General features: G+C 58.5%; 43 protein-coding genes and 1 tRNA gene (1 of these 44 running past the window's edge). 20 read left to right on the top strand and 24 right to left on the bottom strand.

The features are described 5' to 3' along the window. The 16 genes from NG895_RS19970 to NG895_RS20050 form a co-directional block, all read right to left on the bottom strand. Positions 1 to 1,043 (bottom strand): MFS transporter (locus tag NG895_RS19970; RefSeq protein ID WP_252854297.1); only part of this gene is annotated, 1,043 nt, incomplete at its 3' end. A gap of 132 nt (positions 1,044 to 1,175) precedes the next feature. Next, positions 1,176 to 3,476 carry a metallophosphoesterase gene (locus NG895_RS19975; protein ID WP_252854298.1) on the bottom strand — a complete coding sequence of 767 codons (2,301 nt, stop codon included), beginning with the start codon at positions 3,474 to 3,476 and terminating at the stop codon, positions 1,176 to 1,178. A 181-nt stretch (positions 3,477 to 3,657) separates the two neighbouring features. Next, the gene (locus NG895_RS19980; RefSeq protein ID WP_252854299.1) at positions 3,658 to 7,275 is read right to left on the bottom strand and encodes a PEP-CTERM sorting domain-containing protein; all 3,618 of its coding nucleotides are present in this window, start codon (positions 7,273 to 7,275) and stop codon (positions 3,658 to 3,660) included. Positions 7,276 to 7,417: 142 nt separating this feature from the next. After that, positions 7,418 to 8,917, bottom strand: a complete 1,500-nt coding sequence (locus NG895_RS19985; protein ID WP_252854300.1) for a PEP-CTERM sorting domain-containing protein — start codon at positions 8,915 to 8,917, stop codon at positions 7,418 to 7,420. Between the two features lie 88 nt (positions 8,918 to 9,005). Then, on the bottom strand, positions 9,006 to 9,443 hold the full coding sequence (locus NG895_RS19990; protein ID WP_252854301.1) for a hypothetical protein: 438 nt from the start codon (positions 9,441 to 9,443) through the stop codon (positions 9,006 to 9,008). Continuing rightward, positions 9,421 to 10,347, bottom strand: coding sequence for a DUF1559 family PulG-like putative transporter (locus NG895_RS19995; protein ID WP_279676575.1), 927 nt, complete (start codon positions 10,345 to 10,347; stop codon positions 9,421 to 9,423). The genes NG895_RS19990 and NG895_RS19995 overlap by 23 nt, the downstream gene beginning before the upstream one ends. Positions 10,348 to 10,648: 301 nt before the next feature. After that, a complete protein-coding gene (locus NG895_RS20005; RefSeq protein WP_252854302.1) occupies positions 10,649 to 11,524 on the bottom strand; it encodes a MurR/RpiR family transcriptional regulator in 876 nt (291 codons plus the stop codon). Positions 11,525 to 12,193: 669 nt separating this feature from the next. After that, positions 12,194 to 12,275: transfer RNA gene (locus NG895_RS20010), tRNA-Ser, on the bottom strand. A gap of 92 nt (positions 12,276 to 12,367) precedes the next feature. After that, complete coding sequence (locus NG895_RS20015; protein ID WP_252854303.1) at positions 12,368 to 13,270, bottom strand: alpha/beta hydrolase; 903 nt, start codon at positions 13,268 to 13,270, stop codon at positions 12,368 to 12,370. A gap of 33 nt (positions 13,271 to 13,303) precedes the next feature. Further along, positions 13,304 to 14,986 (bottom strand): ribulokinase, encoded by a 1,683-nt coding sequence (locus NG895_RS20020; RefSeq protein ID WP_252854304.1) that lies wholly within the window; start codon positions 14,984 to 14,986, stop codon positions 13,304 to 13,306. A 63-nt stretch (positions 14,987 to 15,049) separates the two neighbouring features. After that, positions 15,050 to 16,714, bottom strand: a complete 1,665-nt coding sequence (locus tag NG895_RS20025; protein WP_252854305.1) for a fucose isomerase — start codon at positions 16,712 to 16,714, stop codon at positions 15,050 to 15,052. A 62-nt stretch (positions 16,715 to 16,776) separates the two neighbouring features. Then, positions 16,777 to 17,880: an aldose epimerase family protein gene (locus NG895_RS20030; RefSeq protein ID WP_425267244.1), complete on the bottom strand. Its 1,104-nt coding sequence runs from the start codon at positions 17,878 to 17,880 to the stop codon at positions 16,777 to 16,779. Between the two features lie 208 nt (positions 17,881 to 18,088). Then, complete coding sequence (locus NG895_RS20035; protein ID WP_252854307.1) at positions 18,089 to 19,021, bottom strand: hypothetical protein; 933 nt, start codon at positions 19,019 to 19,021, stop codon at positions 18,089 to 18,091. A 138-nt stretch (positions 19,022 to 19,159) separates the two neighbouring features. Next, complete coding sequence (locus NG895_RS20040) at positions 19,160 to 20,404, bottom strand: outer membrane protein assembly factor BamB family protein (RefSeq protein ID WP_252854308.1); 1,245 nt, start codon at positions 20,402 to 20,404, stop codon at positions 19,160 to 19,162. A gap of 152 nt (positions 20,405 to 20,556) precedes the next feature. Next, positions 20,557 to 21,273: a DUF4252 domain-containing protein gene (locus NG895_RS20045; RefSeq protein WP_252854309.1), complete on the bottom strand. Its 717-nt coding sequence runs from the start codon at positions 21,271 to 21,273 to the stop codon at positions 20,557 to 20,559. Positions 21,274 to 21,403: 130 nt separating this feature from the next. Beyond that, positions 21,404 to 22,144, bottom strand: coding sequence for a hypothetical protein (locus tag NG895_RS20050; protein WP_252854310.1), 741 nt, complete (start codon positions 22,142 to 22,144; stop codon positions 21,404 to 21,406). Positions 22,145 to 22,396: 252 nt separating this feature from the next. On the opposite strand from NG895_RS20050, the gene NG895_RS20055 reads away from it, so the two are divergent. The 10 genes from NG895_RS20055 (at position 22,397) to NG895_RS20100 (ending at position 28,406) form a co-directional block, all read left to right on the top strand. Next, positions 22,397 to 22,918: a hypothetical protein gene (locus tag NG895_RS20055; RefSeq protein ID WP_252854311.1), complete on the top strand. Its 522-nt coding sequence runs from the start codon at positions 22,397 to 22,399 to the stop codon at positions 22,916 to 22,918. A gap of 46 nt (positions 22,919 to 22,964) precedes the next feature. Further along, complete coding sequence (locus NG895_RS20060; RefSeq protein ID WP_252854312.1) at positions 22,965 to 23,237, top strand: hypothetical protein; 273 nt, start codon at positions 22,965 to 22,967, stop codon at positions 23,235 to 23,237. A gap of 3 nt (positions 23,238 to 23,240) precedes the next feature. Next, the gene (locus NG895_RS20065; protein ID WP_252854313.1) at positions 23,241 to 23,612 is read left to right on the top strand and encodes a hypothetical protein; all 372 of its coding nucleotides are present in this window, start codon (positions 23,241 to 23,243) and stop codon (positions 23,610 to 23,612) included. A 66-nt stretch (positions 23,613 to 23,678) separates the two neighbouring features. Further along, a complete protein-coding gene (locus NG895_RS20070) occupies positions 23,679 to 23,864 on the top strand; it encodes a hypothetical protein (RefSeq protein WP_252854314.1) in 186 nt (61 codons plus the stop codon). 306 nt (positions 23,865 to 24,170) lie between these two features. After that, a complete protein-coding gene (locus NG895_RS20075; protein WP_252854315.1) occupies positions 24,171 to 24,422 on the top strand; it encodes a BON domain-containing protein in 252 nt (83 codons plus the stop codon). Positions 24,423 to 24,583: 161 nt separating this feature from the next. Then, positions 24,584 to 25,291: a lysophospholipid acyltransferase family protein gene (locus tag NG895_RS20080; protein WP_252854316.1), complete on the top strand. Its 708-nt coding sequence runs from the start codon at positions 24,584 to 24,586 to the stop codon at positions 25,289 to 25,291. A gap of 209 nt (positions 25,292 to 25,500) precedes the next feature. Further along, entirely contained in the window at positions 25,501 to 25,833 is a 333-nt protein-coding gene (locus tag NG895_RS20085; protein ID WP_252854317.1) for an RNA recognition motif domain-containing protein, read from the top strand. 117 nt (positions 25,834 to 25,950) lie between these two features. Next, positions 25,951 to 26,112, top strand: coding sequence for a hypothetical protein (locus NG895_RS20090; protein ID WP_252854318.1), 162 nt, complete (start codon positions 25,951 to 25,953; stop codon positions 26,110 to 26,112). A 45-nt stretch (positions 26,113 to 26,157) separates the two neighbouring features. Then, complete coding sequence (locus tag NG895_RS20095) at positions 26,158 to 26,370, top strand: hypothetical protein (protein WP_252854319.1); 213 nt, start codon at positions 26,158 to 26,160, stop codon at positions 26,368 to 26,370. Between the two features lie 374 nt (positions 26,371 to 26,744). Beyond that, positions 26,745 to 28,406: a DEAD/DEAH box helicase gene (locus NG895_RS20100; protein ID WP_252854320.1), complete on the top strand. Its 1,662-nt coding sequence runs from the start codon at positions 26,745 to 26,747 to the stop codon at positions 28,404 to 28,406. Between the two features lie 395 nt (positions 28,407 to 28,801). Here the strand turns inward: NG895_RS20100 and NG895_RS20105 are convergent, their stop codons facing one another. Continuing rightward, a complete protein-coding gene (locus tag NG895_RS20105) occupies positions 28,802 to 29,293 on the bottom strand; it encodes an RDD family protein (protein ID WP_252854321.1) in 492 nt (163 codons plus the stop codon). 225 nt (positions 29,294 to 29,518) lie between these two features. Then, complete coding sequence (locus tag NG895_RS20110; protein WP_252854322.1) at positions 29,519 to 29,818, bottom strand: hypothetical protein; 300 nt, start codon at positions 29,816 to 29,818, stop codon at positions 29,519 to 29,521. A gap of 891 nt (positions 29,819 to 30,709) precedes the next feature. Here NG895_RS20110 and NG895_RS20115 point away from each other — a divergent pair. The 5 genes from NG895_RS20115 (at position 30,710) to NG895_RS20135 (ending at position 38,081) form a co-directional block, all read left to right on the top strand. Beyond that, complete coding sequence (locus NG895_RS20115; protein WP_252854323.1) at positions 30,710 to 31,567, top strand: phytanoyl-CoA dioxygenase family protein; 858 nt, start codon at positions 30,710 to 30,712, stop codon at positions 31,565 to 31,567. 36 nt (positions 31,568 to 31,603) lie between these two features. Continuing rightward, positions 31,604 to 33,610 (top strand): glycoside hydrolase family 31 protein, encoded by a 2,007-nt coding sequence (locus tag NG895_RS20120; RefSeq protein ID WP_252854324.1) that lies wholly within the window; start codon positions 31,604 to 31,606, stop codon positions 33,608 to 33,610. Positions 33,611 to 33,615: 5 nt separating this feature from the next. Then, the gene (locus tag NG895_RS20125) at positions 33,616 to 34,401 is read left to right on the top strand and encodes an L-rhamnose mutarotase (RefSeq protein ID WP_252854325.1); all 786 of its coding nucleotides are present in this window, start codon (positions 33,616 to 33,618) and stop codon (positions 34,399 to 34,401) included. A gap of 86 nt (positions 34,402 to 34,487) precedes the next feature. After that, positions 34,488 to 36,173, top strand: a complete 1,686-nt coding sequence (locus NG895_RS20130; protein WP_252854326.1) for a sodium:solute symporter family transporter — start codon at positions 34,488 to 34,490, stop codon at positions 36,171 to 36,173. A gap of 24 nt (positions 36,174 to 36,197) precedes the next feature. Beyond that, a complete protein-coding gene (locus NG895_RS20135) occupies positions 36,198 to 38,081 on the top strand; it encodes a right-handed parallel beta-helix repeat-containing protein (RefSeq protein ID WP_252854327.1) in 1,884 nt (627 codons plus the stop codon). A gap of 3 nt (positions 38,082 to 38,084) precedes the next feature. Here the strand turns inward: NG895_RS20135 and NG895_RS20140 are convergent, their stop codons facing one another. From NG895_RS20140 to NG895_RS20150, 3 genes are read right to left on the bottom strand one after another with little or no spacing between them, the layout of a single operon-like run. Continuing rightward, positions 38,085 to 40,871: a family 78 glycoside hydrolase catalytic domain gene (locus NG895_RS20140; protein WP_252854328.1), complete on the bottom strand. Its 2,787-nt coding sequence runs from the start codon at positions 40,869 to 40,871 to the stop codon at positions 38,085 to 38,087. Between the two features lie 27 nt (positions 40,872 to 40,898). Further along, positions 40,899 to 41,096: a hypothetical protein gene (locus NG895_RS20145; protein ID WP_252854329.1), complete on the bottom strand. Its 198-nt coding sequence runs from the start codon at positions 41,094 to 41,096 to the stop codon at positions 40,899 to 40,901. Beyond that, complete coding sequence (locus NG895_RS20150) at positions 41,093 to 42,592, bottom strand: purine-cytosine permease family protein (protein WP_252854330.1); 1,500 nt, start codon at positions 42,590 to 42,592, stop codon at positions 41,093 to 41,095. Before NG895_RS20150 ends, NG895_RS20145 begins: the two co-directional genes overlap by 4 nt. A gap of 159 nt (positions 42,593 to 42,751) precedes the next feature. Here NG895_RS20150 and NG895_RS20155 point away from each other — a divergent pair, with 159 nt between their 5' ends. From NG895_RS20155 to NG895_RS20165, 3 genes are read left to right on the top strand one after another with little or no spacing between them, the layout of a single operon-like run. Further along, the gene (locus NG895_RS20155) at positions 42,752 to 44,473 is read left to right on the top strand and encodes a DUF5060 domain-containing protein (protein ID WP_252854331.1); all 1,722 of its coding nucleotides are present in this window, start codon (positions 42,752 to 42,754) and stop codon (positions 44,471 to 44,473) included. A gap of 11 nt (positions 44,474 to 44,484) precedes the next feature. After that, complete coding sequence (locus NG895_RS20160) at positions 44,485 to 46,092, top strand: glycoside hydrolase family 28 protein (RefSeq protein WP_252854332.1); 1,608 nt, start codon at positions 44,485 to 44,487, stop codon at positions 46,090 to 46,092. Between the two features lie 44 nt (positions 46,093 to 46,136). Next, a complete protein-coding gene (locus NG895_RS20165; RefSeq protein ID WP_252854333.1) occupies positions 46,137 to 47,045 on the top strand; it encodes a sugar phosphate isomerase/epimerase family protein in 909 nt (302 codons plus the stop codon). Here NG895_RS20165 and NG895_RS20170 read toward each other — a convergent pair. The 3 genes from NG895_RS20170 to NG895_RS20180 form a co-directional block, all read right to left on the bottom strand. Continuing rightward, positions 47,012 to 50,215, bottom strand: a complete 3,204-nt coding sequence (locus NG895_RS20170) for a glycoside hydrolase family 2 TIM barrel-domain containing protein (RefSeq protein ID WP_252854334.1) — start codon at positions 50,213 to 50,215, stop codon at positions 47,012 to 47,014. The genes NG895_RS20165 and NG895_RS20170 overlap by 34 nt on opposite strands. A 131-nt stretch (positions 50,216 to 50,346) precedes the next feature. Then, positions 50,347 to 51,438: a glycoside hydrolase family protein gene (locus NG895_RS20175; RefSeq protein WP_252854335.1), complete on the bottom strand. Its 1,092-nt coding sequence runs from the start codon at positions 51,436 to 51,438 to the stop codon at positions 50,347 to 50,349. 3 nt (positions 51,439 to 51,441) lie between these two features. After that, positions 51,442 to 54,840, bottom strand: a complete 3,399-nt coding sequence (locus NG895_RS20180) for a glycosyl hydrolase (protein WP_252854336.1) — start codon at positions 54,838 to 54,840, stop codon at positions 51,442 to 51,444. 143 nt (positions 54,841 to 54,983) lie between these two features. Between NG895_RS20180 and NG895_RS20185 the strand changes: the two genes are divergently transcribed. Both NG895_RS20185 and NG895_RS20190 read left to right on the top strand, forming a co-directional pair. Then, positions 54,984 to 57,395, top strand: a complete 2,412-nt coding sequence (locus NG895_RS20185; RefSeq protein ID WP_252854337.1) for a glycoside hydrolase family 2 TIM barrel-domain containing protein — start codon at positions 54,984 to 54,986, stop codon at positions 57,393 to 57,395. A 12-nt stretch (positions 57,396 to 57,407) separates the two neighbouring features. Beyond that, a protein-coding gene (locus tag NG895_RS20190; RefSeq protein WP_252854338.1) for a hypothetical protein crosses the window boundary here: on the top strand, positions 57,408 to 57,671 show its 5' portion. 1,914 nt of this gene lie beyond the right edge of the window; the window shows 264 of its 2,178 coding nt (coding positions 1–264); its start codon is at positions 57,408 to 57,410; its stop codon lies off the right edge, out of view.

Below are 57,671 nucleotides of genomic sequence, written 5' to 3' on the forward strand. Positions count from 1 at the left end.
GTCCCGACAAAGGAAACGCGCGCCACTGCATCGTAGGCAATGGTAAGAATCCCCAGTACCACCAACAGCCCGCAAGTTACGGGTGCTCGGCGACTGCCAAAGTAACGATCACTCGCCCATCCTGCCCAGAGGGATCCAAGAATCCCCCCGACTGGCAAGATGGCATATTTGATAGCAGAAGAAAGCACCGCCGAGTCCAGCGCTTCGGCGGTTCTCAGAGGCGACATCGACATGCCCGACGCTAGCCGTTCTTTCTCAATGGAAAACAAGTGGGAGACCCCCCAGTCGATGAACCCGTATCGACAGGCGTTGAGCAGACCAAGCGATAGAGCCAATAGCCATAGAGCGGGATTTGAAAGTGTCAGCGTCAAGTTTTTCAGAAAACTGTGGCGTTGTTCCAAGGGTAGCTGGCTTGATTGTACTGCAGCCGAGTTGCATGTGTCGTCAGGTTTTTCTTTGAGAAAGAGAATCATAATTGCAGCCGCGGCAATCAGTATTGCCGGTGGCACCCATACGGCGCCGCGCCATCCCATCGCGCTCACCGCAACACCCGCCACGACAAAAGTGAGCCCGGCAGTAAGTTGATAACCAGTCCCAACGATACCCATCGCTCGGCCACGTCGAGCAATCGGAACCCAGTTTCCAATCACTCGGACGCAAGGCGTCCAGCCAAGTGACTGGCAGTATCCATTCATCGCCCACACGAACAGAAAAAAGTAAAGCGCTGTTCCAAAGCCAAAAGTGATGTTTAGCAGGGCCGATCCGATCAGACCGAGCGAGAGCATTATTCGAGGGTGGAACCGTTCGGCTAGTTGACCATTTAGGAACTGGCCCACGCCGTAGGCGACTTTAAGCGACAACAACACAACGCCCATTTGGACTTTGTCATAGCCAAACTCCTCCTCAATTCCCGGCAGTGCAACGGCCAAGTTGGTGCGGCCAAAGTAGAACGCCCCGTAGGTAAGCCAGAGCGTCCATATGACTTGGTTCTCACCGGGCGACGCTGTTTGCCGCCCGCTTTCGGCTGATGCGATCAACGACATTCAGAACTCCCGCCGTGGCCGGGAATTCTGGTCCCATGTCGTTCGACAGCCTGGGGTTTGAAAATGATGCATCCTGTTGCGCTTTGTCCTGATCACGGCAATTATCAAGGGCTGGTTCCGAAATCGTTCGCTTCACTCGGTTGGCGGAGCAGATGGAAGCTGGGCTGTGGCAGCCTCATCGGCCGCTTGTTGCTTTTTGCCCCTCTCTCGTAGTGACACTAGCGCGACGCCTGTCGCCAGGCTGGCGAAGACGATCGATGCCGGTTCCAGCACTTGAGTGCTGCCGTTGAGGAGCGATTGATGACTCTTTCCCAGGTTGTTGCGCCAGACCGTGTAGTCGGCTAGATCGACTCTTCCATCCCCATTGCCATCGGCGGTTAACGATCCTGATTGATCGAACTGGCTCTTCCACTGCTGGTAGTCAGCGAAATCTATATTTCCGTCACGATTGTAGTCGCCAGCCAGCACGACGGGCGCGATCGGTTCGGAGAATTTGACAAATGCCCACGCAAACGTCGTGTCTTGCAGATTGCCGCTGGGTAGGTCGGTCGATTCGATAAGAAAGCTGCCACTATCGCCTGCGGCGTAAGAGAGCGTGTTGTCATCGGGAGCCGTAATGCCACCTTTGCTAGCCAAACCAGCAACGGAAAGCAGTAGCATTCCGGAGTCCGGAGATTCATCGGGTATCGTAAGCTCATACTGGCCGGTAGCGAGTCGAGTGATGCTGAAGTTGCCGGTAGAACTTAGATTCGCACTCGAAGCACCATCGAATCGTCCGCCGACTAGACCTTCCGTTTGAAACGGAATGTAAACGAAGCTGAATTCCTTTTCCTCGCCAGTGGCTCCAAAATCGGTGGCATTGTCGTGAACGCGAATATCCCAGCCCTCTCCGTATGGCAGTACCCCTGTGTGCACCAGCGTGTTTCCATTGGTATTTGCCACGGTAAACAGCAGTCCATCCGACTCCGAGTTTACCCCGAGGTCTAACGTGTAGCGACCCATACCTTGTTTCGCCAGCATGGACTGGTCTACGCGGTTCGAGGCTCCAGGGGCAATCGTGCCATCGGAGTTGACGTGAGCGCCCTGCCAGCCGGCTTGGAACTGGAACCAGGCAACGGACGTATTCATGTTCAGTTCGTTGTTCGACGAATTGCCAGTTTCCATTACCGATAGCGAGAGAATATCAGTGCCAAAGCTATCTCTGCCAACCTCCACGGTGCCGCGATAACCTTCACGCACGTTTTCGCGCATGGTGGCTAGCAGCACTCCGTCGTGGTAGACCAATCCCGTGCCATCAATGGCAATTTCGTAGTCCCCTCTGTTGACTTGCAGAGTGCCAATTGCCGGTACTGAAGTGTGGGGAACTGTGACCGAGTCGACCGTGTTGGCGGCGGGGTCGGTAGGACCAGTTACCAGGATGTTGGCGGCCACCGCAGTGGAAATGAGTGGCGGCGGAGGAGGTGTCAACGGGCTGTGGAGTTCGTTGAGATTCAGAGTGAACTGTTGATCGTAACTCATGTCGAGGCGATCGAGCACGGGCGAATACGTCCGAACCTCTACCGTCTCGCCATCGTCCTTGAACTCAAGAAGACGCATGTCACCCATGCCGCCTTGAGCGTTCATTTGATAGTTTGCCAGCATTTGGTGGACGGGATTGCCGCCGACTCCCGCTGTACTGCGAAACCCAGTGCCATCGTTCAGTACATGGCCATTGAAGGTCATACGAAAATTGTCGTGCTGCGAAACGAGCTTGTCCCAGAGTTCCTGGCCATCGTTTGCGGTGCTAGTGTTGTGAATGCCGTAACCATGCGGGTTCCAACTCTGGCTACTGCCTTTGGTGCTCCAGTCGTAGATTGTCTCGTCGTAATACATGTACGCGTGCGTTACCAACATCACGTCGTGATTGGGGTGGGAACTAACCACTTGATTGGCCCAGTCGACAACTTCATTCCGAGGCCCCCATTCCAGCGCGAGTACCAACCAGTCTTTGCCCCCAGCATTGAAAGTGTGCCACGAGTTGTCCGTTTTGGAAGGTTCGAAGAAGCCACCGACGGACGCCTGACTGCCATAGAAAGAGTTGGGGCCAAAGTAGCTGTCCGAGTTGAAGAAGCTGTCCCGATCTCCACCGTTTCCGTTTGGCCCGTAGTCGTGGTTGCCAGGAGCCATCGCATAAGGGACCACGCCGTTTAGCTTGTTCATCGACGCCAGGGCGTTGTCCCACTGTCCTATCGTGTTGCGATTGGTGATGTCTCCCTCATGCAGCACGTACTTGATGTTGTGCGACTCAGCGTGATCGGCAATCCATTGGGTTTGAGCATCGTAGTGCTGTGGATAGGACTGAGCGTAGATCTGCGTGTCGGGCAGAATCGCCAGGGTCCACGAGCCCGGTGAAATCGGTGGTTCTGCAGCCGCTGAAATACCTGTAGGGATCATCGCGATAAGGCCAAGTCCCAATTGCAAACGAAGCCTCTTGGAGACTCTTTTGAGTCTACTCATCTATGCATCTCCCACCGAAGTCTAGCCGATGTGCATCGGCGGCTCGCCCATTGAAGAGTGAAACGAGTCCGCTTTGGGGACAGCGTTCACCACGAAATGTCATCCAGTTGGCTAATTGCTACTCTCTAGCTGCATGGGAGTGCTTCCAGCCCAGCAGAGCCAGCACAACAACCAGACCAAGGGCAGTCGAAGGCTCGGGCACCTGATTCGAGGAAGCTTGGATCTCGGATGACATTCCAAAGTTGTTTTTCCAGGTCTGATAGTCCGAGGCGTCGACGATGCCGGGAGTGCTGTCGTTGGGAAGGTTGGCTGTGGTCGAACCGAGATTGTTGCGCCATACAACGTAATCCTCGAGTCCTACGGTTCCATCGTCGTTAAAGTCGCCGGCAAGGCCGGCAGGTGGTGAGCCGATGTAAGTAGCCGCCACCTCTAACACAAGTCCCGATCCTGCCAGGCGATACTTGAGCATGAGATCCTCAGCGTTCATCAGATTGTTGTACGCTTCGCCGAGATCGATCGTCGAGTTACCAGCGATAGTAGCGGCACCTTCAAGGAACAATTCGCCAATTGCTGTACTGCTGGATCCTCCAGCTTCGTCCCAGCCGACACCAGCGGCGTCGCTTTCGGTGGAATTAATACTGGTCCACTCACCAGTGCCGTTTCCGATCGTGGCGTTGAGTGACGCACCCGGGCTGGATAGTTCGTAGTAGTCGATCTCCAATGGTCCGCCATTATTGACCAGCTCGACCGATCCATCAGTGCGATCTACCACAACTTCCAGACCGGTGAAATCGATCGACACTTCCTCAAAATTCGAAAACGTTGGCTGCGACTGCTGCAGCGTGTACAAACCAAAACGGCCGTCTGGAAAGGAACCATTCTGATTGAACTGTTCCACGCCATCTACTGAAACGGTAATGTTTGTTGGAGTGTAGGTTACGTCGATCAGGAACGAAGTGTTATCTCGTGGATAAGGCGTCGATCCAAGTGTTGCGCCGCGCGCCAATTCGGTAACACCACCGTCAGGATTGTCATCGGGAAATCCCCCGTAAGGATTGCCTTCAGGATAATTCGTGTGCAGCCACAACTCGTCGGCCGTTGGCACACCTTCCACACGCGACAGTGCGATGCCAGCCGGTGCAGTACCACCGACGGTAAAGTCGTGAAATGGAATATCGCCGTCCTCATCGTCAGGGTCATCTGCGAAGTCGAAGTTTTGATCGATCCCCTTCCAGTCGACAAGCAAATAATCACCGGTAAGCGAACCGAAATAGTCGGCATCTCCCGGTTGATATCCGAATACGAGGCCGACAATGTCGTCATCGGTGCCCGGTGTGATTTGGCCGATGTAGCGTTTGTTGAGCGCGCTATTGGGCCCGTAAAGAACGCTCATGCTTGCGTTGCCGGGAACGGTAGCGGTCTTTGTCGTCGTCTCCCATTCAGCCGGGGGACCACCTGCCACCAGTGGAAACGCGTCGACGTTGAAGGCGGTGAAGTCAACGCCCACTGCGCCCGCTAGACGTGTTCCAACGAACATGACAATGAGGCAACCAACCGCTAGCACTGATTGACGGACCTTGCGAGAAAACAGCGCCCGAAGTCGGTAGCCGATGAAACCGAGAGCTGCAAGTGTGAACGTTGCCAGCGTGGAGGGTTCGGGAACTTTCGTGCCATTCACCATGGCTGCGAAGGCGCCTGCTCCATTGGTCATGTCGTAGTCGGCCTTGAATAGTGCGAAGTCCTCGACGTCGTTGTCGCCGTCTAGGTCGAGATCACCAGCCAAGGCCGCCTCGACGGTGGTGAGTCCGCTCAGGTCAGCTAGCGTGTTGGGATAGAAAAGCAGCCAGTCGTCTATTGTTAGAGAGCCGTCGGTGTTCAAGTCGCTCCGCGTGTAGGGCATGCCGCCTGGGCCATCTATGTAGCTCACGAGTGCAGGTATGGTACTCCCATCAGCGAGTCGGATTTGAACATTCAAGTCTTGTATGGGCGACTTCGTCCAGGCCAATCCTAGATCGACCGCTTCTCCAGCCGACAATGTGCTGCCGTCATTCTCTGGCTGTTCTTCCTCACTCAGGTTAAGAGCGGTCGATTCCAGGATTGCCCAAGGATCATTCGCGTCGACAGATCCATCACCAGGCGAGGCGTCGTAAAACTCGCTGATGGAGGTCCAGTCATCAGGACGCAGGGCGCCTCCCGAAGACGAAATCGAGTAGCCGGCGATAGCTACGGCTTCCAAAGTGTTATTCGTCAGTACGACACTGCCGGTGTCGCGGTCGACAGTCACTTCGAAATCGATGACAGTTGTTGCCTCTACCAGCAGCGGCCCATCGGCCCCGCCATAGGAAGAGAAGGTAACGCCATTGCCCTGGGAACCGCTCCCCCAGTTGGTAAAGCCTACGGAGCCTGAGAGTATTGGTGATGAGGAATCCACCACCGGAGCGTAGCTAATAGGTGTCGCCACTCCGTCAGGATCATTGATCACGTCTACCTTGATCGCATTGCCGATGGCGGTGACGGATACATCGAAGGGGACACTGTCACTGAACAGAAACTTGGGATCGTCCTGGTCGTCGCGATATACCTCACTCCACACGCCATTGTCGTTCTTTTGAATCGACATGCCACGGGGAGCCCGCTGTTCCGTCGTTCCCATCGATTCCGTAGCGAAGTTTATCCGATAGAACGAGTCGTCGTCAGCAACCCGGACCAGCACTCCGATGCCATCGTTGTCGCCATTCTGAAGGCGAGCGCTCATTCGATAGTCGGTCCAGCTGGTGGCGCCAGCTTCGTCGACCACTACGCCCGGACCAATGAAATCAACGTTGGGTGCCGAAACCGTGGCCCATTCATATCCATTGGTGTCGTCCTGGATGGTGCCGTTGCGAAAATCCTGGCGAAAATTGCCAAAGTCGTCGACCCCTGTACCCTGAGCACCTTCCGCGTTGGTCATCATGAGCGGACGCCAGCTTAACGGAACTGCATCTGAGAAGGTCGTGGTCTCGTTTACGGTTGTCGAGGACACCGAGACAGTGTCAACAGAAGTTCCCCAGAAACGATCGCCGGTTGATCCTTCACGTTGCCCCCATGAAAGGATGCCATAGTTGCCTGGAGACAAGTCGCCATCTGAGCCACTGAGTACTTGCCCACCGTTGATGGATACCGCCCAACTGCTGCCATTTACGCTTACGTCAATGTTGTCCAACGTTCCGGTGATGGTCGGGTAGAAGCTGGTGGTCGTGCCGAGCTGGGTGATATTGCCGTCCACGACCTTTTGAACCGACACCCCTTCGGGGAAACCAACCGAGCTGCCAGCCTGCTCACGCAGACCTACTCGAAAGTAGTTGTCGTTGTCTTGATAGCCGAACACCAGACCGTACCCGTCATTGTCATACGTGCCCATCGAAGAACTCAGGGTATATTGGGCTGGCGTGGTGTTCGCTGTGTCGACTAACAGGTAGGGAGTATACATGCCATCGGCGACACCATCGGTGGTTATGCCATCGGCCGCCCGCCCATCCGAACTTTCGCTAAGCGTCTTGGGACCGGTCAGGAGGGTTCCCCACGTCGGTTGGCCACCCGCAATGGGAGTTCCACTATAGGTGTCAGTCCAGCCCCCAAACCCTGTAACAAACGGGTCGTCGACCAGTACTTGCCCTGTGCACACCGAAGCGGCAAGTAGAAACATGGTCGTGAAAGCTGCGGCCGATGTCGTGCCGCGGTGGGGCAAGTAATGCATCGCAGGGTTCCTGGTTGTCGATGTCAGTTTGGTGAACATTGCCATTTTTGGGGTCTGTGGTGTGAGCGGAATTAGAGGCTTCAACACGGCCACCACCCGCCAAGATGGTTTTGACAAGGTGACCCAGGACTCAAAAGCGGAGTCAAGTGTTCGAGTAACGCCGTCCGGCCAGCAACAAACCACCAGCAAGAGAAAGCAGGATCACGGTTCCAGGTTCGGGAACTGCTACCAGAAACGATGTGCCACCCCCCCCGTATGCGGAGTAGACGACACCGTTGTCGATGGTGCCGTTGCCCCAGTTGGTGAAACCAACCGAGCCGGAAAGAAGTGGGTCGCTCGAGTCGATCACCGCCGGGTAGTTAATTGTAGTCGCGGCACCATCAGGATCATCGACCACCCAAACCTTAATGGAGTTCCCCGTCGCCGCCACCCGCACATCAAACGGTACTTCATGCGAGTACACGAAAGATGGGTCGTCCTGGTCATCCCGATACAACTCCGACCAGATGCCATTATCGAACTTCTGAATAGACATGCCCTGGGGGGCACGCTCACCCTCGGAGTCCATTGGTTCGGCAGCGAAGTTGATTCGGTAGAACGACTCTTCGCCAGTCGCACGCAGTAGCAGACCGATACCGTCATTATCTCCGCTTTCCATGCGAACATTCATCTCGTAGTTCGTAAGATCGTCGCTGCCGGGCTCATCTAGGACGACACCTGGTCCGATGAAATCGACATTGGGTGCCGTTGGTGTGGCCCACTCGTAGCCATTCGTGTCGTCGCGGATAGTGCCGTCGCGGAAGTCCTGGCGAAAATTACCGAAGTCATCGACGCCAGTGCCCTGGTTGCCTTCGGCGTTGGTCATCATCAGCGGTCGCCAGTTGACCGGGATGGCGTCCGCGAAAGTTGTCGTCTTGTTGAGCACGGACGAGGAAACTGCAATGCTTTCCACGGCAGTACCGTAGTAGCGATCACCAGGACCTCCTTCCCGCTGCGCCCAGGATTGAACGCCATAACTGCCGGGTTGGAGATCGGCGTCTGAGCCACTGAGTACTTCGTTGCCATCGACACTGATCGTCCAGTTTGCCCCGTCGACATCCACATCCACATCGCTGAGCGAACCGTCGCCGCTGGGAAACAGGCTCGGCCCGGTGCCAAGTTGAGTGATGACGCCGTCGACGATTTTCTGAACGGCTACCCCCTCTTCGAAGCCCAGGCTTCCACTCGATTGCAGACGCCAACCTACGCGAAAATAGTTGTCAAGGTCTTGGTAACCAAACACCAAACCAAAACCATCATCGTCATAGGTGCCCATCCGCGCCGATAGGTTGTAGGTAGCGGGTGTTTCGTCCGCAGTGTTTACCAGGACGTAAGGCGTGAACATCCCGTCGCCCAAGCCTTCGGAGGTGGAGCCATCGGCGGCACGACCGTCCGAACTCTCGCTGAGTGTCTTTGGTCCAGTTAACAGAACGCCCCAATTGGGCTGACCTCCGGCTACGGGACTTCCGCTGAAGGTGTCTGTCCAGCCGTCAAAGCCAGTGGTGAATACGGTGTCTACCAAGGTCTGGCCAAAGAGATTGCCAGAAAAGAGAACAGCCGAAATGAAAGACGATACAGCCAATAGTCGTTGGGTTCTAATCATCAGTAGCTCGCTCCATTAACAGCACCAGGTGTCAAACTAATCAATCTGCGACTTCACGACTTCAAGCTTGCTTCCGCTTACCTCGCAATCAGGACTCTAAGTCAAAGTTGATCTCCTGCTCACCATCCTTGACGGTGGCGGTCAAGCCGGCATCGTGGTGAAAGTACTTGGATGGAATGGGGGATGGTTTCTTTTGCGCCTCGATCGCAGCGGATTCTTCAGCGAGCGATCCTGGTCCACCGGCCATGATTTTGACACGGTAATTTCCGACCGGAGCTCCTTTCTTGCCACCGGCACTGACAAGAGAAAACTCGCCTGAAGTGTCAAAGTAGCCCAGCGACGACGGCCCGTTGCCCCGCTCGGGATCGGAAGGCTCGAAGACTAAAGTACCTGGTCCTACAGGTTGCCCGTCAACCGTGACTATACCGCTTACGTAGCCCCACGGCTCCTGACTGCACCCACCGAGTGCCAGTGCCAATAGTGCGATCAACAAGGCACCGTGGCTATTGTTCAAAACTATCGCCATCCAATAACTCCTGCTGTGCGCGAGTGGTCATGAAATCGATCACACGTTCTGACGTATACTCGCTCAACCATCTCACATTACCGCCAGCGAACACGCTGTAGAGACCGCCGGGGTGGTCGCTATACATTTCGTTGCTTCGTTGCGGTTCGCCATTGATATCTACTGCGTTGAGAACTGGATTGTGATGGGCAAACGTCTGCTCAGCAGTGCCCCAGTACCTGTCTTTGTCGGTACGGCCGGCATCTTCACCGAGCAGAATCGTATAAGTCGTCCCGTCGGTGCAATCTTTGATTCCTTTTGGTTTGTTTCGCGGCCAGCGAGTGCCGGTGGCTGGCATCAGTCCCGCTTCGTAGCCTTGCCCTTTGTCCCAGCCATCAACAATTGTAATGCCGTCATGACTGTAGGTTGCGCAGCCATTGATACCCGCATAGTCACCCTGTGCTGGGCTGATATGCTCCGATGATGGACAAAGCTGAACCGACAGATTGCCGTTCTCGCTGCGTGTGACCAGGCGGCCGTTATCGCCCTGATTCCACTTTCTTTCAAAATCGTAAAGGTCGTAGAGGGCCTGCTGTTCTACGTTTGGAAGTATCAACGTCATCCAGCTGTGTTGACGATTGTATCTGGTGTCGGCATTCCAATCGGTATGCCCCGGTGGGAATACGTTATTGGCGTCGTGATATAGCTGCATGCCCAATCCCAGCTGCTTGAGATTGTTTTGACACTGGGTTCGGCGTGCTGCCTCACGAGCCGCCTGCACTGCGGGCAATAGCAGGGCGACCAAGATGCCAATGATGGCGATGACGACGAGAAGTTCGACTAGCGTGAATCCCTTCCGCAGAGGGAAAAGAGATCGCGGGGAAATCAGGCTCGACCGTAATCCGCAGGTGGAGGTGGATCCCATCCGTTATTCCGTTTGCTGTAGCCGAAAGTCGTGCGATATCAACCGATACGGGTCTTCCCGATATCAGGCTTTTTTCCCAGCCAGAATCTGGAGGGTGAAAAGTGGTTGCCAATACTCCGCTCCGCCCGAAACTTCTGGACAGTATATCCAGCTGCGGTGACTACGCAACCTTTTTTCTCTCAATTAACGAGTTCTTCATGTTGTTTTCTTCTGCAGATGGCTGTGCGCAACCGTTTTTTTGTTGCGAATCGGGCACGCAGGCAGAGTGGGGTGGATAAAATATCCAGACAAGATGCTGGCGCTATAGCTTCCGATCGGCAATGGCGTCAAAGGTCTTGAGTACCGTTGCATCCACGTCTGGATCGAGTCTGCGGATGCACTCGGCGAGCAAAGTCAAGACAAGCTCACCGTCGGCCAGCGAAGGCACTTCCGCAATCAAGGGATCACGCCCCCCCGATGTGACCAGCCTGATTTGAGAAGCCTCGACAAGCGGTGTCTTTCTGAAGTTTGTGATGGCGACTACGGTTGCTCCGGCGCTGCGGGCTAGCTTGGCAGCAGTGACGATGTCTTTCGTGGTTCCGGACGAACTTACCGCGACAAGGACTTCATCCTCAGATAACAGAGATGCCTCGACTGCCATGACATAGCCATCGGATAGAAAGGAGCTCTTGATACCTAAACGCTTAATTTTCCACTCCAAGCTCAACGCCAGGGGAGCCGAGCTCGCAACCCCCACGCACAATACTCTGCTCGCGTTGCGTAGTGCACTGGCCGCACGCTCCACTTCATTCCGATCTAAATTTCTGGCTGTCCGGGCTAGGTCATCGTTGATCCGATCGCAGACGATCTGAAAGAAATCGGGATCGCCTCCTGACTGCTCGTCTGTGTTTTTCCCGATGACATCCCTTGCCATCAGCACTTTGAATTCCTGAAATCCCCGACAGCCCAACTTCTTGCAGAACCTAATGACGGTTCCATAGCCCAGGCCCGAGACTTCGACCAGCTCGCTAATCGATTTCTGCAGCGAATCCGGGTGCTCGAGAAAGTAGGCCCCTACGCGCTGCTCGCTGTCTGTCATTTCATCCCGCAATCGCTGGAAGCGAATAGCCCAAGGCGTGGGGTCCGCAAGAGGTGAGCCTTCTGCTGCGGCTTGCGAATTCTTTAGAGGCGTGGTCATGGCTAGTTTGCTTGAAAAGAAAAAAAGAGATCGGTCACCGACCACATGGGCATTTTGATTTTAGGCCAGGACGCACATAACCTCCACACCCTAACTCTGTTCTCGTTCGAAGTCGTTGCGCCGGAGCCAGGAACTAGTCCATTCAGGTGGTATCTGGATCGCATCAACTTGTCCGTCAAGATGCAGGTGGGAGTCAGCAATAACACTTGCGTGCGCACCCTTCTGGTGGATTGCGATCCCGAGGGGTGGGGCGACACTCGAGCGCGCTGGGCTGGTGACTGCGGGCCTCCTGAGGGGGGTAAATGCTTTAATCTCGTCGAAGCAAACATTTTGTACCCTGCGGCAATCGACTTGGGGCTGATGAGGCACTCGAGCATCACGCTGACTATGGACACCTATGGTCATTTGCTATCGGGCCAGAAGGTGGAATCTCCGGATCGGCTGGGGGCGATGGTCAGCAACTGAGACGACCAGTCGGTCACGCTAGGAATAACGGGCACCGACGATTGCGCAGCGCGCAAGGTGCTTTTTGGTGCATCCACGTGCAATGGCGTGCAAGAGCGTAGCGGTGATGAGGGCGATCAAGAGAGCCAGTACCAGTCGCCGCAAGTCCAGACCGGACAAGAGTTAACGCAACGCAGTGCTAGTCCGTGCGACGCAACGCAAAAGCGGAGGGCATGGGACTCGAACCCACAACCGGTTTCCCGGCACCTGAATTCCAATCAGGCCGCTAGCCATTCGCTTACCCTCCACGCCGCCGATGGGCGTAAGTAGTTATGATAGCTGCGGTTGGGCCATTTTCAACGGGCCCAAGCAGAGCGACACCCGCAGCGGCCGCAGAGTTCACTCGGGCAATTGGTAATCTCGCCATAACCAGCGTAAAGAGTCGGGCAAAATGGCCCCGCCGTGGTTGCCGTTGTGGGCCCCCTCGCCGTAGACGAACTTATAGTCGTAGTCGCGGAACTTGAGGGCGGACGCCATCTGCTGATTTGCCAGCGGCCAATTGCCGTGCGCGTTGTCGAGATCGGCCGAGCCATCCTGCAGGAAGACCCGCAGCGGACGCTTCTCGGCCTTGCGGATAATGCCGGGGTAGCGGTCGCCACCGCGGATGTTGGTGAAGCTGCCGATGTGGCTGAGCACTTTGTGGAACGCCTCGGGCCGCTCCCACGCCACGGTGAACGCGCAGATGCCGCCGCTCGACATGCCGCAAATCGCCCGGCCGTCAGGGTCGTCGGTAAACCGATAGTCCTTGGCGACCTCGGGCAGGATCTCGGTGAGCAGGAACTCGGCGTAATCGGCCGACAGGGTGTCGTATTCCACCGAACGATTCTCGGGCTTGGGGCTCCAGCCTTTCTCCTGGGGCAATTGCTCCTTCTTGTGGCCCGGGTCGACGAACACGCCAACCGTCACCGGCATCTCGCCGGCATGGATCAGGTTGTCGAACACGATCGGCACCCGCATGTCGCCGGTCTCGCTGACATGGGCGTGGCCATCCTGGAACACCATCAGCGCGGCTGGCTTGTCGGGCGTGTACTGCGCAGGGACATAGACGTAATAACGCCTGACGGTATCCGCGAAAACCTGACTGTCCAGCCACTCGTGCTGGGTCACGGTGCCGCGGGGAACTCCCTCGTGCCGTACCGAGTCGGGACCGAGCTCGTATCGCTGCTCCTCGGCCACCACGAGTGAAGCACAACCCAGTATCAGCGTAAGCGCAATAGTAGCGCGAAGATGCCGCAGTCGCATGGTGCCATCTCTTTCGTAAGCAAAACGGAGGAACTACTCGCCCACTCGGGCCTTGTGGCGAATGCGGATCAGGTCCTTCATCACGCCAGAGAGCGAGCCGCTGAAGTCGGCCGTGCCGAAGGCATCGTGCAGCGTGTGGTAGACCTGATAGAGTTCCGCGTACACGGCCACGTTCTCGGGGATCGGTTTGTAGACGGTCTCTTTGACGTCGGTCATCTTGGCCTGGGCGTCCTCGGCCGTGGCGTAAGCCCCACCGACCACCGCACCGAACACCGCGGCGCCCAAGGCGCACGTTTGTGCCGAGCGGCTGATCTTCATCGGCCGGTTACAGACGTCGGCATAGATCTGCATGACCATGGGGTTCTTCTCGGCGATGCCTCCGCAGTTGATCACCTGCTCGACCTTCACGCCGTACTCTTCGGCGCGGCGAATGATGGTCAGCGCGCCGTAGGCCGTGGCTTCGACCAATGCCCGATAGATCTCGGCGGGCGTGGTGTGCAGGGTCTGGCCGACCATCAAGCCCGTGAGCAACGGGTCGACCAGGATGGTGCGGTTGCCGTTGTTCCAGTCGAGCGCCACCAGGCCCGACTCGCCGGGCTTCAACTTGGCGGCGTCTTCGGTGAGCTTGATGTGCGCCTCGGCCCCCGTGCCGTAGGCCCCCGGAGCGATCTGCTTGACGAACCAGTTGAAAATGTCGCCGACGGCCGATTGGCCCGCTTCCAGACCATACATGCCGGGCAGGATCGACTCGGGCACGATGCCACACATGCCGGGGACGTCGGGCATCTCGCGATCCATGGGCGAAGGCAGGCAATCGCAGGTGCTGGTGCCCATGATCTTGACCAGGGTTCCGGCCCCCGCGCCAGCACCCACGGCGCCCATGTGGGCGTCGAACGCGCCAACCGCCACGGCAATGCCTGCGGGCAGTCCAATCTGCTGGGCAACTTCTTCGGTGAGTTCGCCCGCCTTGTGATTCGACGGCACCGCCTTGGTGGTGTAGCGCCATTCGGCGAGCTTCGGATCGAGTGAGGCCAGGAAATCTTCGCTCGGCAGTCCGCCCCATTGCTCGTTGTACATCGCCTTGTGACCGGCAGCACAGATGCTGCGGGCGAGTGTATTGGGATCGGTGTTGCCAGTGATGTAGGCGGGGATGAAGTCGGCCAGTTCCACCCAGCTGGCCGTCGCGGCGGCTACCTCGGGGGCAGTGCGGACACAGTGCAGCATCTTCGACCAGTACCATTCGCTGGAGTAGGTACCGCCGCACTTGGCGAGGTAGGGTTCGTTGCGAGTGCGGGCCAGCTCGGTGATTTCCATGGCCTCAGCGTGCGAAGTGTGATCCTTCCACAGCCAAGCGTTGGCGGCCAACGTATCCTTGAACTCTGGCAGCGTGCCCAGCGCGACGCCTGCGGCGTTGACCGGGATGGGTGTCGAGCCGGTAGTGTCGACCCCGATGCCGATGACCGCCTCGGGCGAGAAACCGGGCACACTGGCCGCATCGGCGACGGCCGATTTGACCGATGCCAGGAACCCCTGGATGTAGTCGATCGGGCTCTGACGCGCGAGGTTGGGATCGCGGGGGTCGAGCAGGATGCCTGCTTCGCCGCTGGGATAGTCGTAGACGTTCGTGGCGATCTCCTCGCCGGTTGCCACGTTGACCACCAGGGCCCGAACGCTGTTCGTCCCGTAATCGACACCGATGGCAAACTGCTCTGCCATTTGTTCAACCTCTGCTGATGAGTTTTAGAAAAGTCCGCCTGCTGAGTCGATCCGTACTCAGCCCTACCAGGAATCGCCACCCTTGCGGGTGCCGCACACGGCTACCTCCATGCCGAGAGCTTCGGCCATGGCCGCCTTGGCCAGCATGGCGTTGTCGGCCTCCTCGGCGCTGTTGGCGTAAGCCACTTGGATGTGATTGCTCTTGTGTCGCGCCATCATCTGATCGCGTGAAACACCGTACGTCACGGCGTGCATGATAGGCCATTGCGACGTGGTGTCCTGCCAGCGACGCTCGGTCTCCTCGATGGGAAGCTCTACCACGCCGGCACGTCCAAGGTCCATTTTCAGTTGGTTGTCTTCGACGTAAACGCGCGACCAAACCACCTCGCCCGGGTGCGAGATGCCTTTGATGGTGCCCCCGCCGGCCGGGAAGTACATGGCGGGTTGGCGCTCACTTACGGCACCGGCCCAACCGTCGGTAAGGTGGGCAGGGGGGACGCTGCCGGAGATCTCGAACACCCACACGTAGTCGTCGGTGGTACCCGAGCGATCCCAGTCGCCCCATCGCAAGTCGTGCAGCGTGTTCTCTACGGGCTGCCCCATCGCCTTGTGCACGCGAAAGGTCATCAGGCCATCGAGCCCAGCACACTCGTCCACTTCGTTGAAGTGCGGCAGGGGCTCGCCTTCGTATAGCACTCGCCCGCCATCGCGACTCTTGACCGGCGGACGCTTGGAGTTGTTGAGGGTGCCTTCGACCAGATCGCTGGCCGGCAGCACGTCCTTCAAGCCTTGCTGGTACTGTATACCGATCAGGCTGCAACCAAAATCGTCGGCGATGCGCAGCGCGGCGATGTACATCTTGCACTGCAGCAGAATTTGCTGGTCGGTAAGATCAGTCGCGTGCGTGGGGCCGGTCTGGAACTTCATGCCCGCGTCTTCCATCCACTTGCGGACTGCCAGGGCCTCATCATCGGAGACCTGGGTCGATTCGTAGTAGAGGGCCGACTGGCTGAGCCGTTCCTTGTACACGCCGGTGGGATTGAGCAAATGGTCGGGGATGATGGCGTTAAACATGCCCATGCATCCCTCGTCGAACACGCCCATGATGGCCTTGTCGTGCTGCAACTGCTGGGCGAGCGCCTTGCCGAGCGCCGATTCGTCGCTGCCGACGGTAACCGACGCCAGCGGTTGCACATGATCGAGCGGGTGCTCGACCTTGCCGGTCTTGAGCCAGGTGGCAAGCTGCTCCTGGAAAGTTGGATCGGCGAAGTCGTCGGCCCACAACGTGCTGTACTCGACCCCTGCCTTGGTGAGCGAGCCATTGAGGTTCAGCATGCCGACGAGCCCGGGCCAGGTACCCGACCAGTTGGCCAGTGTAAGGATGGGACCTTGGTGGGAGATTAAACCATGCAGCAGGTGATGCGAGTACTGCCACACGGCCTCGGCCACGATGAGCGGCGCCTTGGGATCGAGCCCGCGAAACACTTCCATCCCCTCCGCCTGCGAGGAAATGAACCCGTGTTTCTCGCCTTCCTTGTATGGATGGGCTCGCACCACTTTCCAGCCCGCGGTGGCGACCGCCTTTTCGATATCCTGCTCCATGGCGTGCTGTGCCGCCCAGCAGTTTTGGTTGGCACTGAGCCGCAAGTCGCCGTTAGCCATCAAGTAGACTTGCCCTGCGGGCAGCTTGGTTGATGGCCTCGGGTTGGGAAGGGTGTATGCCGCCATGTTGGTTGAATCTCCAGTCAAGACGCCGAAAGGGGGGAGGGAAACGGCCGCTGCGCTCGCACTCACTCCGTCGAGAATCGGAATACAGTGGTCGTGTCGTACTTCTCGCCCGGCTCAAGTAGCGTGCTGGGGAAGTTCGGCTGGTTGGGGCTATCGGGGAAGTGCTGCGTTTCGAGGCACAGACCGCCACGGTACACATAGGGCTTCCCGGCTTTGCCTGTGAGCCGACCATCGAGGAAGTTGCCGCAGTAAAACTGAACACCGGGTTCGGTGGTGAATACTTCGAGCACGCGTCCGGAGGAGGGTTCGCTGACTCGAGCGGCCAGGGTCATCTCGCCGTCTTTGCCGCCCTTGTCGAGTACCCAGTTATGATCGTAGCCGCCACCGAAGTTCAACTGCTCGTCGGCCTCTTCGATGTCGCGACCGATAGGTTTGGCCGTCGTGAAGTCGAACGGCGTGCCAGCCACGTCCACCAGTTGACCGGTGGGGATGAGGCCTTCGTCCACGGGCGTGAACTTCTTGGCGTTGAGCATCAACTCGTGATCGAGAATGGTGCCGTTGCCCTCGCCCTTAAGGTTGAAATAGGTGTGCTGGGTGAGGTTGACGGGAGTCGTCTTGTCGGTGGTTGCCTCGTAGTGAATCTTCAGCTCATTGTCGTCAGTCAGCGTGTAGGTGACCTTGCATTTAAGATTGCCGGGATAGCCTTCCTCCATGTCCTTGGCGACGTAAGTCAACTCCAGGGAGTTGTCGCCCACCGGCTTGGCGTCCCACACTACCTTGTCGAAACCAATCACACCACCGTGCAGATGATTGGGGCCATTATTCACCGCCAGGGTGTAATCTTCGCCATCGATGGTGAATTTACCCTCGGCGATGCGGTTGCCGTAGCGACCCACGACCGCGCCGAAATAGGGCTTGTCGACCGCGTTGGTGTAATCTTCTACGCTGTCGTAGCCCAAGGCAATGTCGCCCATCTCGCCGTCGCGGTCGGGTACGAGGATCGAAGTAATGATGGCGCCGTAGTTGGTCACCTTGATAGTAAGTCCGTTACTATTCTTCAGTGTATAGAGCATAATCTTATCAAAATCTTGAGACGTCACTTGAGCACTCGCGGATTGCAGACAGCAAGCCAAGAGCAGAAACGGGGTCAAATAGGCCAGGCGCATCATAGGTGTATCTCCAAATCTTAGGGCCGTAGAAAAGCCGCAAAAAGCGAGCCGCCAACCATAGAATAGTGCAGCGCATACCCCCCTTTCAACTGCCTCTCGCGTACTGCGTGTCCGAAAACAGATCAGGCCGCAGCGGACGGTAACCCGCTGCGGCCTGATGGAGCGCAACTGAAGAACGATTTTAGACATCCCGGGAGGGATTCACTCAATAGTGAACATAGCGGCGGCCATCCATTCCAGTGTACCAGTGGGCCTCGAACCACAATTCGCCGGGCCTCTCTTCCAACTCAAAACAGAGTACCGGATCGATGCTGGTCCGCCACCGCAATTCCTCGATTGCTCTCCGCAATCGCTTGGCGTCTCGCTCCAGGCCTTGTTGCTCGGCACGACGGGCCAGTTCGTTCAGCGTATCGTCGGCCAGCAGGGCGGCCAACTCGTCGGCATGCTGTGGATGGTCGATCCTGGAAGGGGTGATCTCGGTGGCCAGCAACTCGATGGCCCACGCGGCGCCCCGCATCGCCAGGCCGGCCAGCTCGCGCACACGTTCGGCAGTCCATTTTCCGCCGCGGTGTGCCCAGCCCAAACGCCAGGCGATCTGCTCGCAAATACGCTGATCGCCGGTGGCCTCGGTTCGCAAATCTTCGGACGAGTAAAGACGGTAATACGGCTCGCTGGTAAATACGGGTTCGAGCAAATAGAACTTCGCCAACGGGTGTGCCATCATCGCTTCCAGGTGGCGCATCATCACACCCTGCGGAGGATTGTCCGGAAGTTGAATGGGATTGTGGATGACTTTGAAGACCACCTCGCCACGCGGCAGGAAAAAGGATGGCTCGTCGAGGCGCACAATCTGGTACTGTTGGAACGAGGCACGGTTTTGCTCCGCACACGCCCGCCATAGGGCATCGCGGGACAGCTCCTTCCGCCGCGGATGGGTGGCCAATTGATAGGCCATGGAGTGAATCGCTCCATCCCGAACCACGGAAAGCTGCTCGCCCCACTCACCAAACCGGGCAAACTCCGGAGTGGTTTCAATGTTGGCAAAACCCAGCTTGTTGATCGCTGGGCGATTCGCTTTGAGACGTGCAGATGCATCATTTGTGGCGGGGGCGGCAACTGCCGAGAGCGTGATTGCCATAGGATTCGCTCCTTAATCGGAAAGGCAATGGGCGTGACGAGCTTCCGCGGGGCGCGGAAAAGAAAAGCGTCCTATTCCACCCATTCGTGCGGTAGATATTCATCTATTCCCGCAATTCGCAGATTTTCTCGCCCGCGTTTATTCACCAATCGCCGCCAGGTATTCCTGCCGCTTACCATCCACGCTCTTGGCGTAACGATGGTACAGGCGGCCGTCCACTGGCGTGGGAGTCGCGAAGCACTCGTCGCCCAGCTTGTTTTTGGCAAATAGCTCGAAGTTTTCGTGATTCGCACGAAACACGAAAGTAATCCCTTCTTCGTTGGTGACGTAAACCTTGCCGTCTACATAAAGCGGCGAGGAACTTACCGGCCCGTCGAGTCGCTCGCGCCACATCATCTCGCCGTCTTCGCCGCGGAGGCAGTACGCGATTCCATTGTCGGCCAAAGCGTACAGGTACCCGTCCACCAGCAACATCGATTGTTCGTAGCAGCGTGGCTGACTTTCTTCCCAAACAACTTCGTGATCACCGTCGCCTCGAACCGCGAGAGCAAACGAACCAGGATAGCCACCGCTGGCAAACGCCAGGTTTCGCTCCGCATCCCACACCATGGTGCCACAGGTGGCCTTGGTGCTGCCCGAAGTGCTCCATAGCACTTGCCCCGTCTGCGGATCGTATCCCGCCAGTTTGTCGTTGCCACTCATCACCAACTGCCGCTCGCCATCTAGCATCGCGGGGATGGGAGTGGAGAACGACAGGCTTTCAGGACGCTCGGCCCGCCACACCTGCTCGCCGGTACCGCGATCGATAGCGTAGACGCCACTTTCGGGACCATCGTATTCCGTCGACACGACCAACAGGTTGCCGACCATGATGGGCGAGGAGCCGAACCCAAATTGGAAACGCCGCGGACTGAACTCGGCAACGCGTTTTTGCCAGACCTGCTGGCCATCAAGGTCGAACTTGGTTACCCAGCATTCCAGGTTGTTGTGAAACAGTGCGTAGACATGCTGCCCATCGCAGGCGGCCGTGGGGCTGGCGTGGGTGTTGTTGCCATGAATTCGTTGCGCCAGTTTGCCACGGTGAGCGACCGTTTGCTGTAGCAATTCGCCCGACTGTCGATCGAGCACCAAGAGCGACTGCGTCTGGGCCTGTTCGTCGCAAGTGGTCAGGTAAATCCGCTGGCCCACCACCACGGGCGAGGAATGTCCTCGGCCCGGTAAGGGCGTGCTCCAGGCCAGCCCCGAGTCGTCGCTCCAATTGTCGGGGGCGGTGGCGCCTTCGGCGGCGTGATTCTGACCACTCGGCCCGCGCCACTGAGGCCAGTCCTCGCCGCGCGTCGAACCAAAACAAACGAGTGCAATCAGGAACCAGACAGAACGCATCGCTGCTATCTCCGCGGGGGCGAGGGGCCATTTCGGATATCGTGGTCTCCTTTTTACCCCCGGAGGCAGCAATTGGGTAGCTTGCCACAAAAAAACGCCGATCTCGAGGCACCGGTGCCCCGAGCTCGGCGTCGTGTACGGTACGCCAAATCCTAATGCTGGTGTTTCCGCTCCATTTCTTCTCGCAATTGCCCGATGGCCTTGTTCAGCTCCTTGTCGAGTCCCAGTTGGACGCCGATTCTGGTGGCGGTACTCGCCAGATGCTGAATGTTTTGCGGCGAGAGGTCGCCTACCACATTTACCACCACCAGCTCATTCCGCTGGGCGGCCACCACCAGCACCCCGCTTAACGACTCTCCCTCGTGCAGCGTGTAGATGCGGACCATCTCGTTCTGCTGACGGGCTCGCAGGGTTGGTTCCCAGCCGGCGGCGGGCAACTGGGCGTCGTACGCGTCGATGAGCTGCGTGGCAGCGGCCAATGCATCAATTTCGCCATTCCACGCCCGAACGTGCACTTCCTGGATCACTTCGCTGGCGATGTCGCCCAACTCACGGGCCGAAGTCAGTTGCTTGGCCGCAAACTGCAGATTTTCGGACGTTTCGGCATCGGGCGAAGTGGATAGACCCTCCAATACGCCCGCCACGGCGGCATCGCCCAGCTTGAAGAAATGGCGGATCAACCCCGGACCGAGGTCCATCTCCACGGCAGCCGGCGGCAGGTCGGCCACGTCCAACTTCACCCGGCCTCCTTGGCTGCTCGGCGAGTCCACCTGCTGAGCGAAGGTCGCGTACGACCCCATACTTGTTACCACCGCGACCATTAACGCGCGGCGACCGACGCGGCGCACAATAGATTGCCCCATTTGCATAACACTATCCTCCCCGGAAAGTGGAAAAAACGATGGCGGCACGCGCCGCCCGAAGGGTAATTCGCTCCGCCGCCCCGAGTGTTGGAAGAAGTCGCGAAAGTTTTCTGAGGAATGTCGTTGAAGCATTCACTCACGCCGCGCGGCGGATCGTTGGGCGATCGGTTTCGAGACAATGAAATGCTTCCCGTACCAACCGGGCACGCTCGGAGTCGTCGACGATGGCCCTCACCTGAGCCACGGCGTAGCGGCGGCACTGGCTGCGAATGGTCGGCAGCCCCGCGGCCGAAAGCGCCAGCGACGCCAGCACCACGGTGATACCCGTCTGTTCGACACCGCAAGCGATGAGCACAAAGCCCGTCAGCACCAACACGACGGCCGCTTCGAGCACGATCCAGAACCAACTCCAGGTGTCGAGGGCCCGCTCGACCAGCAGTTCGTCGATCTGCGGCCGGCGACCACTGACAAACTGATAGAATCCGTGCCGCATAATGTGATAGCGTCGCCGCACCAGTTCTTCGTCCGGCACGTCGTCGAGCGACACGCCGGTACGGTAAGCGAGTTCGTGGATAATGACATCGACTTCGAATCGCTCGCGAATGCCCAGCCAGTTGGCCACCACGCTATGGATTCGAAAGACGCGCGATACCAGACCAATGGCCAGCGCCGGCACCAGATAGCCCCCGGGCACGGGCAGTATCCGCTCGCCCTCGAGCTCGAGCCTGAAGTCGATGGCCGACAGTACCTCGCGCACGGGGGGCAAATTTTCCCTCAGCAGCCACACGGCCAGTAGCGCAGCGGCTGAGGTGAACCAGAAAATGCGATTGAGCATCGACTGGTAGTCGGTGACCGGCGTCAGCGGATTGAGCGACATAGCGTGATCCTCCGGAGCGAAGAAATGCGGGGCGACCACTATACAGAAAGTCACCCAATGGCCGAACGCCAGTTGGACACGACCTGTGGGCGGGGGGGGCAGTCGATCTCAGTGGCTGAATTCGAGGTGCATATCGGCCGTATTTTCCGCCTTCGATTCCTCCCAGTTTGCCGAATCGGGGCGTTTTGTCATTGCAGTTTCACTTTTTGCCGGTACAATATTTGTAGCTGCAATATTTTCACGCGGAGCCCCATGGCAGGCCACCAAATTACTCTCGACGACTTCCTGGCAGACCGTCAGGGCCGTACCTTCGCCGACGTTGCCAACGACCCCGAGCAACCGTTCGAAGAAGTGCTGGCATTTTTCAGCGACCCCGACCGACAGCGCCGGATGGAAGAGTCGGAGATTCACCACGATCGGGCCCCGCTGGCTGGTGTGGTCCGCGAACTCGAAGCTCAGCCGACAATTCACCAGTTTCTTTCCAACATTCATGCCCGGCGCAGTCAGCGACTTCGACAAGCGATCGGCGTCGTTGTGCGGATCGTCATGGAGCATCGCGGCTGGCAAAAGACCGGCAAGAAGGGCTCGCTCGGCGTCCGCGCCAACCGGTCTCCCGCCATGCCCGCCTATAACACCGGCGGCCTGGCACTGTGGTTTGTGCGTGCCGAACGCTACACGCAACCCAACGGCATGCCCTATCGCTCGGTGGTCGACCGCCAGGCGGAAATCCCTTCCCAGCCGTCCAAGAAGCGTACTTCCAAAGCAGGAAGGTGAGGCACACTAACTGGTACGTCCTACCACGCGTGAAACACCAGTCGTCATGACCGACGAGGGCTATGCCTGCCGCTTTTCCGTGGAAGGCATGGAAGTGGCACAGACTATCATCAACCTCTTGAGCCGGGCGTTTGCGTTCCAGACAAGCGATCCCATTCGGCAGGGCGCAACGCCGTCGCAACGCATCTTCCGAGTTGCCTATGGCGCTGAACTGACGCAGAAGGACCTGGTGCGGCTGCTATCGCCCGTCCCCGGGTTGCGTTTGCAGGTGGCGCCCATTGCCAGAAACAACCTGTCTCGCAACCAGCAAGGTAGGTGATAGATGGCACTGATGAACTGGATTCGCAGCAAGTGGTCGATGAAGTACCGGGCAACGTGGATGTTGCGTCGAGGCATTCTCCACGCCAGGGCGGGGCGTACGTCAGAGGCCATGCAGAAATACAGCGAAGTGCTCGATTTGGAGGGCGTTACGCCCAACACACGAGCCATGGCACTCTACAATCGAGCCTTGCTTCAAAGCGCCGACGGCAAGGCCGATGCTGCGGCGGACGACTTGAACAAAATACTTCAGATGACTGGTGCCAGCCAGGAAGTAATGACCGAGGCGCGCCGTAAGCTAACACGAATGAGTCGAAGTAGCGACCGGATGACGACTCGTTCCAACAACGACTCGAGCGAATCCAATTCGAATTGACGCACTAGCGGCCGCTTGCTCGATGTGACTGCGACCCATTTGCTGGCAACTCCCTGGAAACCAACGATGCTTACCGAACGCGAGGCCCAGCGCCTGTGGCAGAAGCTTTTCCGAGGTCAAACGATTACGTCTCTTACCTTGGACGAAGCAAGTACGGTGATCGATGACCTGCCGCTTGATAGCCCGGTGCGGATTCGATTGTCGACCGAACTTGATGAACTTCGACGAATGCAGGAAACCAGCCGTGAGTGAGAAAAAGCCCATGCCCCTATTAGAGCCCGTGATTCGACCAAAGTGTCCCATCTGCGGAACTTCGGTTTACTCCTCGCATGGAATCCATCCGCAGTGTGCCCTGCTGCAGGCCGACAGGAAACGCATGGCCGCCAACGCCATCCCAAAATCCAAAGCATCGCCAAAGCCTGCAACTGCCGCGCTACAGAAACAGTGTCCCACCTGCAGTCGGGCCACCTCCGCCAGAACAGTGAAGTGCGAGTGCGGTTTTCGGTTTGCAGGCATGTAGCCAGTTTTCTTTTCTTTCCCGCCACCAAGGGAGCCCAAGTGTTTGGAAAAAACCAAGTCACCGATAAAGAACTGCAAAAGACCGTGATGAAGCGGCTGGAACGCACCGGAACGGGGTCGCAGTCCAAGGTGAATGCCGTGGTGCGCCGCGGGGCGGTCACGTTGACGGGGAAGCTGCAGTATGAGCGGCAGCGAAGCGCCATCCTCAAGGCGGTTCAGGCTATCGCTGGCGTGAAGCAGGTGATCGACCAGTTGCAGACGCCACCCAAGATACGTCCCCACGCTACCTAGTTGCCCGCCACTGCTAGCACGGCGTGCTCTTGCGGGCAGTTGCTCTAACTCGTACTCTCGGCGTCTGCCAACCCCGCCCGGCCCTCTGACGTTCGAGTACTCTTCTGAGAATCCAAAGTAAACAACTGAACTCATTCGCCGCCTTCACATTCGCCACGCTCGTGTGGCTTTTGTTCCGGACGCTGCGAATCCGCCTGATTGTTCAGTCGCCTGGCATCAGCCCCTACGACCCTGGCGCCAGCGAGCGATATATCTACTCGGTGTGGCACGACTCGATGGTGCTGCCGGTGTTTAGTGGCAAGCACTGTTGCACGACTGCGCTTACCAGCCACCACAAAGACGGTTCGTTCGTCGCCGGGGTGCTTCGCTGGCGAGATATCCCGGTCGTTCGTGGTTCCACCAGTCGCATTCGCACCGGCGCCTTGCGCGAACTGATCGACACCGTCGCTTCGCGGCACCTGGTAATTACGCCCGATGGACCGCGCGGCCCCAACCGTGTGATGAGTTCCGGTATTCCATACCTCGCCTCGCGTACGGGCCGCGCCGTAGTACCGAGTGGATTCGCCTGCAGCAGTTGCTGGCGGTGGAAGGGCAGTTGGTCGGACCTGATCATTCCCAAGCCGTTTGCGAAGGTCATCCTGATAGCGGGTGCCCCAATCTACGTGCCGCGCGACCTTCACACCAAGGAGTTGCCTCAGTACGTGGAACAAATTCAGACCGCGATGGACGAACTTGACCATCTCGCTCAAGCGGAACTGCATGGCCAGCGCAAATCGCCGCGCGGAAGCAAGGATTCGACAGGGGAGGCCTTTCTGCCTATTCCTCCTGGATTGCCGAACAACGAGGGCGAAAGCTCCCGCGTCGCTTAGCAGGGGCCGAGTAGGTCTACCCCAAACAGGCCAAAAACTATATACTACTTACGGTAGGTCAGTCGTTAGCGACATCCGCTACTAGCACATTCCACGTGCTGGTCTCCGACATTTCTTTCGCCCGTCCCACCTGTCAGGTCGCCAAATCGACCGTTCTGTTCTTGGGCTCGGCATTGTGTCCGTCCCGTTTTTTGGCAGGAGATACTACGTTGGGTAAGAAACTTTATTGCGGCAATCTGGGCTACGACGTTTCGCCATTAGACCTCGAGAAGCTCTTTGGAGCGTTTGGCCAGGTCCGTGACGCGCAGGTTGTGTCTGATCGGGCCACAGGGCGCAGCAAGGGATTCGGGTTCGTGGAAATGAATACCGATGCCGAAGCCCAGGCAGCGATCACCGGCCTGAACGACACCATGCACGAAGGCCGACCCATGACCGTCAACGAAGCACGGCCCCGTGAAGAGCGTGGCGGCAGTCGCGGTGGCGGTGGCGGTGGCGGTGGTTACGGCGGCGGCGGCCGTGGTGGACGAGGCGGGCGCTACTAATCGTCGCTCGCTGAGTATCCTTCATGGCGGATCGGAGTGGCCAGCCGACAACGACTGGTCAGCTCTGCTGCACGAACATGCGCGCAACTGTACCAGCTCAGTCCCCAGGAGGCACGAGTGTCCAAAAACCAGAACACTTTTGAAAAACGACGACGCGAAATGGAAAAGCGGCGTAAAGCCGAGGAAAAACGAGCGCGCCGCCAGCAGCGCAAAGATCAGCCGGCGGACGATCCCGCCCTGAGCCCCGAGGTTGACGAAGATTCCGACGGCAGCGATTAAACCCTTCACGGAAGTCTTTCTACCTGATCCCTAAAGATCCGAGCCATGTTATCGACTACCGAGGAGTGCGTTCTCCGCACCTTCCGCGAATACCACATGACCCCCAACAAGATGCTGTGTTTCTACGGCCAGGACCTGCTGGGCAAGGAGGAAGCCCTCAACAGCCTGATCCGGCGGGACTTACTGGTGAGGGAAAAATTTGCCGGGGGCTACTCGCTGACTCGTGCCGGGTACAGGGAAATGCGGCGTTCGGATTAAGTCGCCTTGTATCTTCTTTGCCGCATGCTATACTTACGAAACTACCAAGGTGTGAGACTTACCGGCAGACGCGTTCTCCGGTCTGGTCACTCAAGCTCGATACCCCGCCTTCCAGGTCTTCGCCCCCCGCTCGGCGAATTTGGTTCGCGTCCATTCGACCGCGAATGATTCTCTTGCCCCTTACCGCCTCCGGCTACGGTGCATGTGCGCCTAGCCCCCAACTCTTCCCCTGGAAGGGCATCACCCACGGGTGAATCGAGAGGCGTTCATTACGGCAATGCCTTCATGGACTGAGGGCCCACTCCGCGCAGGTCGACGACGCTGGTCCTGTAGACCACGGTCTGTACCTACGCACCAGCTACGAAAGAATTGATTTGAAGACCGAGACCACAAAGTTCTCCGAACTTGGCCTGGCCGAACCGTTTCTCCGCTCTACTGAATCCCTGGGATACGAGCACGCCACGCCCATTCAGGCCCAGGCGATTCCCGTCATCCTCGAGGGGCGCGACCTAGTAGGTTGCGCGCAGACCGGCACCGGTAAGACGGCCGCGTTCACGCTGCCGATGCTCGACCTGTTGCTGCAAAAGCTGCCGCCCAAGCCCACGGGCCCACGTCCCAAGCCGCAGCATCGCAAGGGCCCAAAGGGTGCCAAGGGCGCCAACCCACGGCCTCGCACGCTCCGCGCGTTGGTGCTTGCTCCCACTCGCGAACTGTCCGCGCAGATTGGCGATAGCCTGAAGCGATACGGCAAGCACACCCCCCTGCGTCACGCCTTGGTGTTTGGTGGTGTGTCTCAGGTGCCCCAGGTTCGTACGCTGCGTCACGGCGTCGACACGCTGGTCGCCACGCCAGGTCGCTTGCTCGACTTGATGAACCAGGGGCATATCAATCTGTCGAAGGTCGACATCCTGGTACTCGACGAAGCCGATCAGATGCTCGACATGGGCTTCCTGCCGGATCTCAAGCGAATCATCGCCAAGGTTCCCGAGCAGCGGCAGACGCTGATGTTCTCGGCCACCATGCCGCCTGCCATTCGCAAGCTGGCCGAGGAGTGGTTGTCCGACCCGGTAAACATTCAAGTCGCCCCCGTGGCGACGCCCGCCGAGCGAATTGCGCAGAGCGTGCATATGGTCGACAAGAAGAAAAAACCAGAGCGGCTGGTGAAGTTCCTGCACGACACGCCCCGCCAGCGGACGCTGGTGTTCAGTCGTACCAAGCATGGTGCCGACAAGATTGTGAAACGCTTGAACGCCGACGGCCTGCGAGCCGCCGCCATCCATGGCAACAAGAGCCAAGGTGCACGGACTCGTACGCTCGAGCAGTTCAAAAGCCAGAACCCGCCCATCCTGGTGGCCACCGACATTGCGGCCCGCGGCCTCGACGTCCGCAACGTGTCGCACATCGTCAATTACGACTTGCCGGAGACGCCGGAGACCTATGTGCACCGCATTGGCCGCACCGCCCGTGCGGGGGCTGAAGGCACCGCCATTTCGTTCTGCAGCAACGACGAACGCAAGCTGCTGCGGGCGATTGAAAGGCTGATGAACTTCCGCATCGAAGTCGACCCGTCGAGCGATCTTGCCGAGCCTCCCGCCCGCCAGGTGAGCGACGACTCGCCGCGGCGTGGTTCGAAACAGGGCAAGTTCAACTCGAAAAACCGCCGCCGCCCATTCAAATCGGGTGAGCGAAATGGCAAGCCGGGCGAGCAGAATGGCAAACCTGGAAAGCGAAACGACAAGCCAGGCGGAAAACGCGATCAGTACGGCAATCGCATTGCCCCGCCGAGCGAGGGTAGTGGCAACTCAGGCCAAGGCAACTCGGGTAACGACAAGTTCGGTGAGGGCATCACCACGTCGGACGAGCGTCCTCGCCGCCCCAAACGCCAACTGAGTGAGCAGAGCGGTAAGCCGGGGGAGGGTACCAGCCAAGGCAAGCGAAAGCGGAAATACAAGCCGACCGAATCCGCCGGCGGCGGTCCGAAGCGAAAGCCTAACCGGTTCAAGCGAAAGCCGAAGGCGACGAAGCAGTCGCAGTAAGATGGGATCGGGTGTTGTACCCCATCTGCTTGGCATCGTGGAGCTATTCAACTCAGGCTAAGACGCCAAACGCATTGGTGTCTTAGCCTGAGCGTCGTTTGCGATCTCCTGCTATCCGTTTCTTGTCACTTCGATGGCAGGACGAAAGTGCTGCATCCAGGGCATAGGTACGCTCTTGCTCTGGCTCTTGATCGCGCCAAGGAAATCGGCTTCTTCTGATCTGGATGCTTGAACCAGAGCTCCTGATGGGTGAAGCCCTGTAGCAGAAAGGTCCAACCATCGTCGTCGACGTAAGCTTCGCCCTCGTCCATTGGCATGTTGCAGGTTGGGCAGGTCATGGTACGTGGGGGCAGGGTATGGACCAAGTTGAGCTGAATGCGTCGCCGGTCTGCGAGTCAGCGAACGGCGATGACGCGAGTGCCCGACCAGGAGTCGTGCCAACCTACCGGGTGTTTTCCGCCAAGGAACGAGAATGCCTCGAACGGAACGAAGCGAGCGAGCGATCGACCGAGAATCTGCCCGAACGAGGGACGGGTTCCGTCCTTGGCAACGACGATCGTACCGGTCACTAGTTTGGCGACTGTTCTTTGGAACATTCCTTCCGTGAACACATAGTACGCCAGTGACAGTAGGATTCCAGACACAAAACTAAAGACCTGTAGTCCAGTGCTGTCTTGAGGGGCCGCGCCGCCGTTGGCAGCCACGGCACCGATTCCAATAACCATACCCATGCCGAACGATAAGACTTGGATGACTAAGCCATCAATGATCATGTTCAAGAGTCGCTTTCCCTGCGTGGCGATAAGCAGGTCATCGGCCTCAAGTTCAATGGATGGGATGGCGTCTGGTGCAGCGACTGGGCTGGCGAAGGGATTCGGTTCTGACACCGGTAGGCTCCATGGCTACGTTGGAATACAGTCAGAGAACATCTTGTGCGACCCGCTGCCTGGGGCATCAATGACGATCGCCGAGCGTATGGAACGGCCGTCGCCACGATCGATCAGGGCTCACCGAGTATACCTGCGTTTTCCCGCCAGTGCACTACAGATCGCCAGAGTTCTTGTCCCCGTCAGTATCATGCGAATCTGCTGGAGCTGCTGCTGACGCTCGCCCTAACTTGAACGGGATCGAACGCCGAACAGCATGGCCACTCCAGTCACAACGGCCCCACCGACCAGTGCCAGGCCAACGTGCTGGAGCACCACGGCCAGCACGCCGCCGCCCCCGCTAAACGATCCCAGCATCTGAGGGCCCAGCAATCGAGGGATCTCCAGAACGTAGTATCGCCAGAGCGGAACGCGCGCTAACGCGCCTCCTGATGGCGAAGTCGCGAACATTGGCAGGAATAGCGCCAGCGCGAGGAATGTGATGGCGAAACCGATGAGGAAAGGGAGTGCTATTTTGCTTTTCATGTTTTCACCTCTTCATTTCCTGCGAAACGTTGATATTCCCGATAGCCTACTTGTCGTTGCGAATCCGGAATGGAGCTGATTCCTCATCTCCAAGTGCAACAAGCGTATCGCATGCGTGAAGCAGACGATAAGCCTGATTGGGAGAGGGCATCAAGTGTGGCAAGTATTTTGGCTGGCTGAATATTCGGAATCAGTCCACGTTCATCCTCTTTGAGCACCTGGCAGGGTAACCGCGCTGTGCCTACCGTGCATGTTCTTGAACCGACTCGTTACGCTCGGCGGTACAGACCCCTGAGTTTGCTGATTCTACATAGTCTTTTGGTCCTCGGGACGACCTCGAGATTGCACGTTGCGGGAGTTATTTAACTCCCCGCTTTGTCGTCGTTTTTTTACACCACCTTTGCTAGAACAGAATCGGCAAATAGTGCACGTGTGCGGACGCCGCGTGTGCCGCCGCCAGGCTGGAGTCATGTGGCGTCTGCGGCGTGGTTTGCTGGTCGTCATGAGCGTCGGTAGGCCGTTTTAGTACAACTGGGGAAACATGCGGGGAACAACGCAGGTGGTTTTGGTCCCATATGCTCCCTGGAAAGCCGGTAAAACAAGCGGTTTTTGGTTGTGAGGGGGCCCAAAACGGCTGGGTTTTGGGCCCATGTATTTGTTGGCCCAAAGTTGGCCCAAAACCATCGCGTTCGATGCGGGAACTACTGTCGAACGGGGTCGGCCGATGCGCTGTGCTGAGGCGTTCGTGCCAGGTGCCCGTGGCTCTGCGGCCAAGGTGTCTCATTTCCTAACGAGGGCATGCTGGTCGTATCCGAAAACAGGGCCCATTTCTCCCTCGGGCCAGACGGTATTTTTCGTAGAGTGAACTACTTCTGGGGGCAGATGTCTCCAATGGGCGACGTCTGGCCGCCAGTTGCCTTTGGATACCAGCAGATGGATGCGAAGATGAGCGTCGTTCCACGTAACCAACGCGAGCAATACCAGGAAGAAGGGTACATGATCCTGCCGGGCGTGATTCCGCAGGAGACGCTCGAAATGCTGCGCGAGGAATGTTCGTACTTCCTGGGCTACTTCGACTCGATCATGGACGCCAAGGGCGTGGAGGTCGACAACCTGTGCCATCGCGGCAAGCGATACTTCATCAACAACCGCTACCGGCTCAGCCGCCGGCTATGGCAGTTCCTGTTCAGCCCGCTGATGGCCGAAGTGGCTCAGGCAGCGCTCGGGCCCGAAGTTTATTTGTTCCACGAACAATGGGTGGTGAAGGGGGCCGAGCAGGGGATGAAGTTCGGCTGGCACCAGGACAGCGGGTACGTCAAGCATTACGAGAAGGGAGCAAGCCACAAACCGTACGTCACGGTGTGGTGCACGCTGGACGACGTGAGCGAAGAGAACGGCACCGTGTACCTGCTGCCGCACTCGCGGGGCGGCACGAAGGATTGCCTGCTGGACCACACCCTGGAGTCCGGCACTAACGACGTGATTGGTTACAACGGCGACGATCCCGGCGATCCGGTGATCGTGCCGGCCGGCAGCGTGGTGGCTTTCACCAGCTACAACCTGCACCGCAGCGGCGCGAACCAAACCAACCGCATGCGACGGGTCTACTTGCCGCAGTACAGTTGCGAACCGATCCGCCGCCCCGATGGCAAACCTTGGGCGATGGCCACGCCATTTTTGAAGAATGGCGAGAACGTGTATGATCACTTGGACGACTCGGCCGACAAGTACGGCCCGTTTTCCGAGTAACTTTTCTCACACCCGGCAAGCGAGTCCGAGTGGCGTATGACCTTGGCTTCCCAGAGCGACTTCTCGCAGCATGGCCAGCGACTTGTCTGGCGGCAGCGGGGGCAAACTCTGTGGGTCGAACCTTGGGGGTGCGACTGTTTGCGGGTGCGTGCGACGATTGCCCCGGAGATGCCCCTTCGCGACTGGACGCTACTCCAGCCGCCCGAGTCCCAAAGCCATACCACGCTTGATCGCGGTGAAGCACGCATCACGAGTGGCCGGCTCTCTGCCAGCGTCGATGGCCGCGGACGCGTGCGGTTCTTCAGAGATGATTCGAAAGAGCCACTCCTGGAAGAGATCGCCTACCGTACGAACCATCCTCCGTCGCGAACGTTCAACTCGTTTGGCGGCGACCTGCTACACGCCACGGCCAGCTTTACCGCTTGGGACGACGAGCAGATTTACGGACTAGGACAGCGGAGGCACGGACTGCTCGATCAGAAAGGCTGTGTGCTGGAGCTCTCGCATCGCAACTCCGAGGTGTCGATTCCGCTGATGGTCTCCAACCGTGGCTATGGCCTGCTGTGGAACAACCCCGCGGTGGGGCGTGTGGAACTCGGCCGTACTCGCACTCGCTGGGTGGCCGAGGCGACGCGGGCCATCGACTACGTAGTGATGGCGGGCGACAGCTACGCCGACGTGCTTCAGCGGTACGCCGACGCCACGGGCCACCCGCCTGTCCTGCCCGAGTGGGCGGCCGGCTTCTGGCAGTGCAAGCTGCGGTACAAGACGCAAGACGAACTTATGGAAGTCGCCCGCGAGCATCACCGGCGGGGCATGCCCCTGTCGGTAATCGTGGCCGACTACTTCCACTGGACCAAGATGGGCGACTGGCAGTTCGATTCCGAGTGCTGGCCCGACCCCCAGGGCATGGTTCGTGAGCTGGAAGAGATGGGCGTGCGGCTAATGGTCTCCATCTGGCCGACGGTGAATCCCGACAGCGAGAATTTTGAAGAGCTCAATCACCGGGGTTTGTTAGTGCACACGGAGCGAGGCCTCAATCGCCTGGTCGATTTCACCGACTCGCGCGCGGATCACAAGGTGACATCGGCACTACTCGACGTGACCAATCCCGAGGCACGCGGGTTTCTATGGAGCAAAGTTCGCGAAAACTACTATCGACACGGCATCCGCATTTGGTGGCTGGATGCGATTGAGCCGGAGATGAGCACCTACGATCACGACAACCTGCGTTACCACCTCGGCAACGGACAGGAAGTTGCCGGCATGTATCCATTCGAGCAGCAACGGGCGTTTTATGAGGGGATGCAGGGCGAGGGCGAAAGCGAGATTGTCACGCTGGGCCGCGCCGCCTTTGCCGGTAGCCAGCGACTGGGGGCGGCGCTTTGGTCGGGCGACATTCATTCCACCTGGGACGACCTGCGGCAACAAGTGCGGGCGGGGCTGAACACGGCCATGAGCGGCATTCCCTGGTGGACTACCGACATCGGAGGTTTCTTCGGCGGCCAGGTCGAGGACGAAGGCTTTCGCGAGCTGTTGGTTCGCTGGTTCCAGTACGGAACGTTCTGCCCGCTGTTTCGCTTGCACGGTTGGCGGAATAGCTCGCTGGAGCACCCCGAGTCGAGCGACCCCACGCAAGGAGGTCCGAACGAAGTGTGGAGCTATGGCGAGCGGGTGTACCAGATTCTCTGCGAGTACCTGCACCTCCGCGAGCGAATTCGCCCCTACATCATGGGGCAGATGCGGGTGGCATCGGAGACGGGCTCGCCTGTCATGCGACCGCTGCTGTTTGACTTTTCTCAGGACAGGCTGGCCGTGGCGTGCGACGACCAATTCATGTTCGGCCCCGAGCTGATGGTGGCTCCGGTGCTGGAACCGAGTGCCGTGCAGCGGTCCGTGTATCTGCCTGCCGATGCCGCATGGTTGGACGCCTGGACAGGCGAAACTCTTCCCGGCGGGCAGCGTGTCGATGTCGCCGCGCCGCTAGAGCGAATCCCCCTTTTCCTCCGCGATGGGGCTCAGCTTCCCATCCAGCCTTTTTGAGTCTTATGAGACACCCAATTAGCATTCTGCTCGTGGCCCTGCTGTGCCTGGTTGTCACGCAAGCTCAGGCATTCAGCCCCTACCAGGCTTATCTCGAGTCCGGCCGCCGAACGCACGTTGGCCTGCTGGCGACCGTCGTACCCGGCAAAGAGACGGAGCTGCAGCAAGCTATCAAGAAGTGTGGCGATACTGAAGTCGAAGCTCAGCTTGCCAAGGCGGAGATCGACAGTTTGCAGTTCTTCTCAAGTACAATCGACGGCCAGCAATACGTGGTGGCTTACTTCAGTTACAAGGGGGGCACCCAGTACCTGGGGGCGGCCAAGGCCTTCGAAGCGGCCACCGAGTCGATCGATTGGAGCGTTTCGACCACTTCACACCCGCGGGCCAAGACCTACGGTCGGCATTGGCTACAGATGGAGTGGATCAACTTTATCCACGGCCTGGACGTTGACCGATCGCCGACCAGCACACTGATGATCGGCACGACCATCAAGCCTGAGAAGGAACGCGAATATCGCACGCTGCACCAAACGGTGTGGCCGGGCGTAATTGACCAGGTGGTGCGGGGCAACATTCGCAACCTGAACGTCTTCCTGGTGGAGATCGACGACAGGCTGGTCGAATTCCTCTACCTGGAGTACATGGGCAACGACCAGCAGGCCGACGACGCGGCAAGCAAGCAGGACCCGATCAGCCAGCGTTGGTGGAAGCTGACCGACGACTGCCAAAAGCCGTTTTCGGATGTAACCGAGGGCACCTGGGCAGAGCTAAAGAAATTGAATCACGAATGAGATGTAAGAACTAAACCTCCCTTTCTTCTTTTTTGAGGTTTCGAGCCACTTTTTCCAAGGTTGCTCACGGCGGCTTGCCTCTTCCCATGCTTACCACGACTTCACTACTGGCTTTCACGAGCGGCGACGTGGATATGTCGCTGCTCGATATGGCGGTGTTCGTCACATACATCGTCGTGCTGCTGGCGATTGGCGGTGTGGTGAGTTATCGTCGGCGGGGCAGCGAAGATTTATTCCTCGGTGGTCGATCGATGGGTTGGGCGAACGTCGGCTTTTCGATCTTCGGTACCAACATCGGGCCGACGTTTCTCATCGCCGTGTGCGGCGCCGGTTACACCACCGGCATGGTGGCGGCCAACTACGAGTGGATGGCCTGGATGTTTCTGCTGCTGTTGGGCATGGTATTCGTGCCGTTTTACATGCAGGCGGGCATCTCGACGATGCCGGGGTTTCTCAACCGGCGTTTCGGCAGAAATTGTTACACGTTCATGTCGTTCTACGCCCTGTTCAGCACGGTGGTCCTGTGGATCGGTGGTACGTTGTTCGCCGGTGGGGCGCTGCTTTCCCAACTGCTTGGCTGGGACCCGATCGCGTGCATCTGGCTGCTCGCATTCCTGGCGACTTGCTTCACTATCGCCGGCGGCCTGGCCGCCGTGATGGTGACCGATTCGTTTCAATCGGTGCTAATGATATTCGGTGCAACGGTACTGTCGATCACCGCGTTGTCGCATGTGGGAGGATTTGAAGCGTTACGAAACATCCAGGTTGCAGATACCCCGCTGGACGAAACCTGGAAACTGGTGCGGCCCGCGGGAGATGCCACGCCCTGGTACGCCTTTCTGCTTGGCTTTCCGGTTCTGTCGCTGTGGTTCTGGTGCTCGGACCAAACCATCGTTCAGCGAGTGCTGGGGGCGCGTGATTTGCGGCAAGGGCAGGGGGGCACTCTCCTTTGTGCCGTGCTGAAGATCCTGCCGCCGTTCATTTTCCTGCTGCCTGGCATATGTGCCGCCCAGACGCTGCCGGGTATCGAGGACGACAAGCAAGTATTCTTACTGTTGGTGGACGAATACTTGGGCTATGGACTCAAGGGTCTGATCGTTTCGGTGCTGGTCGCGGCCGTCGTGTCGACACTGAACTCGGGTCTGAACTCTTTCAGCACCATCTACACGCTCGACATCCATCAGCGATGGATCGCCCGCGACCAGTCGCCGCACCATGCAAAACGGGTGGGCCGCATCACGACGTTCCTAGCCGGCTTGATGGCGGTGGGAATTGCCCTTTATTTGAAGCATACACAGGAGTCGGGCGAGTTGAATCTTTTCGACCTGTTCCAGTCGATCATCGGGTACATGGCGCCGCCCATCTCGGCAGTGTTTGTGCTGGGTATCTTCTGGAAGCGTGCGACTGCCCCCGCGGCGCTTACCACGTTGATGCTGGGCAGCTTCGTGTGTCTCGCGGTGGGAGTTGCTAATTTGAGCGATCTCGACTCACTGCTTCCGGCCGAACAGCAGTCCACCTTAGTCGTTGACCTAGTCAAGCAATTCTGCTCTCTGCACTTTCTTGTCCAATCCTTTGTGTTGTTTGCGGTGCTAATAGTGCTGATGGTTGCCGTCTCGCTCGCCACCGCGCATAGTGAAACAGAGACTCCTCTGCCATCGCTATCGGAGGTCTACGCCTCGCAGCACGGCCTGGGCGCGGCCGGCATGGTTGGCTGGGGTGTGTTGGCGTCGATCATGGTTGGTTTGTATTGCTTCTTCCAATTCGCCATGTAGTTCATTGAGTGCAGGCTTGGTCCTATGCGTATCGCTTTGCTGCCATTGGCTTTGTGCATGCTAGTCGTCGCTTCGCTTAGTGCAAAGGCCGAGGTTGTGGTCTGGGTGTCGCCCGCTGGTTCTGATACCAACCAGGGTACGAAGGATCGCCCCTTCGCCACGCCGGCCGCAGCGGTTCGTCACGCGCGCGAGTTGCGACGGCTCGGCAACGAAGAGGTCGCCTCGGGAGTACGCATCATCCTGCGGGGCGGCGTCTATCGACTTACCGCTCCGCTGAGCATTCGTCCGGAGGACTCCGGCGCCGCCGGTGCTGAACTGACGCTTGAGCCAGCCCCAGGCGAGTTTCCTGTTTTGAGCGGTGGTGTGCCTGTCGCCGGATGGCGGAGGGCAACCGATGCCACGCCCGGCTTGTCGGTCGCGGCCCGCGGAAAAGTCTGGGTAGCGGAAGTGCCGGAGTTCCAGGGTCGCCCGCTTGAGTTTCGCCAGCTATGGGTGGCCGGCCAGAAAGCAACCCGCGCCCGCGAACCCGACGAACCCGAGATGGCACGCCTTACCGAGTGGCGTCGCGATGCTCACCTGGCTGGCATTCCCAGTTCGCTCGCTGGTCCTTACCATCACGCTACGGGCCTGGAAATGACCCTGCTGCAGATGTGGGAAATTGCGAAGTTGCGCGTCAAAAAGCTGACGCCCGATGGCGATCAAGCACTTGTCGAATTCCAGGAGCCAGAGAGTCGCCTGGAATTCGAGCATCCCTGGCCGCAACCCGTGATGGAACCGAGTGGTGCCGCGTTCTACCTCTCGGGTGCGCTGGAATTGCTCGATCAGCCAGGCGAGTGGCACCTCGATCGACAGGCAGGGAAGGTTTACTACTGGCCTCGCACTGGAGAAGACCTTGCGCGCATTGAGGTGATCGCGCCGGCCCTGGAAACACTGGTGAAAGTCTCAGGTTCCCTAGATCGTCCCGTCGGTCACGTGGTGCTACACGGCATTGGCTTTCAGCACACCACGTGGCTGCGGCCTTCGCAGCAAGGGCACGTGCCACTGCAATCCGGCATGTATCTGACCGAAGCATACAAATTGCGGCCCAAGGGCACTCCCGAGTGGCGGAGCCTCGACAACCAGGCATGGATCGGTCGCCCACCGGCCGCGGTGCTGGTCCAAGGTGCTCACGACATCGAGCTGAGTCGCTGCCGCTTCGAGCACCTCGCGTCGGCGGGACTCGATTTTCGATGGGGCACGCGGCACGATCTGATTCATGGCTGCGTTTTTCGGGACATAGGTGGTAACGGCCTTCAGCTCGGCTCGTTTCAAGAAGCACCGATCGAAACGCACTTGGCCTATCACCCCGAAGACCAGCGAGCCATTTGTGTGTCTGAAACCATCAGGAACAATCTGGTGACCCATTGTGGCACCGAGGATTGGGGCTGCGTCGGCATCTGCGTGGGCTATGGCCGGGAGGTCGCCATCGAGCACAACGAGGTAGCCTATCAGCCGTATACCGGTATCAGTCTAGGCTGGGGGTGGACGCGCGACGCGAATGCCATGCGCGATAACCGGGTGGTGGCCAATCGCATTCACCATGTTGCCAGCCGCATGTCCGATTCGGCGGGTGTGTATACGCTTTCGGCCCAGCCGGGTACAGTCATCCAGCGGAATTACATTCACAGCATCACGATGAGCCCCTACGTGCACGACCCGGAGCACTGGTTCTATCTGTACTTGGACGAAGGTTCATCGCACATCACGGTCCGCGACAACTGGTGCCCCGCCGAGCGATTCCTCTCTAACGCCGTTGGCCCAGGCAACGTGTGGGAAAACAACGGCCCGTCGGTCTCTGAAACTGTACAACTCGAGGCGGGACTCCAGAGCGACTACCGGGATTTGTCGCCCGACGAAGGAAGACCCTAGCGCTTAATCGGCGGTGCTGAACTCGTAAGTGCCGCTTGGAACCGAGAAGGCTACGTACTGGCCATCGTGACCGAGCATGCGAATCCACTTCGACTCATTCGCGGGTAGCCCTCCTTCGAGCACCGCAGCTTCCGGCGGGCAGGGGTAGCAGACCGTGGCCTCGGTGTTGGCCGGAATGCGGACATTGAGCTTGAACCGGTCTTCCAATCGCTGCCAACTGCTCTCGATCGTACCGTGAATCGAGCGATAGCTGGCCCGGGCATACTCCAAGTCGCCGGTGGGATATGGCTTGATGACAAAGCGTTTGAAGCCGGGGTGGGCAGGATCGAGTTCAATACCCGCCAGATGCCGATAGAGCCACTCGCCGACCGAGCCGAGCGAGTAGTGATTAAACGAATTCATTTGCGGATCGAAGAAACCCTCTTCGGCGGTCCAGCCGTTCCAGCGTTCCCAGATAGTGGTCGCTCCATGTACCACCGGATAAAGCCAGGAGGGGTAGTCCTCGTTGCAGAGAAGTCGTCCTGCCACGTCGGCGTGGCCGGTAAGCGTGAGCGTTGGATTCAGCTCTTTGATGCCGATGAAACCGGTACTCAGATGCCAGCCTTCCTTCGCAATCAGCCGCACCAGATGCTCAGCGGCTTGCCCACGGACATGTTCGGGCAGCAAATCGAATGCGAGCGCTAGCAGGTACGCCGTTTGTGTCTCGACGACCAGACGACCGCCCTCCGCAAGCCACTTATCCTGGAAGGCATCGCGGACGCATGCCTCCATCTCCTCGAAACGCTCCGCCTCTGTTGTTCGGCCGAGCATCTGTGCGAGCTCTGCCATGATACTCGCGTCGTGGGCCCAGTAGGCGGTGGCGAGTAAGGTCTTCATCTCGGAATGGGTGCGAAACGTGGTATCGGCTGGAATGCAAAGCCAGTCGCCGTAGTTGTTGCCCAAGTGGTTGCAGCGAATGCCTTCAGGGTTGGTTCGCTCGAGCCAGTCGAGCCATCGCACCATGGATTGCCAATGTCGCTCGACGATGCGACGATCGCCGTACACCCTCCACATTGTCCAGGGCACGATCACTCCCGCATCGGCCCAACCTGCCCCCCCTCCCAGGCCGTCGAGCCCAATGAAGTTGCCGCCTTCGTCGAGGCGTGGAGCCACGTCAGGGAAAATGCCATCGACGTCCTGCGAGTCGGCCACATCCGTCATCCACTTGGTGAAGAACGCGGCCACGTCCATGTTGTAGGTGGCGGTCCTCATGAAAATCTGCGCATCGCCCATCCAGCCCAATCGTTCGTCACGCTGTGGGCAGTCGGTCGGCACCGACAGAAAATTTCCCTTCTGGCCCCACATCGTGTTCTTCCAGAGGCGATTCACAAGCGGATGAGAGCACTCGAAATCTCCCCCGGACGGCGTAGCGGACATCACCACGCAGCCCCGCACTTGTGCGAGCGGCAGTGGCTCGTTTAGCCCAGTGAGTTCAAGGTACTGAAAGCCGTGGAAAGTGAAACTCGGTCGCCACACCTCCGTGCCCTCGCCCTTGAGAATGTACACATCGGTGGCCTTTGCCCTGCGGAGGTTCTCGGTGTAGAGGGTACCATCGGGATTGAGCCGTTCGCCATGCCGCAGCTGCACGCGCGTGCCGGCAGGGCCGCTAAGCGTGATTTCGACATAGCCCGCGAAGTTCTGGCCAAAGTCGTAGATACACGCATCGCGAGCAGCCGTGTGCACAGACATTGGCGCCAATGCCTCGACGACTCGCACTGGCTCGCTCGGCTGGGCAACCAATGGCAGTGGCTGGTTCGTCTCACGTTTTTGGTTGTTGGAGAAACCGAACTCGGGGATACGTTCGCATGGCGGAGGCGTTTCAACTGCATCGAGCCATCGGGACTCGTCGAAACCGGGCAGGTCCCACCCCGCTTGCTCGCGCCGGGCGTCGTATGTTTCGCCCATCATGAAGTCACTAAACAGAATTGGTCCTGTGTCACACTTCCAGTTGTGGTCGGTGGATATTTGGACAAACTTGCCCGTTTCCAATTCAACTTCCAGCTGCATCTGCACACTGTTTTGCATCGTGCCGTACGGCGCGCGGGTTTCCTGCCAGCCGATGTACCCGCTCCACCAACCGTCGCCCAGCGTAACGGCGAGTGCATTCTCTCCTTGCAAGACGTGGTTGGTCACATCAAAAGTGCGGTAGTGCAGTCGTTTGTGATAGTCAGTCCACTCTGGAATAAACTTGTCGTCGGTCACTGCCTGACCGTTTAGGCGGGGCTCAATCAGCCCGCGGGCAGTAGCGTAGAGCGTTGCACGACGGACAATGCTGGGAACTTCAAACGACCTGCGAAACAGGACTGGTGTGCCCGGCTGCAATTCCGTTGCCTGCAGAGCTTCCGCGTCTCGCTCGATGATCTTCGGATCGTATGTTATCCACTTTCCCACCCAGTCCTGTTGTTTGAGCAGCCCCATTGTCCAAACGCCGGGCTCGCTGGTTAGGACATTGCCCAATTCGTCCCAGATTGAAACTTGCCAGTAGCAGACGTCCCGTGACCGTCGTCGTGTACCATCGTACTCAATGTGCGAAGACTGATCGCTTTCCACGCGGCCGCTATCCCACATGTCGGTATCGCCAGCGGCAAGCTGCTCGGGCGTGCTCGCCACGATCACACGATAGGCTACCTGCCGGGCACCGCGCCGTGAGGACTCGAAGATCCAACTCAATCGCGGTTGGAGTTCGTCGATTCCGAGAGGGTTTTTGAGGTATTCACACCGCAGATGCGTTAGGCGGGAAGTGTCGCTCATCAAGCTCTAATATTGGAAAGAGGGTAGCTAGCTTTGTTCACCGAGTGGTTTTGCCTTGATCCAGAACACGGCCGAGCCAAACCACATGAGCATACCGAGAACCATTAGCAGGTTGTAAGTGTCGTGGCTAATCGCGCCAGTAAAGACGGAAAAGCCCGCTCCTACAGACAGCGCGAGACCGAGCATTGCGATGGTCTTCATAAGAGTTTCAAGGTGGCGTGTCATGGATGCTCTCCGGATGGAAGTTCTCGGCGTGAGCCGGCTTGCTGCAAGAAGCTGCAAACCGTGTATAGGAGCACGGCGATCAGCCAGGCGGGTAGTACTTGCAGGAAGAAATCGGCGTGGTAGTTGGCGAGAAATTCGGGCAGCACACTGTTGAGCCACTCGAACATCGGGTACTGATCTTTGGCATAGAGCAAAAAGCAAATGGTGAAGGAACCCAGCCAGCCCACCGCGGCAGGCCAACTCCAGAGCAGACGCTTGTGCTCGGCGAAATAGGGGATGAGGCCAAGACGCGGAAAGACCCAGTAGTCGATGAAGATGAACGCCCCCAGGGGCATGAAAAACAATCCGTAGTAGGCCACGATGCGGTCCAGATAATAGTTGACTGCAGGAATGCAGGCGGCAACGATCATCACCGCGCCGGCAAACAACGTGACTGCCCAGCGTCGCCAGTTTGGCGTCGCGACTTGAAATGCGAGTCCCGCGCGGTACAGCGTGGGATTGGCGGTGGTCCATCCCGCCAGCACTACGCATACGAGCCCTGCATAGCCGGCAGAAAACATGGCGATGTTCCCCGGATTGACGTTGGGCTTTTCCACTCCTGCGGCAGTTTCCGCCACCGTAAAGGCGGCGCACATGATGCCCGAACAGATCCACGCCATGTAGTGGCCCAGAAACATGCCAAACGCGGAACTGAATCCCATCTGCCACTTCTTGGCGTATCGAAAGATCGTGACATCCGCCATTCCCATGTGCTGCGAGATATTGCACAGCCAAGCGAGACCAACACAGTGCCCGAAGCCGTACTGGATCTGTCCCTCCTGTGCTACGCCGGTCCATATCTTTTCGTTGGCGACTGCCCAGAAATCGCTGGGCCGCTCAACCCCCAGCGAGGCCAGCGACGCCAAGCCGCCAGCTAAGAACACGCAAGGCATCCACGGCGCCGCTACTTTGGCAAAGTGCGCCAGCTGCTCGAAGCCTAATACGGCCAGCAACGCCACCACCACGCCAACTGCCACGGCAATCGCAATCCACGCTAGCGACGGGATTTGGTCGTCATTCAGGAAGTTGGGGCTCTCGACGCCTGCAACGTTTGCCACGGCCGTGGTCGACACATTGACCATGGCGCCGGCCAGTAGACAGAGAACGATGGCAAATAGACCGGAGTACAGTACCGTCAGGTACGGCCCCGCCAGGCGGCGAATCTGCCAGTAAATGGTCAGCCGCTCGCGTACCGCAATCGGGGCGCACATCAATGCCCAACTTAGGACCGCCAGTAGATTGCCGACAGCGAGGCCCACAAACACGTCGAATGCCGTCACGCCATGCATGACAAGCAGCGGACCGAGGATGAACTCCGTACCCGCAATGTGTTCGCTGGAAAACATGGCGATGAACGTTTTCCAGCCGTAGAGCTTGTCCTCACTAACGGGTTCTCGGTCGTATTCGTACAGCGCGTCGAGGCGTTCTACGATCGAAGAGGGTGGAATATTCGACATGACGAGAACCTTGCACTCCCGCGCCATGGCTCAAGATAGGGCCGCCGAAATGCGTAAAAGGAGGTTTGAATCGCGAAGCGTCTTGGAATAGTATCAGTTGCTAGTCTGTTAACCGGACCTTGTCACTCCTCTTGTTGCAAATTGTTTCTGCGAGCTGCCATGAATCGCATTCTCTGCACTGGCGTTAGCTATTCCGTACTGCTGTGGGCTGTCGTGGGGGGCCTAGCTTCCAGTCCCACGTCGGTGTGGGCGGATGAGGTAAGCCTTTATCGTGTGTTTGAAATCGCCATTGAGAACGAAAAGTCGTACAACAACAAGTTCACCGATACCGAACTGCGGTGCAAATACGTCTCTCCTTCCGGGCGAGAGGTAAACTTTATTGGTTTCTTCGATGGCGATGGTCAAGGTGGCGGCGATCGGCGAAACGGAAGTATCTGGAAGCTTCGCTTCATGCCGGACGAATCAGGCGAGTGGAGATACCACTGGACCTGGAGTGATGGCACTCCCGGCGGCGAGGGAAGCTTCCGCTGCGTCACCCGTGGTGCCGGTAAGGGCATGTTGCGAGCCTACGAGAAAAATCCTCGTTGGTTTGCGTACAACGGCACCGAGCCAGTTTGGATCAAGTCGTACTATGAAACCGGTCATGGTTCCATTGCTCAACCGTTCGACTGGGTTACCGCCAACGTTTACCAACCACTCTTGGACCGCGGATACAACCACCTACAGGTGAATTGGCTACTCTCATTGTGCTGTTTTGGCCAATACTACCTGGATGGCCCACCACCGTCGACACAAAATCTCGCCCTGTATCAGGAAGGCAAAGCATCGAGCACAATGCAACTGCATGTATGGCACCTAATGGAGCAGCATCTCGGCTGGCTGAACGATCGGGATGTGCATGTCCACATGTTTCTGGGGTTTGAAGGACGCAAGAACGACGGCCCCAGTTGGGACAAACTCAGTGACGAGGAGAAGGACTTCTACGTGCGATACACGGTTGCCCGCCTGGCTCCCTATGCAAATTTGACTGGCTGGAATTTTGTGTGGGAAGATCCAGGCCACCGAGAAAGCCACGAGCTCGGCTGGGCGCGGCTCGTCCAGAAGCACGACGTGTTTAACCATCTTCGCACCTACGAAGACGAACACCCGCGGAATAATGAGTACCAGCGGCCTGAGTACACCTTCGCGGCGATAGAGAACCACAGGATTGCCGCACCCGAAAAGCCGATTGACCGACTGTACCACAAAACCGCGTGGACTCACCATCTAGCCTGCTTGGTCGGTTACGTGCCAGGTAAACCGGTTTACATGTCCGAAGGCAACGCGTTGTGGCGACGGTATTGGCATGAACGCACCGGCGCCACGCAAAACGATTTGCGGCAAGCGGCATGGGGGTGTGCCACGGCAGGCGCTTCGTTTTGCTGGAACGGCCACGCGAAGGAGTATGAATTGGCTGTCCGCGGGCCAGAAGGGATGCCGTTCCATGGCAACGACAATCCTTACATCGAGTCGGCCAGATACATCGACATCCTCTCCGAGGTACTCACGGCTGAAGTCGAGTTCTACAAAATGGAGCCTGCCGACTACCTGCTCACTCGTCAGGACCCATTCCGAGTATGGTGCCTTGCCGAGGCCGGGCGACAATACTTGGTGTTTGCCGCGGATGGCGAGCCGTTCCGTGTCCACTTGACGCCCGGCAAATACAAGAACAACGTCTGGATTGATGCGAAGACGGGACAACAGAAGCCATTTGAGGAAGTGAGTATTGCGGAAAGCGACCTCGCAACGGAACAGCCAGATGAGCGGCTCGATGGCACGAAGGGCGTGCAAGCTCAACCGCCCGACTCGAATACCGATTGGGTGCTGATATTGCGTCCGTAGGGAGTCCAGCGATGCAGGCGGAACGCTTAAGAGGGGCGATAGTACTGGTGTTGTGCTGCGCCTGGTCGACATTGCCGGTACACGCCGTTGAACTCACGGAGCGTGATGTCGGTCCTCAGGCAATGCCGGCCGAGATCGAGCCTATCGATGCTCCGTTCAAGCTGCCGAAGCTCCGAAAGCCCGAGTTCGGTGACCGTCGCGTCGCATTGGAACTCTCTTCGGACCTTCAGAAGAGCACACTGGTTACCGAAACGATTCAGCAGGCCATTGATCAGTTGTCGGAGGATGGCGGTGGCACGCTCATCTTGCCGCGAGGTGAGTGGCTCACTGGCCGACTCACACTGAAGTCAGGCGTAAATTTGCATGTACCACAAGGCGTAACGCTTAAGTTCTCCGGCCAGATTGAAGACTACTTGCCCGTCGTGCGTGCCCGCTACGAAGGCACCGAGGTGATGTCGGTCGGCGGCCTTATTTATGCCGATGGAGCGGAACGGATTGCGGTAACCGGCCGTGGTACGTTGATCGGACCGAGCGACGGTCCGCTCCGCGAGGCACGTCCCGGTTTAGTGGAGGATGTGGTCGACGTGACCTTGCCGGTCGAGCAGCGCGTGCTGGACGGCCGCGAAGGGCGGCATTATTTCAGGCCCCAATTTATTTCGCTGATTGATTGCCACCAGGTGTTGATCGAAGGTGTCACACTCCGTAACAGCCCGATGTGGAACGTGGTGCCGATCTATTGCGACCAAGTCATCGTTCGGGGGGTGACCATCGACAGTCACGGCGTCGTGAACGGCGATGGCGTGAATATTGTCTCGAGCCGTAACGTGCTGGTGGAGTATTGTACAACAAGAACTGGCGACGATTGCTTTGCACTAAAGGCCGGGCGTGGCCGGGATGGAATGCGCACCGCGAGGCCCGTGGAGCAGGTCGTGCTACGGTTCAATCACTCGTCCGGCGGATTTGGCGGTCTCTCGTGTGGCAGCGAGACGGCCGGTGGCATCCGCGATATCTACGCCCACGACTGCGTGTTCGAAAACGTGCGGCACGCGGTTTACATCAAGACTCGACGTCCGCGCGGAGGAGGTGGGGAGCGAATCACCATCGAGCGAGTACACTTCACTTCCCAGTATCATGGCATTCTTATCGACATGATTGGGCTCCCCATGTACGTGGGCGAGTTGGGGCACCGACTGCCCCGCCGCGAGCTTACGCCGCTAACGCCCTACTATCGCGAGCTCACCGTTCGCGACCTTGAGGGCACGTGTGCCACTGGTGATGCTTTGAAGATCAAGGGCATCCCAGAGAGTCCGGCCAACGAACTGTTGTTCGAGCGATTGTCGATTACTGCTCCCGGCCTGCCGAACCTGGCGGATGTGGCGAATTGCAGTTTTCTCGATTGCACGTTCCAAGCCAAGCATCCGGCGCTCAAGCTGCTGGATGCCGCCGGGGTGAGTTTCAAGGGTTGTCGAATTCTGGTGGCGGGAGCAACGCCTGAGGTAGACGTGACTGGCGCAGAATCGAAAGATATTGTGTTTGATGACCAGGAGCCCGCTCTCACGGAGCAGGATATCCACGCCCATGATGGTGCAGAGGGATCGGCCGTGCGTCTTGAACCTTAGTGAGTGCCTGAAATCTGGTTTAGTGTTCTAGCGAAAGATCAATCATGGACCGAAGAAAGTTCCTGCAGGTATCGGCCGCCGCTTGGGGCTGCCAGCTAGCTTCCCGAGTGCATTCGGCAGAAGCAGCGACTCCCCCTCGCTATCGTATTGGTGTCTGCGATTGGATGATCCTCAAGCGGCAAAAGCTCGGCGCGTTTGCGTTAGCGGAGGAGATCGGGGCAGATGGACTGGAAGTCGATATGGGCTCGTTGGGCGGGCGTGAGACGTTCGACAGCAAATTGAGCGACGCCGCTGTGCGGAAGCAGTTTCTTGCCGAATCGAGGGCTCGCAGTGTGGAGATCTGTTCGCTGGCCATGTCGGGCTTTTATGCCCAGTCGTTCGCCGAGCGTCCCACCGTCCCGCGGATGGTGGGCGATTGCCTGCAGACCATGGTTGCTATGGGCGTGCGGGTGGCCTTCCTGCCTCTTGGGGTTCAGGGCGATCTGATCAAGCATCCCGAACTGCGGCCGAAGATCGTGGAGCGTCTGAAGCGGTTGGCCCCCAAGGCGGAAGAAGCCAACGCCGTAATTGGCCTGGAAACAGCCTTGCCCGCAGAAGGTGAGGCGGCACTGATTGACGAGATCGACTCGCCGGCGGTGCGCAGCTACTTCAACTTTGCTAATGCCTTACAGGCGGGACGAGATCTGCACAAGGAACTCGAGACTCTGGGGCGAGACCGTATTTGCCAGATTCATTGCACCGACCAGGATGGAGTACTGTTGCGCGACAACGAGCGGCTGGATATGCAAGCTGCGAAGCATTCGCTCGATTCGATGAAGTGGTCTGGGTGGTTGGTGGTCGAGCGTTCCCGCGATGCCAGCGATGCCCGCAATGTTCGCAGGAATTTTGGTGAGAACGTGCGTTACCTGAAACAGGTGTTTCAGTCGGAAGTGGCCTCCATCGAAGCATGCTGATGCATGATTCGCGTGGCTACGATACCGGGGTCGTCCGTAGATTCGATAGGGGCAATGATCACATTCAGTTCCATTGGCTTCGGCAACACGGCGTACTTCTTCAGTACGCCGGGACCACAACTGCTGTTGCCAAGTCCGCATTGGGCTGTGTCGAGGGACAGCACCACATCGGCGCGCGGCTTGAGCTCACTCCATTGCCTGGCAGCGGCCAGTTCTTCAGCGGTGTACGGGATGGCCGAGTAGGCGAATGGAGAGTTGATGGCCGCAACCAGCAGACCGCGCTGCGTCTTGTCTACGAGCGCCAGCCAACGAGTATCTTGCCTCGAACCGGTTTCTTGCGGCCGGGGATACGGCGTGGCGGCGGTCGTGACGGGGCAATTCCAGCGGCCGATCAGTGCCGAGTGCTTGCGATCGGGGTAGTTTTCGTGAGGTCCGCGGCCGAACCACTCGAGTTGTTTCAGACCTCCCTCCAGATGCATAACCACGCCCATACGCGGTAGTGGAGGCAGTTCACCATAAGGTTCGAATCGGTGGCGCATCTGAATCGTCCCGCTGCCGTGGATGAGCCACTCGATGGAGTGCTTCACGCCACCAGGTCGCACTTGGGCATCCACCGACGTTGTGATCTTCACCAGCGAAGGCGACAGGCGTTCTGCTTGGCAACTGCGTAAGTCGGTTTCGACATCGGCTAGATCCGCATCGCTCCACAGCTTGGCGAGCCAGCGGCCAAAGCCGCGGTCGTTATCGGTGGGGGCACGATAGAGTTGTAGTCTCGGGCCCGCCGAACTGGTCGTTGCGAGGTATTCCTTGCCACTGTATTGCAGTTGGGTCAGCATGCCCGTATGCCGATCGAAGGAAACCCGCACGGTCGCGCTTTTCAGGGCGTACTCGTTCTCTCGCTGCTTCAATTGAAGGGGGACCGTCTTGGCGGACATTACGAGCGGCTGAGTGTCGACACGGGTGGCCAGTGGCCACTGGCAGCTGGCGATAAGGTGTCCTTGGTCGGCCCATGCAGTCGACTGTTTTAGCGATAGCTCCAACGTCAGCCAGGTGTCCTTCTGGAGTCCGTCGAGTGGAAGTGCTATTTCGATTTCTTCCTTGTCGCCGGCGGCAGCGGTCAACGTTGGTCCTTCGCCGGTGAGTGTGGTGCCATCCGCCGCGATTATGCTCCAGGTTGTCTGCAAGTCCGAAAGATCAAGTACATGACGTTGGTTTCGAACCTCCAGTCGGATAGCCCCTTCACTCTGCGACAGCAGCTCCAACTTCACGGGTTGATAGACCTTCTGCACCTCGAAGTATTTGGCGGTAAGCTCGCGGTCTGCCATCAAGATGCCATTCAGGCAGAACGTGCCGTGATTTGGCTCATCGCCAAACGACCCGCCATAACCGAATGCTATGCCGTCAGGTCCCTTAATTGCTAATGCTTGGTCGGCCCAATCCCAAATGAAACCTCCAGCCAACCGCGGATGGGTGTCGATCTCCTGCCAGTACTCCGCCAAGTTACCGACTGCATTTCCCATCGCGTGGGCATATTCGCTCGCCACGATGGGACGATCGCCTGGTTGCGTCTCGGCGACGTCCAACAGCCGGTCCCAGCGGGCGTTCTCCGGAGGGACTGCCGCATTTGGGGCATCAGGGAGACTGGGATGCAGGTACTCCGCACGAAGTCGCGGGTAGAAGCGGCTGATGAAGTCGACGTCCGCCGGGTCGCTCGATCCCTGGGCACCTTCGTAGTGTACCAGTCGCGTAGGGTCGACCGATTTGGCCCAGGCAGCGGCTGCGGCAAAATTCGGCCCCCAGCCCGACTCGTTGCCCAGCGACCAGCAAATAACGCATGGTTCATTTTTGTCGCGTTCCACCAGCCGCACGACTCGGTCGAGAAACGCGGTTGCCCACCGTGGTTCGTTGGCCAGTCGGCCGCGCAGGCCGTGCGTTTCCAGATCGGCCTCGTCGATCACATACAGGCCCAACCGATTGCACAGCTCGTACCACCGCGGATCGTTGGGATAATGGGCGGTGCGTACCGCATTGATGTGGGCTTGCTTCATACGCAACGCATCGTTCAGCATTTGTTCATCGGTCATGGCATGGCCTGTCAGCGGATCGTGCTCGTGACGGTTCACGCCTCGTAGCTTGAGTGGCCTGCCATTGATCAGCAATTGGCCATTACGAGTTTCGACGGTGCGAAATCCAACATCGCAAGCAACGGTCTGCTGCGGGCGTCCATCCGCGTTGTTGAGCGAAAGTACCAGCCGGTAGAGATGAGGGGTTTCGGCCGTCCATTTCGCAGGATTCTCCACCGTGGCGTTCAGCCAGCCGAACGGCCCCGTGCCTCGCTGGGGAGTTCGTTCTACCAGTACATCAGGCTTGTAGTCGCGGTTGAGAATCGGTTCGGCATCGTGCCGTAAGTCTGCTGGGAGTACCGGTTCGCCGGATGGAGCGAACAGCTGCGCAACGACTTCCCATCCCGCGATTTTAGCCAGCGAAGTAGCGTCGAGTTCTACGTCAATTGCTAGCTCAGCATTGCAGTAGTCTTCATCGAGACTGGTGCGGACGGTGAAGTCGACGATCCTGGTCGGGGGAGTGGAGTAAAGCACGACCTCGCGGTGGATACCGCTCAGCCGCCACATATCCTGGTCTTCCAGATAAGTTCCATCGCTGTAGCGAAACACACGAACGGCGATCTGGTTTGCGCCTGATTGAACCTGCTCGGTCACTTCGAATTCGGCTGGCGAGCGGCTGCCCTGGCTGTAACCGATCGGAACGCCATTCATCCAGACGTCGAACGCGCCTTCCACGCCGGCGAAATGCAGGAACACTCGCCGCGATTTCCATGCCGCGGGAATGCTAAAGTGGCGAGCATAGCATCCCACTGGGTTGCGGTCGCGATAAGTGGTCCAATCCTCGGGTGGCTTGGACGTTACCCGTGGCGGGTCGATTCGAAACGTGTAGCCCGAGCTTTTATAGATGGGCGTACCGTGCCCATGGAGTTGCCAGTTTGACGGCACGGGAATGGAAGTCCAACTGGTTGTATCGAACGTCGGCAGGTAAAAGTCGCGTGGGCATTCGTCGGGCGTCGCCGCCCAGTGGAAGTGCCAAGGGCCGTTCAGGGAATGAACCCACGGCGAGCGATCTCGCCGGTTAGCGATGGCATTGGCTTCTGATCCCATTGGCCAGGACGTGGCCCTCGCCGGTAAGCGATTGCGATGCAGGACCTGTTCGTTCTCCCAGTCCGGCGCAGCATGCAAGGGTTGCCTGGACACGAGGCAAGCCACGATGATCAAGCAACTGGTCAGACGCGTCACGGAGAGTCTTTCGTGTTGCCTTGGCGAAGGTCGCGCGAAGTGGCCAACGCTATAGTGCGTACCTTGCCGCCAACGCTGCAGTAGTAGTGGTACACGACTCCATTGTGCTTGATGATCCAGGGCTTATGGGCAAAAGGTGTGTCCCAGGGCTCCGAAGGACTGATCAAATCTTCGCCTTGCCACTTGGTCCAGTTCACCAGGTCGCGAGAGACGGCGAAGGTGTCAAACGCTCCCTTTTTCCAGCCGGCCCCAAAGTAAACCATCACCCACAGGTCGCCCATCCGAATAACCTGCGGGTCGCCTGAGATGCCTTTGAGGTTGTCGATCACGGGGCCATCGCCATAGCGTCGCCAATTTTGCATGTCGTCGGACACGGCGATGCCAATTCGTTCGATCCAGTCGCCTTGTTGTTTCGCGTTGTAATACATGACAAACCGGGCGCCCAACGTTTGCCTCGGATCGTGAAAGACGTGGCTCTTGTAGAGGGTCTTCTTCTCGAAATCGCGGGCATCCGTATCGTCGGGGGACATCACGGGATTCTGTTCCAGGCGGTTCCACTCGTGCGGTTTGCCAGGCGTCGTGGTCCAGGCCATTCCGATCGAGAGGGGGTCGGTTTCGTACCCCTGCTTGTGACCGCCAAAGTAAGAAAGCCAGTACTTGGCGTCGTGCTGCTGCAGCTTGTAGCTGCCACCCCAGGTTGGATCGACCAGGGCGATGCTGCCATCGGCTTGCCAGCTATCCCACCCTTCCTTGCGATAGCCGAGCACGGTGCCGGTGATTTCCCAGTCTAACAGGTTGTCACTTTCGGCCAGGATGGTTTCGTAACCGACCTTATCCTTAAACCGCGCCAGGATCATCAGCCACTTGTCATCGTGACGGAACACGTTGGGGCAATCATAATATTCATCAGCAGCCGGAGTCAGGAGAGTGCCATACTTGTGCGGCGTCTTGAGCGATTCGTAGACCTCCCGCATGGTTTGCTTCGCGATGCCCTTGTCATCGGCTTGAGCTTGAACGGTAGTTGGCCGGCACGCGAATGTGAGAATGGCGGCCGCCAACAGTGTGGAAGTCCACTTGGGACGGTTCATGGTCTACTCGCTTATCAAGTGCACGGCGCCTATGACACCGTAGGGAGTTAGTTGGGTGTCCGGCAGTCGAACCGGCGCGGAGGTCCAGGTCAGGCGTTGCTCTTCTGGCAGCGAGGCGTCCGCTATTAGTCGATTCTTCCAGGTACTCGGCACGCGCAGGCGGAGATGATTCTCTCCGGGCTGAAGGGCGGCCGTGACTTCCAGTCTCCAGGGTGCCGTCCACACTACGCCACAGTCCTGGTTGTTGATCTCCACTTCAGCCAGTGGCGCCAGTTCGTCGAACTCCAGCCACGTCCGCCGATCATCCTCGGGCTGCCAGGTGAAAGTGGTTTCGTAGACCGTCACGCCCGCGAAATGCTTCACGGCAGTATTGCTGCTTTGTGAAAGATCGTTCAGTACGGTCACATCGCGGTCGGGGGGACTATCGCCAACCGCGGCTTGGAACGATACGTGCCAGCGACCAGCGAGGGACGTATGCGTGGAGGGAGTGGAAGATTGGTACATTCGGTTGCCGGTGATATCGTCTCGCAGGACCAGCAGCAAACTCTGCCCGGGCGCGAAAGCCAAGCTGCATTGCGTGCCATGTTCGGAATTGCGGCTGGTACGTAGCTGGCATATGTCGCCGGTCACTGGGTCCCACAGCTCCACCGTTTCCCGTTTCTTTCGTACCGAGAACGTTACCTCTAGTTCGCGATCCAGTTGGTTGGATAAGAAGTAGAGGTCCCAGCCGTCGCCGGTTCGATGATTCCAGGCGAGAGACTGCGCATTGCCCGCCGACTGCGTCTCAACCGTGAGGTCAGGCGAGATGCCAAAACGCTCGAGGGTGGGATCCAGGTAGGGCCCCTGAAGAAAGCGACTCGGGTGCGCCTCGAGCCAGCCAACGGCAGACGCAATGCGAGTATTGGCATCCTGCTGTGAGAGGCTGGGCGAGTCCGTTAACGTTTCGTGGCACAGGATAGTGCCCCCCTGTTCGACCAGTTCAGCCAATTTTTCCAGCAACTTCGGGGTGATCCGCTGCGCTGCAGGCCTCATCGGGCTAGCACCGGGTAGGACCAACAGGTCGTAGGCGGCACCGTCGGCCAAGGTGATACGGCCGTCTTCGACCCTGGTCCAACGCAGCAGTGCATCGGTATTGATGGAGTCGTACTGGTAGCCCCCGAGCGGGTTTGCCCAATTGGCGGGATCGACAATGTTGGCCGACGCCCGCACTCCGGTTGGTCGTTCGCGCTGTGGCTGACCTAGGTTGGCCAGTCGCTCTCGTTCGCGGGCGATGGTCAGCTCGCCGATGAGTCCGGGAAGGGTGTCGAGCAACCGTTCTGGGGGGATGGAGCGACTCGGGAAATCATCCCCCGTCCACACCGCCACGTCGGTTACAGGGCGACCTTGCTGCAGCACTGCGCTGCACCGAGTGTAGTATTGCATCCAACCGCGCGACGCGGGGAGCCACGGTTGGTCGCGTTGGAAGTACAGGCCGACGCCACCTAGTGTCTGACCCGGTTTACGGTCGAGCCACGGATTGTGCGTAAACACATGCATGACCATTCGGTTGGCACCCAACGCCAGTTGGCGGTCGCCCAGTGTCTTGAGTTGGCTGGGGGCCTCATCCCAACGGATGCGCAGTTCCGTGAACGCCTCCGCCTGGACGATCCGCTTTCCGTACACGTGGGCAGCGGAAATGGCGTCGCGCATGTCATTCGGCTTGTCGTGCGTGGGACTGTTGAGCCAAAACTCTCCCATCGGCACGTCGACCAGGGAGAAGTGCCGCATGGCATCGCCGGGCATGGTGGGGGCGGTACATTCGGCCGAGAAGGTCAGCCCCTGTTCGTGAGTCAGTTCGCGAAGGGTGCCAAAGAATGCCTGTGTAGTCAGATCGGCAATGGTAGCTCGCATGTCCCGCAGAAAGCGTTCGCTGGTCTCTGCCGACCCGACTGGAATGCCCGCGATACATGGCAGATACCGCCGGAGGTCGTAACCTCGCAGGCGGCGAAACTGCTGGGCGAATCCAGGCGTCCAGTTCTGGCCGCCACATTCCCAGCTATCGACATGAAAAGTGGTGAGTAGACGATGGGTTGCCTGTTCGCCAATCTCTTCCGCAATCTGGCGGTGAAACTCGCCGTACCATTTGTCAAATTGCAGCCGGATAGCCTCCGGGTTTAGCTTGTCGCACTCCAGTCCCAGCCCACCTCCTGCCGTAGCATTGGTGCTTCCGGTTGAAGTGTGGCCAATCCTGAGTAGCGTCCACTCGCCGGCAGGAGCGTTCCACCGCAGATAATTGTCATCGGTCAACTTATCGCTCAAGTCGACGATGTCCTGAAGCGGTACACAAACTTCGTTGGGAGTGGTATTGGAGTTGTTCCATTCACTCATTCGCCAAAGCTTACCGCTCTTGCCACGGTAAGATCCAATGGTTGGTTCGCTGCCAAGCAGAATCGAATTCAGTTTCAGCACGGCAACCCATTTGGCCGAATCAAGGTCTTCTGCGCCGGGCTCGGAACCCTCGGGAGTCCAGGCGAAACGAAAGATCCGGGCAGTGGTTGCCGGAATGGCATGCGTGACTGGCGTGGCTTCGTCTTGCCACCCATGCCGAGGAGGAGTGAGCTGCTGGACCAGTTCGAATTGGTCTCCCTTCGCGCTTGCCAAGACCGAGAGCCGTTGGCATTGGTAGTTATTGCCATCAGGGGTGATGGTCACACTACGGCACGTGAAGGGTTCCGCAAACTCAAATTGAATCCAGCACGGCGTTTCCGAACGATACCTGTCCGAGTTGTCCGCGACCGACAGCCGTGAGGCGTGAAGTTCGTTGTCGCTTGTCGTGACCAGCGGCGATCGCTGGTTGCTGCTTTCGCGACTACCTGGCAGGCTGGGGAAGGCCAACACTGCCACATCGCGGTAATAGTTGCTGTCGTGCAGTGGCTGAGGAATCTCCAACGAGACTTCTTGCCCACCAACGAAGTCGATGCGCTGCCAAACGAGGCATTGCATCGAAAGCTCGGGCGTAATCCAGGGACCGCCGGCCACGGCAAACCCATCGCAAGCGTGCACGCCTAACTTCAGTCCCAGGCGATCTGCCTCTTTCGCTGCGTGGCGCACCATTTGCCAGAAGCGTGGCGAGAGTTGCGTGGCAGGAGGCTTGTACGCAGGCGGCGTGTCGGGACCCTGGATCGGCATTAAATACGCACCAGCCAGTCCGGCACGCTTCATGGCTTCGAGGTCAGCCGTGATACCTTCTGGGCTCACTCGCCCTTTCATCCAATACCAGAATGTCCAAGGGGCAGCCTCTGCAGGTGGCGAGCGAAACGCCCGCTCCAGTTCGGCCGGACGGACGCCGTAGGCCCGCGGCCCCGAAGTCGATGCGAGGCTAACGACCGCCATTAGGAAGAGCAGCGTGGAACATCGTATCATTGGGTTCAAGCGACTTTCTCCTGCGGGCATTTTTTCTATGCTATACGTTCGGAGAAATGGGCTCCAACAATCATTGCCTGTTTCTTGCCTTGTTTTGCGTCACGCGGTGGCAAGTGGCCCCTGAATTCAGGTCCAATAGCGATATGCGACGGTTCCCTTCTCTGCTGCTGGTTCTTTGCTTTTCGCCTTCCATCTTGGTTGCGAGCGAACGTGTGCTGTTGGACGAAGGCTGGCGGTTCCAACTGGCCGATCCCGCGGATGCACAGCTACCGGGCTTTGACGATGCTGCGTGGCGGCGTGTCGATTTGCCCCACGACTGGAGTGTCGAAGCCTCTCCCCAGAACGATGCTGCATCCGAAGGCCATGGTGGTTATCACCAGACTGGGGTCGGCTGGTACCGCAGACCGCTGGAAGTCGGTGAAACCTCGCTGAAGAGTATCTATCGCTTGGAGTTCGACGGCGTGTACCAGAATGCCGAGGTCTGGGTCAACGGCCACCGGCTGGGTGAGCATTTGTATGGCTACACTCCTTTTTCGTTCGACATCACTCCTTACTTGAAGACTAGGAGCAACGCGTCGAACGTGATCGCTGTGCGAGTTGACAATTCCGATCAGCCCAACTGCCGCTGGTATAGTGGATCGGGCATCTACCGGCATGTGTGGCTGCGTAAGTTACCGCCGGTGCACATCGAGCCTGCCAGCGTCTGGTGCGAGAATAAGCCGCACGAGCCATTCAGCGACTTTCATCTGCACTATACCGTGATCAACTCAACCGATATGGATCAAATCGTTTACGTGGAAGAGAGCCTTCCGGAACAGGCATCTCAGTCAGGCAAAAACCGCGTTCACAAGTTGAGGATCGGTGCAGGAAAGAAAGTAGACGTGCATCGGCCAATCCGCCTCGGCTCGGCGCGGTCATGGTCTGCAGAGTTCCCCCATCTTCAGCAGTTGCAGTTACGGTTGTTGACTCAAGAGGACGCTGCTAGCGACGCTATGGATGTTGTCGACCACACGTTTGGCTTGCGTTCCGTGGCCATCGATCCGCAGCGCGGGCTACTGCTCAACGGCGAGCCAATCGTGCTGTTTGGTGGAAATGTCCATCACGATCATGGTCCGCTGGGCGCAGCATCCTTGGATATCGCCGAAGCTCGACGGGTGAGGCTGCTGAAACAGGCTGGATTCAATGCGGTGCGGACCTCTCATAATCCACCGAGCGATGCGTTCCTCGACGAGTGCGATCGCCAGGGATTGTTAGTCATCGACGAGTTTTTCGACAACTGGGCAAAGTCGAAGGTAAACCGCGATTACGGTCCTCACTTCGAGGGTATATGGAGGGACGAGTTGTTGGCTACGATGGATCGCGATCGTCGCCATCCGTCCGTCGTGATGTGGAGCATTGGCAACGAAGTCTACGAACGCGGCGACGAAAGTGGGCAACGACTCGCCCAAGAGCTTGCCCAATGCGTACGCGAGCACGACCAGTCTCGTCCGGTAACCATCGGTCTGAACGGGCTCGGGGAGGGAAACTGGGACCGACTCGATCCGATGTTTGGGGCCGTCGACGTATGCGGTTACAACTACGAAACCAACCGCTACGAGACTGATCACCGCCGGTTGCCAATGCGAGTGATGTACGCGAGTGAGTCGTATCCCAAAGACGCACACGAGAGTTTTGCTGCGGTGGAGTCGCAGCCCCACGTGATTGGCGACTTCGTCTGGTCAGCCATCGACTATCTGGGCGAAGCGGGCATTGGACGCGTGTTTCCTCCTGGGGAGGAGGCTCGGCGGCATTGGGAAGGAACACACTTTCCCTGGAGAGCCGCTGCTTGTGGAGATATCGATTTGATCGGCCATCGCAAGCCGATTTCGCACTATCGCAACATTGTTTGGGATCGTGGCGAGCGGCTCTATCTGGCTGTGGAAGAACCAACGGCCAATGGCGATCCATGGCAACTCACGCCTTGGGCTGTGGAGCCGTGCCTCGACAGTTGGACCTGGTCGGTGCCCGAAAAAACGATGCTCACCGTGCACGCCTATAGTCGGTATCCGCAAGTGCGGCTGCAGCTGAACGGCCGCATTATAGGTGAGGCGTCCACCGGCCAGGCGGAGGAATTCCATGCTTCGTTCCGGGTGCCCTACGAACCTGGGGAACTGGTTCTCGAAGGAATGCAGCAGACAGCGGTCAATCAGCGGATAAAGCTTGCCACCGCTGGCGAAACGGCTAGCATCGATCTAGAGCCCGAGCAGGGCACCATCGCGGCGGGCCGCCAGAGTATCGCCTTCATTAACGTTCGCCTGGTGGATGAACAAGGCACCACGCAGCCAGTGGAGGATCGTCAACTCGAGTTTTCCGTCGCAGGTCCCGCGGAAATCGTCGCCACGGGTAATGCCGACCCAACCAGCCGGCATGCCTATGCGAATTCTGGGTGCCCCACCTACCAGGGACATGCACTGGCTGTCCTTAGAAGCACTGGAGAAGTCGGCGCGGTGACGCTTACCGCTCGATGTGAAGGGTTGCCCGAGGCGGATTGCAAAGTTGAATTTACGAAAGAGTAAGGCAGCCAGACCATGGACATACACAAACTGACAAGCGTTCTGCTGATACTTGGTACCTGCCTTGGTGCGCCGCGCTGCCCGGCCGAGCGGTTTGACATCAGCGCCCTCACTGGTCGTCGAGATGCCGAAACACTCGGCTGGCAAGAGTGGGAAATCGGAACCGAACGAGATGCCGCTAGGGATCTGGAGCAAGGACGCCTTGAACTGCGGGCAGTCAATGGGCAACTGCATGGTTTCCTGCACAAATCGGCGCTCGCGACCGGAGCAACGATCGCA

This window comes from Aeoliella straminimaris, assembly GCF_024054565.1.
GTDB lineage: Bacteria > Planctomycetota > Planctomycetia > Pirellulales > Lacipirellulaceae > Aeoliella > Aeoliella straminimaris.

Coding starts and splice junctions, on each gene's coding strand:
- NG895_RS19975 (WP_252854298.1), bottom strand. CDS start 3,476: ATGATCCCTACAGGTATTTCAGCGGCTGCAGAACCACCGATTTCACCG.
- NG895_RS19980 (WP_252854299.1), bottom strand. CDS start 7,275: ATGCATTACTTGCCCCACCGCGGCACGACATCGGCCGCAGCTTTCACG.
- NG895_RS19985 (WP_252854300.1), bottom strand. CDS start 8,917: ATGATTAGAACCCAACGACTATTGGCTGTATCGTCTTTCATTTCGGCT.
- NG895_RS19990 (WP_252854301.1), bottom strand. CDS start 9,443: ATGGCGATAGTTTTGAACAATAGCCACGGTGCCTTGTTGATCGCACTA.
- NG895_RS19995 (WP_279676575.1), bottom strand. CDS start 10,347: ATGGGATCCACCTCCACCTGCGGATTACGGTCGAGCCTGATTTCCCCG.
- NG895_RS20005 (WP_252854302.1), bottom strand. CDS start 11,524: ATGACCACGCCTCTAAAGAATTCGCAAGCCGCAGCAGAAGGCTCACCT.
- NG895_RS20015 (WP_252854303.1), bottom strand. CDS start 13,270: ATGCGACTGCGGCATCTTCGCGCTACTATTGCGCTTACGCTGATACTG.
- NG895_RS20020 (WP_252854304.1), bottom strand. CDS start 14,986: ATGGCAGAGCAGTTTGCCATCGGTGTCGATTACGGGACGAACAGCGTT.
- NG895_RS20025 (WP_252854305.1), bottom strand. CDS start 16,714: ATGGCGGCATACACCCTTCCCAACCCGAGGCCATCAACCAAGCTGCCC.
- NG895_RS20030 (WP_425267244.1), bottom strand. CDS start 17,880: ATGCGCCTGGCCTATTTGACCCCGTTTCTGCTCTTGGCTTGCTGTCTG.
- NG895_RS20035 (WP_252854307.1), bottom strand. CDS start 19,021: ATGGCAATCACGCTCTCGGCAGTTGCCGCCCCCGCCACAAATGATGCA.
- NG895_RS20040 (WP_252854308.1), bottom strand. CDS start 20,404: ATGCGTTCTGTCTGGTTCCTGATTGCACTCGTTTGTTTTGGTTCGACG.
- NG895_RS20045 (WP_252854309.1), bottom strand. CDS start 21,273: ATGCAAATGGGGCAATCTATTGTGCGCCGCGTCGGTCGCCGCGCGTTA.
- NG895_RS20050 (WP_252854310.1), bottom strand. CDS start 22,144: ATGTCGCTCAATCCGCTGACGCCGGTCACCGACTACCAGTCGATGCTC.
- NG895_RS20055 (WP_252854311.1), top strand. CDS start 22,397: ATGGCAGGCCACCAAATTACTCTCGACGACTTCCTGGCAGACCGTCAG.
- NG895_RS20060 (WP_252854312.1), top strand. CDS start 22,965: ATGACCGACGAGGGCTATGCCTGCCGCTTTTCCGTGGAAGGCATGGAA.
- NG895_RS20065 (WP_252854313.1), top strand. CDS start 23,241: ATGGCACTGATGAACTGGATTCGCAGCAAGTGGTCGATGAAGTACCGG.
- NG895_RS20070 (WP_252854314.1), top strand. CDS start 23,679: ATGCTTACCGAACGCGAGGCCCAGCGCCTGTGGCAGAAGCTTTTCCGA.
- NG895_RS20095 (WP_252854319.1), top strand. CDS start 26,158: ATGTTATCGACTACCGAGGAGTGCGTTCTCCGCACCTTCCGCGAATAC.
- NG895_RS20110 (WP_252854322.1), bottom strand. CDS start 29,818: ATGAAAAGCAAAATAGCACTCCCTTTCCTCATCGGTTTCGCCATCACA.
- NG895_RS20115 (WP_252854323.1), top strand. CDS start 30,710: ATGGGCGACGTCTGGCCGCCAGTTGCCTTTGGATACCAGCAGATGGAT.
- NG895_RS20120 (WP_252854324.1), top strand. CDS start 31,604: ATGACCTTGGCTTCCCAGAGCGACTTCTCGCAGCATGGCCAGCGACTT.
- NG895_RS20125 (WP_252854325.1), top strand. CDS start 33,616: ATGAGACACCCAATTAGCATTCTGCTCGTGGCCCTGCTGTGCCTGGTT.
- NG895_RS20130 (WP_252854326.1), top strand. CDS start 34,488: ATGCTTACCACGACTTCACTACTGGCTTTCACGAGCGGCGACGTGGAT.
- NG895_RS20135 (WP_252854327.1), top strand. CDS start 36,198: ATGCGTATCGCTTTGCTGCCATTGGCTTTGTGCATGCTAGTCGTCGCT.
- NG895_RS20140 (WP_252854328.1), bottom strand. CDS start 40,871: ATGAGCGACACTTCCCGCCTAACGCATCTGCGGTGTGAATACCTCAAA.
- NG895_RS20145 (WP_252854329.1), bottom strand. CDS start 41,096: ATGACACGCCACCTTGAAACTCTTATGAAGACCATCGCAATGCTCGGT.
- NG895_RS20150 (WP_252854330.1), bottom strand. CDS start 42,592: ATGTCGAATATTCCACCCTCTTCGATCGTAGAACGCCTCGACGCGCTG.
- NG895_RS20155 (WP_252854331.1), top strand. CDS start 42,752: ATGAATCGCATTCTCTGCACTGGCGTTAGCTATTCCGTACTGCTGTGG.
- NG895_RS20160 (WP_252854332.1), top strand. CDS start 44,485: ATGCAGGCGGAACGCTTAAGAGGGGCGATAGTACTGGTGTTGTGCTGC.
- NG895_RS20165 (WP_252854333.1), top strand. CDS start 46,137: ATGGACCGAAGAAAGTTCCTGCAGGTATCGGCCGCCGCTTGGGGCTGC.
- NG895_RS20170 (WP_252854334.1), bottom strand. CDS start 50,215: ATGGGATCAGAAGCCAATGCCATCGCTAACCGGCGAGATCGCTCGCCG.
- NG895_RS20175 (WP_252854335.1), bottom strand. CDS start 51,438: ATGAACCGTCCCAAGTGGACTTCCACACTGTTGGCGGCCGCCATTCTC.
- NG895_RS20180 (WP_252854336.1), bottom strand. CDS start 54,840: ATGATACGATGTTCCACGCTGCTCTTCCTAATGGCGGTCGTTAGCCTC.
- NG895_RS20185 (WP_252854337.1), top strand. CDS start 54,984: ATGCGACGGTTCCCTTCTCTGCTGCTGGTTCTTTGCTTTTCGCCTTCC.